Annotated in this window: 52 protein-coding genes, 8 tRNA genes and 1 riboswitch (1 of these 61 only partly in view); of the genes, 31 read left to right on the forward strand and 29 right to left on the reverse strand. The window is 62.1% G+C overall.

Annotated features, from left to right (window positions below; all coding sequences use genetic code 11):
* On the reverse strand, positions 1-1,727 hold a 1,727-nt coding region (locus AB5Y53_RS19845), incomplete at its 3' end, for a methyl-accepting chemotaxis protein (RefSeq protein ID WP_368183008.1).
* 273 nt (positions 1,728-2,000) lie between these two features.
* On the opposite strand from AB5Y53_RS19845, the gene AB5Y53_RS19850 reads away from it, so the two are divergent.
* The 3 genes from AB5Y53_RS19850 (at position 2,001) to AB5Y53_RS19860 (ending at position 8,934) form a co-directional block, all read left to right on the forward strand.
* Positions 2,001-4,304 (forward strand): patatin-like phospholipase family protein, encoded by a 2,304-nt coding sequence (locus AB5Y53_RS19850; RefSeq protein WP_368183011.1) that lies wholly within the window; start codon positions 2,001-2,003, stop codon positions 4,302-4,304.
* A gap of 229 nt (positions 4,305-4,533) precedes the next feature.
* Positions 4,534-7,131, forward strand: a complete 2,598-nt coding sequence (acnB, locus tag AB5Y53_RS19855; protein ID WP_109111859.1) for a bifunctional aconitate hydratase 2/2-methylisocitrate dehydratase — start codon at positions 4,534-4,536, stop codon at positions 7,129-7,131.
* A gap of 231 nt (positions 7,132-7,362) precedes the next feature.
* Positions 7,363-8,934, forward strand: coding sequence for a cyclic diguanylate phosphodiesterase (locus AB5Y53_RS19860; RefSeq protein ID WP_041213989.1), 1,572 nt, complete (start codon positions 7,363-7,365; stop codon positions 8,932-8,934).
* Here the strand turns inward: AB5Y53_RS19860 and AB5Y53_RS19865 are convergent.
* The gene (locus tag AB5Y53_RS19865) at positions 8,931-9,848 is read right to left on the reverse strand and encodes a LysR family transcriptional regulator (protein ID WP_302097945.1); all 918 of its coding nucleotides are present in this window, start codon (positions 9,846-9,848) and stop codon (positions 8,931-8,933) included. The two genes, AB5Y53_RS19860 and AB5Y53_RS19865, sit on opposite strands and share 4 nt — an antisense overlap.
* Before the next feature lie 76 nt (positions 9,849-9,924).
* Between AB5Y53_RS19865 and AB5Y53_RS19870 the strand changes: the two genes are divergently transcribed.
* The 4 genes from AB5Y53_RS19870 (at position 9,925) to mdtD (ending at position 14,713) form a co-directional block, all read left to right on the forward strand.
* A complete protein-coding gene (locus AB5Y53_RS19870; RefSeq protein ID WP_109111860.1) occupies positions 9,925-10,542 on the forward strand; it encodes a LysE family translocator in 618 nt (205 codons plus the stop codon).
* A 115-nt stretch (positions 10,543-10,657) separates the two neighbouring features.
* A complete protein-coding gene (locus AB5Y53_RS19875; RefSeq protein ID WP_368183013.1) occupies positions 10,658-12,064 on the forward strand; it encodes a D-arabinono-1,4-lactone oxidase in 1,407 nt (468 codons plus the stop codon).
* A 71-nt stretch (positions 12,065-12,135) separates the two neighbouring features.
* Positions 12,136-13,263 carry a GTP-binding protein gene (locus tag AB5Y53_RS19880; protein WP_069785561.1) on the forward strand — a complete coding sequence of 376 codons (1,128 nt, stop codon included), beginning with the start codon at positions 12,136-12,138 and terminating at the stop codon, positions 13,261-13,263.
* Between the two features lie 22 nt (positions 13,264-13,285).
* Positions 13,286-14,713 carry a multidrug transporter subunit MdtD gene (gene mdtD, locus AB5Y53_RS19885; RefSeq protein ID WP_368183015.1) on the forward strand — a complete coding sequence of 476 codons (1,428 nt, stop codon included), beginning with the start codon at positions 13,286-13,288 and terminating at the stop codon, positions 14,711-14,713.
* A 9-nt stretch (positions 14,714-14,722) separates the two neighbouring features.
* Here the strand turns inward: mdtD and AB5Y53_RS19890 are convergent, their stop codons facing one another.
* The 3 genes from AB5Y53_RS19890 to folB all read right to left on the reverse strand — a co-directional run bounded on the left by AB5Y53_RS19890 (position 14,723) and on the right by folB (position 16,203).
* Positions 14,723-15,205, reverse strand: coding sequence for a YbaK/EbsC family protein (locus AB5Y53_RS19890; RefSeq protein WP_042864868.1), 483 nt, complete (start codon positions 15,203-15,205; stop codon positions 14,723-14,725).
* A gap of 117 nt (positions 15,206-15,322) precedes the next feature.
* A complete protein-coding gene (gene folK / locus AB5Y53_RS19895) occupies positions 15,323-15,832 on the reverse strand; it encodes a 2-amino-4-hydroxy-6-hydroxymethyldihydropteridine diphosphokinase (protein ID WP_042865424.1) in 510 nt (169 codons plus the stop codon).
* Positions 15,832-16,203: a dihydroneopterin aldolase gene (gene folB / locus AB5Y53_RS19900; protein WP_010675798.1), complete on the reverse strand. Its 372-nt coding sequence runs from the start codon at positions 16,201-16,203 to the stop codon at positions 15,832-15,834. Before folB ends, folK begins: the two co-directional genes overlap by 1 nt.
* 171 nt (positions 16,204-16,374) lie before the next feature.
* On the opposite strand from folB, the gene plsY reads away from it, so the two are divergent.
* The 7 genes from plsY (at position 16,375) to AB5Y53_RS19935 (ending at position 19,898) form a co-directional block, all read left to right on the forward strand.
* Positions 16,375-17,037 carry a glycerol-3-phosphate 1-O-acyltransferase PlsY gene (plsY, locus tag AB5Y53_RS19905; protein ID WP_029314836.1) on the forward strand — a complete coding sequence of 221 codons (663 nt, stop codon included), beginning with the start codon at positions 16,375-16,377 and terminating at the stop codon, positions 17,035-17,037.
* A 47-nt stretch (positions 17,038-17,084) separates the two neighbouring features.
* Positions 17,085-17,160 (forward strand) — tRNA-Phe (locus AB5Y53_RS19910).
* A gap of 52 nt (positions 17,161-17,212) precedes the next feature.
* Positions 17,213-17,288 (forward strand) — tRNA-Thr (locus tag AB5Y53_RS19915).
* 3 nt (positions 17,289-17,291) lie between these two features.
* Positions 17,292-17,367: transfer RNA gene (locus AB5Y53_RS19920), tRNA-Phe, on the forward strand.
* An 8-nt stretch (positions 17,368-17,375) separates the two neighbouring features.
* A tRNA-Asn gene (locus AB5Y53_RS19925) sits at positions 17,376-17,451 on the forward strand.
* A 266-nt stretch (positions 17,452-17,717) separates the two neighbouring features.
* Positions 17,718-19,061 carry a potassium channel family protein gene (locus tag AB5Y53_RS19930; RefSeq protein WP_368183016.1) on the forward strand — a complete coding sequence of 448 codons (1,344 nt, stop codon included), beginning with the start codon at positions 17,718-17,720 and terminating at the stop codon, positions 19,059-19,061.
* Between the two features lie 237 nt (positions 19,062-19,298).
* On the forward strand, positions 19,299-19,898 hold the full coding sequence (locus AB5Y53_RS19935) for a Yip1 family protein (protein WP_029314835.1): 600 nt from the start codon (positions 19,299-19,301) through the stop codon (positions 19,896-19,898).
* A 114-nt stretch (positions 19,899-20,012) separates the two neighbouring features.
* On the opposite strand, the gene AB5Y53_RS19940 is transcribed toward AB5Y53_RS19935, so the two are convergent.
* A complete protein-coding gene (locus AB5Y53_RS19940) occupies positions 20,013-20,345 on the reverse strand; it encodes a hypothetical protein (RefSeq protein WP_039039727.1) in 333 nt (110 codons plus the stop codon).
* 383 nt (positions 20,346-20,728) lie between these two features.
* Here AB5Y53_RS19940 and AB5Y53_RS19945 point away from each other — a divergent pair, with 383 nt between their 5' ends.
* Entirely contained in the window at positions 20,729-22,222 is a 1,494-nt protein-coding gene (locus AB5Y53_RS19945) for a histidine-type phosphatase (protein WP_368183017.1), read from the forward strand.
* Between the two features lie 52 nt (positions 22,223-22,274).
* Here the strand turns inward: AB5Y53_RS19945 and AB5Y53_RS19950 are convergent, their stop codons facing one another.
* On the reverse strand, positions 22,275-23,150 hold the full coding sequence (locus AB5Y53_RS19950; protein WP_221366126.1) for a DMT family transporter: 876 nt from the start codon (positions 23,148-23,150) through the stop codon (positions 22,275-22,277).
* 96 nt (positions 23,151-23,246) lie between these two features.
* Between AB5Y53_RS19950 and AB5Y53_RS19955 the strand changes: the two genes are divergently transcribed.
* Entirely contained in the window at positions 23,247-23,705 is a 459-nt protein-coding gene (locus AB5Y53_RS19955; RefSeq protein WP_039039724.1) for an Lrp/AsnC family transcriptional regulator, read from the forward strand.
* Positions 23,706-23,792: 87 nt separating this feature from the next.
* On the opposite strand, the gene AB5Y53_RS19960 is transcribed toward AB5Y53_RS19955, so the two are convergent.
* The 4 genes from AB5Y53_RS19960 to treR all read right to left on the reverse strand — a co-directional run bounded on the left by AB5Y53_RS19960 (position 23,793) and on the right by treR (position 28,730).
* On the reverse strand, positions 23,793-24,413 hold the full coding sequence (locus tag AB5Y53_RS19960) for a sugar O-acetyltransferase (RefSeq protein WP_319901501.1): 621 nt from the start codon (positions 24,411-24,413) through the stop codon (positions 23,793-23,795).
* Positions 24,413-26,077 (reverse strand): alpha,alpha-phosphotrehalase, encoded by a 1,665-nt coding sequence (gene treC, locus AB5Y53_RS19965; protein WP_319901503.1) that lies wholly within the window; start codon positions 26,075-26,077, stop codon positions 24,413-24,415. The genes AB5Y53_RS19960 and treC overlap by 1 nt, the downstream gene beginning before the upstream one ends.
* Before the next feature lie 88 nt (positions 26,078-26,165).
* Positions 26,166-27,596 (reverse strand): PTS trehalose transporter subunit IIBC, encoded by a 1,431-nt coding sequence (gene treB / locus AB5Y53_RS19970; protein ID WP_039039721.1) that lies wholly within the window; start codon positions 27,594-27,596, stop codon positions 26,166-26,168.
* A gap of 186 nt (positions 27,597-27,782) precedes the next feature.
* Complete coding sequence (gene treR, locus AB5Y53_RS19975) at positions 27,783-28,730, reverse strand: trehalose operon repressor TreR (RefSeq protein WP_041211765.1); 948 nt, start codon at positions 28,728-28,730, stop codon at positions 27,783-27,785.
* 134 nt (positions 28,731-28,864) lie between these two features.
* On the opposite strand from treR, the gene AB5Y53_RS19980 reads away from it, so the two are divergent.
* From AB5Y53_RS19980 to ansB, 3 genes are all read left to right on the forward strand, one after another.
* Entirely contained in the window at positions 28,865-29,815 is a 951-nt protein-coding gene (locus tag AB5Y53_RS19980; protein ID WP_368183019.1) for an AEC family transporter, read from the forward strand.
* A 111-nt stretch (positions 29,816-29,926) separates the two neighbouring features.
* Positions 29,927-30,121, forward strand: coding sequence for a heavy-metal-associated domain-containing protein (locus AB5Y53_RS19985; protein WP_042015137.1), 195 nt, complete (start codon positions 29,927-29,929; stop codon positions 30,119-30,121).
* A 129-nt stretch (positions 30,122-30,250) separates the two neighbouring features.
* Complete coding sequence (gene ansB / locus AB5Y53_RS19990; protein WP_048208529.1) at positions 30,251-31,309, forward strand: L-asparaginase 2; 1,059 nt, start codon at positions 30,251-30,253, stop codon at positions 31,307-31,309.
* A 94-nt stretch (positions 31,310-31,403) separates the two neighbouring features.
* Here ansB and AB5Y53_RS19995 read toward each other — a convergent pair whose 3' ends face one another.
* The gene (locus AB5Y53_RS19995; protein ID WP_368183020.1) at positions 31,404-32,390 is read right to left on the reverse strand and encodes a sodium:calcium antiporter; all 987 of its coding nucleotides are present in this window, start codon (positions 32,388-32,390) and stop codon (positions 31,404-31,406) included.
* Positions 32,391-32,479: 89 nt separating this feature from the next.
* Positions 32,480-32,586: riboswitch (yybP-ykoY riboswitch) on the reverse strand.
* Positions 32,587-32,776: 190 nt separating this feature from the next.
* Here AB5Y53_RS19995 and AB5Y53_RS20000 point away from each other — a divergent pair.
* Positions 32,777-33,364, forward strand: a complete 588-nt coding sequence (locus AB5Y53_RS20000) for a superinfection exclusion B family protein (protein WP_041213974.1) — start codon at positions 32,777-32,779, stop codon at positions 33,362-33,364.
* 99 nt (positions 33,365-33,463) lie between these two features.
* Here the strand turns inward: AB5Y53_RS20000 and AB5Y53_RS20005 are convergent, their stop codons facing one another.
* From AB5Y53_RS20005 to AB5Y53_RS20015, 3 genes are all read right to left on the reverse strand, one after another.
* Positions 33,464-33,922, reverse strand: coding sequence for a methylglyoxal synthase (locus AB5Y53_RS20005; RefSeq protein ID WP_368183022.1), 459 nt, complete (start codon positions 33,920-33,922; stop codon positions 33,464-33,466).
* Positions 33,923-34,172: 250 nt separating this feature from the next.
* On the reverse strand, positions 34,173-34,652 hold the full coding sequence (bfr, locus tag AB5Y53_RS20010; RefSeq protein WP_010675778.1) for a bacterioferritin: 480 nt from the start codon (positions 34,650-34,652) through the stop codon (positions 34,173-34,175).
* 131 nt (positions 34,653-34,783) lie between these two features.
* The gene (locus AB5Y53_RS20015; protein ID WP_368183024.1) at positions 34,784-34,990 is read right to left on the reverse strand and encodes a bacterioferritin-associated ferredoxin; all 207 of its coding nucleotides are present in this window, start codon (positions 34,988-34,990) and stop codon (positions 34,784-34,786) included.
* 138 nt (positions 34,991-35,128) lie between these two features.
* On the opposite strand from AB5Y53_RS20015, the gene AB5Y53_RS20020 reads away from it, so the two are divergent.
* From AB5Y53_RS20020 to AB5Y53_RS20045, 6 genes are all read left to right on the forward strand, one after another.
* Positions 35,129-35,443, forward strand: coding sequence for an HlyU family transcriptional regulator (locus AB5Y53_RS20020; RefSeq protein WP_368183025.1), 315 nt, complete (start codon positions 35,129-35,131; stop codon positions 35,441-35,443).
* Positions 35,440-37,512 carry a tRNA(Met) cytidine acetyltransferase TmcA gene (locus AB5Y53_RS20025; protein WP_368183028.1) on the forward strand — a complete coding sequence of 691 codons (2,073 nt, stop codon included), beginning with the start codon at positions 35,440-35,442 and terminating at the stop codon, positions 37,510-37,512. The genes AB5Y53_RS20020 and AB5Y53_RS20025 overlap by 4 nt, the downstream gene beginning before the upstream one ends.
* A 368-nt stretch (positions 37,513-37,880) precedes the next feature.
* Positions 37,881-39,011 carry a cytochrome c oxidase subunit II gene (coxB, locus tag AB5Y53_RS20030; RefSeq protein WP_233463043.1) on the forward strand — a complete coding sequence of 377 codons (1,131 nt, stop codon included), beginning with the start codon at positions 37,881-37,883 and terminating at the stop codon, positions 39,009-39,011.
* Positions 39,012-39,020: 9 nt separating this feature from the next.
* Positions 39,021-40,619 (forward strand): cytochrome c oxidase subunit I, encoded by a 1,599-nt coding sequence (ctaD, locus tag AB5Y53_RS20035; protein WP_041211746.1) that lies wholly within the window; start codon positions 39,021-39,023, stop codon positions 40,617-40,619.
* Between the two features lie 9 nt (positions 40,620-40,628).
* The gene (locus tag AB5Y53_RS20040) at positions 40,629-41,183 is read left to right on the forward strand and encodes a cytochrome c oxidase assembly protein (protein ID WP_368183029.1); all 555 of its coding nucleotides are present in this window, start codon (positions 40,629-40,631) and stop codon (positions 41,181-41,183) included.
* Between the two features lie 2 nt (positions 41,184-41,185).
* Positions 41,186-42,067, forward strand: a complete 882-nt coding sequence (locus AB5Y53_RS20045) for a cytochrome c oxidase subunit 3 (protein WP_368183031.1) — start codon at positions 41,186-41,188, stop codon at positions 42,065-42,067.
* Between the two features lie 8 nt (positions 42,068-42,075).
* Here AB5Y53_RS20045 and AB5Y53_RS20050 read toward each other — a convergent pair whose 3' ends face one another.
* Entirely contained in the window at positions 42,076-42,282 is a 207-nt protein-coding gene (locus AB5Y53_RS20050) for a DUF2909 family protein (protein ID WP_043152873.1), read from the reverse strand.
* Between the two features lie 78 nt (positions 42,283-42,360).
* On the opposite strand from AB5Y53_RS20050, the gene AB5Y53_RS20055 reads away from it, so the two are divergent.
* The 4 genes from AB5Y53_RS20055 to cyoE are packed head-to-tail and all read left to right on the forward strand — an operon-like array spanning position 42,361 to position 45,477.
* Entirely contained in the window at positions 42,361-43,026 is a 666-nt protein-coding gene (locus AB5Y53_RS20055; RefSeq protein ID WP_223302514.1) for an SURF1 family protein, read from the forward strand.
* On the forward strand, positions 43,023-43,505 hold the full coding sequence (locus AB5Y53_RS20060) for a hypothetical protein (protein WP_201888124.1): 483 nt from the start codon (positions 43,023-43,025) through the stop codon (positions 43,503-43,505). Before AB5Y53_RS20055 ends, AB5Y53_RS20060 begins: the two co-directional genes overlap by 4 nt.
* 59 nt (positions 43,506-43,564) lie before the next feature.
* On the forward strand, positions 43,565-44,575 hold the full coding sequence (locus tag AB5Y53_RS20065; protein WP_368183033.1) for a heme A synthase: 1,011 nt from the start codon (positions 43,565-43,567) through the stop codon (positions 44,573-44,575).
* A complete protein-coding gene (cyoE, locus tag AB5Y53_RS20070; protein ID WP_368183035.1) occupies positions 44,572-45,477 on the forward strand; it encodes a heme o synthase in 906 nt (301 codons plus the stop codon). Before AB5Y53_RS20065 ends, cyoE begins: the two co-directional genes overlap by 4 nt.
* A 126-nt stretch (positions 45,478-45,603) precedes the next feature.
* On the opposite strand, the gene AB5Y53_RS20075 is transcribed toward cyoE, so the two are convergent.
* The 7 genes from AB5Y53_RS20075 to nhaC form a co-directional block, all read right to left on the reverse strand.
* Positions 45,604-47,034 carry a gamma-aminobutyraldehyde dehydrogenase gene (locus tag AB5Y53_RS20075; RefSeq protein ID WP_045522106.1) on the reverse strand — a complete coding sequence of 477 codons (1,431 nt, stop codon included), beginning with the start codon at positions 47,032-47,034 and terminating at the stop codon, positions 45,604-45,606.
* A gap of 29 nt (positions 47,035-47,063) precedes the next feature.
* Positions 47,064-47,879 (reverse strand): ABC transporter permease, encoded by an 816-nt coding sequence (locus AB5Y53_RS20080; protein ID WP_019840685.1) that lies wholly within the window; start codon positions 47,877-47,879, stop codon positions 47,064-47,066.
* Positions 47,880-47,886: 7 nt separating this feature from the next.
* Positions 47,887-48,855 (reverse strand): ABC transporter permease, encoded by a 969-nt coding sequence (locus tag AB5Y53_RS20085; protein WP_336591397.1) that lies wholly within the window; start codon positions 48,853-48,855, stop codon positions 47,887-47,889.
* A complete protein-coding gene (locus AB5Y53_RS20090) occupies positions 48,852-49,865 on the reverse strand; it encodes an ABC transporter ATP-binding protein (RefSeq protein ID WP_368183038.1) in 1,014 nt (337 codons plus the stop codon). The genes AB5Y53_RS20085 and AB5Y53_RS20090 overlap by 4 nt, the downstream gene beginning before the upstream one ends.
* Positions 49,866-49,937: 72 nt before the next feature.
* Complete coding sequence (locus AB5Y53_RS20095; protein WP_319860121.1) at positions 49,938-51,083, reverse strand: ABC transporter substrate-binding protein; 1,146 nt, start codon at positions 51,081-51,083, stop codon at positions 49,938-49,940.
* Positions 51,084-51,279: 196 nt separating this feature from the next.
* Complete coding sequence (locus tag AB5Y53_RS20100; RefSeq protein ID WP_010675760.1) at positions 51,280-52,203, reverse strand: LysR family transcriptional regulator; 924 nt, start codon at positions 52,201-52,203, stop codon at positions 51,280-51,282.
* 105 nt (positions 52,204-52,308) lie between these two features.
* Positions 52,309-53,718, reverse strand: a complete 1,410-nt coding sequence (nhaC, locus tag AB5Y53_RS20105; RefSeq protein ID WP_045522095.1) for a Na+/H+ antiporter NhaC — start codon at positions 53,716-53,718, stop codon at positions 52,309-52,311.
* 299 nt (positions 53,719-54,017) lie between these two features.
* Here nhaC and AB5Y53_RS20110 point away from each other — a divergent pair, with 299 nt between their 5' ends.
* The gene (locus AB5Y53_RS20110; RefSeq protein ID WP_043152850.1) at positions 54,018-54,227 is read left to right on the forward strand and encodes a hypothetical protein; all 210 of its coding nucleotides are present in this window, start codon (positions 54,018-54,020) and stop codon (positions 54,225-54,227) included.
* Here AB5Y53_RS20110 and AB5Y53_RS20115 read toward each other — a convergent pair.
* The 6 genes from AB5Y53_RS20115 to glgA form a co-directional block, all read right to left on the reverse strand.
* Entirely contained in the window at positions 54,224-54,496 is a 273-nt protein-coding gene (locus AB5Y53_RS20115; RefSeq protein WP_029314828.1) for a late competence development ComFB family protein, read from the reverse strand. The genes AB5Y53_RS20110 and AB5Y53_RS20115 overlap by 4 nt on opposite strands.
* A gap of 100 nt (positions 54,497-54,596) precedes the next feature.
* Positions 54,597-54,682, reverse strand: a tRNA-Leu gene (locus tag AB5Y53_RS20120).
* A gap of 71 nt (positions 54,683-54,753) precedes the next feature.
* Positions 54,754-54,839 (reverse strand) — tRNA-Leu (locus AB5Y53_RS20125).
* Positions 54,840-54,884: 45 nt separating this feature from the next.
* Positions 54,885-54,970, reverse strand: a tRNA-Leu gene (locus AB5Y53_RS20130).
* 55 nt (positions 54,971-55,025) lie between these two features.
* Positions 55,026-55,111: transfer RNA gene (locus tag AB5Y53_RS20135), tRNA-Leu, on the reverse strand.
* 116 nt (positions 55,112-55,227) lie between these two features.
* Positions 55,228-55,605: the 3' end of a glycogen synthase GlgA gene (glgA, locus tag AB5Y53_RS20140; RefSeq protein ID WP_368183040.1), read on the reverse strand. 1,083 nt of this gene lie beyond the right edge of the window; 378 of the gene's 1,461 nt are visible here — the last part of the coding sequence; its start codon lies off the right edge, out of view; its stop codon occupies positions 55,228-55,230.

Genomic DNA, 55,605 nt, shown 5'->3' on the forward strand with positions numbered 1-55,605 from the left:
ATGTTCATGTCGCTGATCTGGGTGATGTGCCCGGTGATCTGGTCGAGGGCGCCGTTGGCCTCGTCGGCCTGGGTCACCACCCGCAGGCTCTGGTTGCGGCCCTGGGCCATGGCGCTGACGGCGCGGGCGCTCTGCTCCTGGAGGCTGTTGATCATGCCCTGGATCTCGGCGGTGGAGGCGGCGGAGCGGCTGGCGAGGTTGCGCACCTCGTCGGCCACCACGGCGAAGCCACGGCCCTGCTCGCCGGCGCGGGCGGCCTCGATGGCGGCGTTGAGGGCCAGCAGGTTGGTCTGCTCCGAAATGCTGCGGATGGTGTCGAGGATGCTGCCGATGGAGTCGGTCTGGCTCGCCAGGGACTCGATGACCCCGGCGACCTGTTCGATTTCACCGGAGAGGCCGACGATGCCGTGACGGGCCTGGGCGACGACCTGGGCCCCCGCATCGGCCTGCTCGTTGGCCTGCTTGGCGACGTCGGCTGCCAGGGATGCATTGCCGGCGATCTCGCTGACGGTGGCTCCCATCTCGTGGATGGCGGTGGCGACCTGGACGGTGCGATCCCGCTGGGCGGTGCAGTTGTGCTGGGTGAGCTGGGCTTTGGCTGCCACCTCGTTGGCGGTGGCGGCGAGCTGGCGGGAGTTGCTCGCCACCTGTTCGATGGAGCCGTGGATCTTGGCGACAAAGTTGTTGAAGCCGGTCGCCACCTGGGCCAGTTCGTCACGGCCATCGACCTTGAGGCGATGGGTGAGGTCGCCATCACCGCTGCCGAGTTCGCGGAACAGGCGGGCCAGTTCGTTGAGGGGGCGGCTCACGGAGCCCGCCAGGAGAACGCCGAGCAGCCCCATGCCGACGGCGATGGCCAGGCTGACCAGCACCATGTGTAGGCGCGCTCTGTCCAGTTCGGCATAAATCTCGGCCTCCGGCACCTGGGCCACCAGATACCAGTTGAGCAGGGGGATGTAGCTGCTGGCCAGGATCACGGGCTGGCCGTCGACCTCGGCATGGGTGGCGGCAAAGGGCTGCTTGTTGAGCAGGTTGGTGCTACTGCCGCTGGCCAGCTGGGTCAGGTTGTCCCGATCGATGCGGGCGGCGTCGGGGTGCAGCTTCACCTTGCCGCTGCCGTCTGTCATGAAGACGAAGCCGCTGTCGCCGATGCGGAAGTTGGCGAGCATGCTGACCATGCTGTCGAGGGATTTGGCGAGGCCAGCGAGGCCGCGTCCGTCGAGTTGCTGGAAGTTGACGAACAGTTTCACCTCGCCGTTGCTCTCCCGAAAGATGCTGAGCATCAGATCCTGGCGGCTCTTGGTGTAGTCATAGAACCAGTTGTCCTGCTCGTGGTTCAGGATGCGCAGAAAACCGTCCTGGTTGTAGTAGGCGGCACTCTGACGATCGGCGAAGGAGGCGGTGACCAGACCATACTGGCTCGTCATGTCCTTGAGCTGGTTGATGAGGATGGACTCCTGCTCCTTGGGCATGCCGCGCTCGACCCAGTCCAGCACGAAGCGGTCGTTGGCAAGCTGTCTGGCGGCATTGGCTACCGAGGTGAGATCCTTTTCGATCTCCTTGCCGATGCGCTGGGTCAGGTTGGGCAGCTCCTGCTCGAACATGCGGTCCTCGATCAGCTGCTGGGCAGAACGCTGGCTGAAATAGCCCACCAGCAGGCAGGAGAGGGCCACGGCGAGGATGACGGTGGCCAGAATTTTCTGTTTCAGTGTCAGGCTTGCGAACATAGGGGTGACTCGGAAGTGTGAACCAGGGTTGAACTCATAATAGCGGCTGATTTGGCGCGCTCTTGAGGCGGCGGGGGCCTTTATTGTCGATTAACGTTTGCGCTCACACCCGGATTGGACTGGATTGGCGCCCGATTTTGCCAAGACATCGTTGCAAGCGGGGCGACCCCTCGCCAGCACCCCGGCTTGCGGTTAAAGTGCTTGCACTTATAGTAGGCTGCACCTGACTGGCGGCCTGCCCGCTCGACTCGCACCGGATTTATGGACTCTCATATGCGCATCTTTCATCGGGGATGGACCCACCTGCTTGTGCTCCTGCTGGCGACCCTGCCGTTCATGGCGGCGGCCGGAGCCAATGATCCCGCGCCTTCGGCCAGAAACCCGGGGGCAACCAAGATGGAGCGTCCGAGGATCGCCCTGGTACTGAGCGGCGGCGGTGCCAAGGGGTCGGCCCATATCGGGGTGCTCAAGGTGCTGGAGGCAAAGCACATCCCGGTGGACATCATCGTCGGGACCAGCATGGGCTCCTATGTGGCGGGCATGTATGCCATGGGGCTCAGCGCCGAGGAGGTGGAGCGCACGACGCTGGCCATCGACTGGAACAAGGGCTATCAGGACAAGGTGGGGCGCGACGAGCTCTCCCTGCGCAAGAAGCAGCAGACCGAGAAGTACCAGCTGCGCACCGACATCGGGGTCAACGGTGACCAGACCCAGCTGCCGGACGGTTTCTTCCAGGGACAGTCCATGGCCAGCCTGCTGCGCCACGCCACCTCCAACCTGCCGGCGCAAAAGAGCTTCGACAACCTGCCTATCCCCTATCGCGCGGTGGCGACCGACATGGAGACGGTGACCCCCTTCGTGCTGGATCACGGCAGCCTCGCCAAGGCGATGCAGGCCTCCATGTCCATTCCCGGTGCCCTCAAGCCGGTGGACTGGGACGGCCGCATCCTGGCCGATGGTGGCACGGTCAACAACATGCCGGTGGACGTGGCCAAGGCCATGGGGGCCGACGTGGTGATCGCGGTGGACATCAGCGCCAAGCTGCGTACCCGGGAGTCCCTCAAGTCGGGATTGGCCATGATTGATCAGCTCACCACCTACATGACCCAGGTGGGGACCGAAAAGCAGAAGGCGCTGCTGGGCCCCAGGGACATCCTGCTGACCCCCGAGTTCGGCAACATGGGGATCGCCGACTTCGCCCTGATGCCGGAGGGGATCAAGATCGGGGAGGCGGTCGCCAACAGTGCAGCGGCCCGGCTCGATGCGCTCTCTCTCTCGCCCGCCGCCTACGCCGACTATCGCAACGGCAAGCTGAGCCGGCGCGCCGAGCGCAGCGGCCAGCCCGCCTACTACATCGACAAGGTGGAGATCATCAACAAGTCGCGCCTCTCCGACGACACGGTGCGGGCCATGCTGAACGTGCGTCCGGACAAGGTGCAGACCTACGAGAGCCTGGAGGCGGGGATCCGTCGCCTCTACGCCCTGGAGTCGTTCGATCGCATCACCTACGAGGTGGAGGAGCGGGACGGGGAGAACGTGCTGGTGGTGGATGCCAGCGAGAAGAACTGGGGGCCGGGTTATCTCAACTTCCAGCTCGGTTTCTCCGATGACTTCGAGAGCAGCTCCAACTACAACGTCGGCATGTCCTACACCCTTACCAACGTCAACGACTGGGGAGGCGAGTGGCTGACCGAGGCGTCCCTCGGGACCGCCAAGCACCTCAAGACCGACTTCTACACCCCGCTGGAGCCTTCCCAGACCTACTTCGGCGAGACGAGCCTGGCCTACGACAAGACCCAGCGACGCGTCTTCTTCCCGGAAGAGAGCAGGTCCTCGTCCGGGGTCAGCTATCTGGACTCCGAGTACAGCTTCACCAGCGTGGATCTCGCCATCGGCTGGAATCGCCAGCCCTGGAGCCGCTTCTCCCTTGGGCTGGAGGGCAAGATCGGCAGCGTGGAGATCCAGAACCTCACCAACGCGGATGCCGATGCCTCCGCCTGGGGACCCTACATCCGCTTCGAGCACGACACCCTCGACAGCCGCTACTTCCCCTATCAGGGGGTCTACTGGGACATCAAGGGTGGCTACTCCTACGTCGATCTCGACCCCGCGGACGCGCCCTCCGAGCAGGCCGAGGGGGTGAATTACCGGCTGGTGATGATCAAGCCCTGGTCCTGGGACAGGCACAGCCTCAACCTGATGCTGGAAGGGGGCGGCTCAAGCTCCCAGGAGACGGTACCGCTGTTCGTGCAGGATCTGGGCGGGCTGTTCCGCATGTCCGGCTTCCAGCATTACCAGTTGAGCGGTCGCTACAGCCTGTTTGGCGGATTGCGCTACATCTACCGGGTGGCGGACAACGACTTCGGTGCCTTCAAGGCGCCCCTGTTCCTCGGGGGCTCCCTCGAGCAAGGGGGGGTCTGGGACAAGGGAGAGGACATCAGCATCGAATCCTCCTATACCTCGGGTTCCCTCTATATGGGGGTGGAGAGTTTCCTCGGTCCCATCTTCCTCGGCTATGGCGTGGCGGAGGGGGGGCACGACATGTTCTATCTGCAATTGGGCACTACGTTCCAATAAGGGCGAAATGCTGCCTTTTTGTTAACTCACCTTGGGTGGGCGGCTTGTCACTCTAAAAAAACCTAATGGGTTTATATGGTTATGCTGGTTTGATGAATAACTGCACAGGGTTTGGATTTTAATTAGTCGTTAAAACTTATATAGTGGGGGGCACCCTACGGGTGTCCCGCAAGGACGATCGCCGCGAGCTTGGGCGAACCCCAAAAAAAAGACCAAAGAGGAATTAGTCGTGCTTGAAACATACCGTAAACACGTCGCAGAACGTGCCGCCGAAGGCGTGGTTGCCAAACCTCTGGACGCAGAGCAGGTCGCCGCCCTGGTTGAGCTGATCAAGAATCCGCCCGCCGGCGAACAGGACTTTCTGAAAGAACTGTTGTCCTCCCGCATTCCCCCGGGTGTTGATGAAGCGGCCTATGTGAAAGCCGGCTTCCTCACCGCCGTCGCCAAGGGCGAGGCCCATTCCCCCATCCTGACTGCCGCCGAAGCCGTCGAGCTGCTCGGTACCATGCAGGGTGGTTACAACATTCAGCCGCTGATCGACCTGCTGGACGATGCGACCCTGGCTCCTCTTGCCGCCAAGGGCCTCTCCCACACCCTGCTGATGTTCGACTCCTTCCACGACGTGGAAGAGAAGGCCAAGGCGGGCAATGCCCACGCCAAGCAGGTGCTGCAATCCTGGGCTGACGCCGAGTGGTTCCTGAACCGCCCGGCCCTGGCCGAGAAGATCACCGTCACCGTGTTCAAGGTGACCGGCGAAACCAACACCGATGATCTGTCGCCGGCGCCGGACGCCTGGTCCCGCCCGGACATTCCGCTGCACGCCCTGGCGATGCTGAAGAACGCCCGTCCCGGCATCACCCCGGACAAGGATGGCGTCATCGGCCCCATCAAGACCATTGATTCCCTGAAAGAGCAGGGCTTCCCGCTGGCTTACGTGGGTGACGTGGTCGGTACCGGCTCTTCCCGTAAATCCGCCACCAACTCCGTGCTCTGGTTCATGGGAGACGACATTCCGTTCGTGCCGAACAAGCGTGCTGGCGGCGTCTGCCTCGGTGGCAAGATTGCCCCCATCTTCTTCAACACCATGGAAGATGCCGGCGCCCTGCCCATCGAAGTGGACGTTTCCAAGCTGGAAATGGGCGATGTCATCGACATCTTCCCCTATGAGGGCAAGATCACCCGCCACGGTACCGACGAGGTGCTGGCCCGGTTCGAACTGAAGACCGAGGTGCTGATCGACGAAGTGCGCGCCGGTGGCCGTATTCCGCTGATCATCGGCCGTGGCCTGACCGACAAGGCCCGCGAGGCGCTGGGTCTGCCGTTCTCCACCGTGTTCCGCCGTCCGCAGCCGGTGGCCGATACCGGCAAAGGTTTCACCCTGGCCCAGAAGATGGTGGGCAAGGCATGTGGCGTGAAGGGCATTCGCCCGGGCACCTACTGCGAACCCAAGATGACCACGGTCGGCTCCCAGGACACCACGGGCCCCATGACCCGCGACGAGCTCAAAGATCTGGCCTGCCTCGGTTTCTCCGCCGATCTGACCATGCAGTCCTTCTGCCACACCGCCGCTTATCCCAAGCCCATCGACGTGCAGACCCACCACACCCTGCCGGACTTCATCATGAACCGCGGCGGTGTCTCTCTGCGTCCGGGTGACGGCGTCATCCACTCCTGGCTGAACCGCATGCTGCTGCCGGATACCGTGGGTACCGGTGGTGACTCCCACACCCGTTTCCCCATCGGGATTTCCTTCCCGGCGGGCTCCGGTCTGGTGGCCTTCGCCGCCGCCACCGGCGTGATGCCGCTGGACATGCCGGAATCCGTGCTGGTGCGCTTCAAGGGCGAGCTGCAGCCGGGCATCACCCTGCGTGACCTGGTCCATGCCATCCCCTATGCCGCCATCCAGAAAGGGCTGCTGACCGTCGAGAAAGCGGGCAAGAAGAACATCTTCTCCGGCCGCATCCTCGAGATCGAAGGTCTGCCGACCCTGAAGGTGGAGCAGGCGTTCGAGCTGGCGGACGCCAGCGCCGAGCGCTCTGCCGCCGGTTGCACCATCAAGCTGGATAAAGAGCCGATCATCGAGTATCTGAAGTCCAACATCGTGATGCTGAAGTGGATGCTCTCCGAAGGCTACGGCGACGTGCGCACCATCACCCGCCGCATCAAGGGGATGGAAGAGTGGCTGGCCAACCCGGTACTGATGGAAGCGGACAAGGATGCCGAGTACGCCGAAATCATCGAGATCGATCTGGCCACCATCAAGGAACCGATCCTGTGTGCGCCGAACGATCCGGACGACGCCCGTCTGCTGAGCGACGTGGCGGGTGACAAGATTGACGAGGTGTTCATCGGTTCCTGCATGACCAACATCGGCCACTTCCGCGCCGCCGGCAAACTGCTCGAGAAGTACCAGGGCGAGCTGCCGACCCGCATGTGGATCGCCCCCCCCACCAAGATGGACAAGGATCAGCTGACCGAAGAGGGCTACTACGGCATCTTTGGTCGCGTCGGTGCCCGCATCGAAATCCCGGGCTGTTCCCTCTGCATGGGCAACCAGGCGCGGGTAGCGGAAGGGGCCTCCGTGGTCTCCACCTCCACCCGCAACTTCCCGAACCGTCTGGGCAAGGGGGCCAACGTCTATCTGGCCTCTGCGGAGCTGGCTGCGGTTGCCGCCATCATCGGCAAGATCCCGACCGTGGCCGAGTACCTGCAGTATGCCAAGACCCTGGACGCCACTGCGGCTGACACCTACCGCTACCTGAACTTCAACGAGATCGCCTCCTACACCAAGAAGGCCGATGCGGTGATCCTGCAGCAAGCGGTCTGAGACTCGCCGGTCTGACCACTGAAAATAACAATGCCGCGTCTCGACGCGGCATTTTCCATTTCAGGGGGCTGCGCGATAATGACCCGCCATGCCCAGCAACGGCGTCGTCGATTTGCCTGGTACGCGCGTTGCGCTTTCGTTGTCTGGCCATGATGGCCCCACCGTTTCCTGGTGGGCACTTTTATACCGCGGTACCTGCGAAGCGGGCCCGCGCATTGCGGCGTGGTTGCTATGTTTCTGTTCCGGATTGATCTGGCCCGCATGAAGTGGCGCCTTGGTTGTGCCCTGCTGGTGTTGGCCCTGCCCCTGGTGGTGGGAGGGTGGATGGTGCACGACAGCTACGAGCAGGAGCTGAAGAACGATGCCAGCGCGTCAGCCAGCAAGGCCAGAACCTTGCTGGAGCGCATGCTGGATCAGGCCGAGCGGGCCAACCTCGAGGTATTGCCGCTGGCCGGTCGACCTTGCAGCGACAACCTGTTGCTGCTGCGCAAGCGGGTGGCGCTGGAGCCGTTCCTGCGCTCCATCAATCTGGTGCGACAGGGGATCATCAACTGCACCTCGCTGTTCGGGCCTGCCAGGGAAGTGGATGACGGATCCCGCTACACGGATCGCAAGTTGCTGCTGATGAGCGGCAACCTGGTGCGCAAGAATCACCCCTTGCTGGTGGTGCGTCAGGAGCGGGGGCGTGATGCGGCACTGAGCGCCATTGACAGCAGCCAGCTCAGTTTCATGCTCACCCTGAGCAGCGATCCCAGCGAGCTGTTCTTGCAGGTGGGGTCCGCCTGGCTCGATGAGTCCGGCCACTTCCAAAGCGATCCGCCGAAACTGCACAGCAAGTTTGCCCTGATACTCGCCTCCCAGCGTTACCCCTTCACCATCCACGCCGGTTATGCCATGCCGATCTACTGGCGTGCCCTGTGGGAGGCTCGCCATCTGCAGCTGATCTGGCTGGGAGCCAGTTCGCTGGTGCTCTCACTGCTGGTGTGGTGGCTGCTTGGGCGGCCGGGGGCCCTGACGGACGAGCTGAGACGCGGGCTGCGAGCCAGGGAATTTGTCCCCTATCTGCAACCGCTGATCGCCAGCAAGGGCGGCAAGATGGTGGGAGCCGAGGTACTGATGCGCTGGCAACATGCCACCGAGGGGCTGATCCGCCCCGATCTCTTCATCCCCCAGGCGGAAGAGTCTGGCCTGATCGTGCCCATGACGGTCAACCTGATGAAGACGGTGGCCAAGACACTCCACCCGGTACAGGAGCAGCTGCCCGAGGCATTTCACATCAGCTTCAACATCAGTGCCATCCACTGTCGGGACCTCTCCCTGGTGGCGGAGTGCCGCGACTTCCTCGGCCACTTCGTGCCGGGACGGGTGGTGCTGGTGCTGGAGCTCACGGAGCGGGAGCTGCTGGTGACCAGCCCGCAGACCCTCTCCCTGTTTCGCCAGCTCGACGAGATGGGGGTGCAGCTCGCCATCGATGACTTTGGCACCGGCCACTCCAGCCTCATCTATCTGCAGCAATTCCACGTGGACTATCTCAAGATCGACCGCTCCTTCATCGGCCGTATCGGGACGGAGTCCCTCTCCGAGCACATCGTGGACAACGTCATCGACCTCGGGGGACGGCTGGGTTTGTCCCTGGTGGCCGAAGGGGTGGAGACGGAGCAGCAGGCCGCCTATCTGAGAGGCAAGGGGGTCCAGTATCTGCAGGGATACCTGTTTGCCCGCCCCATGCCGATACGCCAGTTCTGCCGGGAGCTGACGGCGGGAGAGATACAGGTCGCCGCCGGGCGCACCGCCCAGGGCTAGGCCGCGCCCACCAGGCTGTGCAGCCAGTTCACCAGGATGTCGTGGGGGCTGCCGGGCTCGGGAGGGGCGGGGGCGAGCAGGTGATAGCCGGTGCCGTCGGGGACGAAGCCGAGCGGTGCCACCAGCAGACCGGCCTCGATATCGTCGCACACCTGGCGGTAGGGGCCGATGGCGACTCCCAGCCCGGCGACTGCCGCCTGTAGGCTGAAATAGAAGTGCTCGAAGGTCTGACCCGGCACCTCCTCGTCGGCGGACATACCTGCGTGCTGCTGCCACTCCAACCAGGCGCCCGGACGGGTCTTGGTGTGCAGACGGGGGGCCGTTGGCCTGAGGGCCTGCACATCCCCCCTGGATTCAAAAAAGTGCGCTACCTTGCCCGGCGGGCAGACAGGGCCGGTCCGCTCCTCGAACAGCAACTGGTTGTAGAGCTCGGCAGGCCAGTGAAAGTCGTTGCGCCGGATGGCGAGATCGATGCCGCTGCCAAAGCTGAGGGCGCCGCCGCCCGCCATCAGGTGTACGTCCAGCTCCGGGTGCAGGGCCTGGAAGGCGGGCCAGCGCGGGATCAGCCAGCGCATCAGAAGGGTGGGTTCGCAGGAGAGCACCAGTGATTGAGGACGGCTCTGCTGGCGCAGGGCCTGCGCCGTCTGGCGGATGCTGCCCAGCCCCTCCCTGACCGCCTGATAGAACCGTTCACCCGCGTTGGTCAGAAAGACCCGGCGCTGGCGCCGCTCGAACAGCATGACCCCCAGATCCTCCTCGAGCAGTCGTACCGCCCGGCTGATGGCGCCATGGGTGAGGTGCAGTTCGTCGGCGGCGCGGCCGAAATGCTCGGTGCGGGCAGCCACCTCGAAACAGCGCAGGGCGGTGAGGGAGGGAAGCGAGAGGGCTTTTTGTGAGTTTTTTTCACCATTCATGTCAGAAATCATCGTTCGTTATTGGTGTTATTGGCAAATAAAATAGCCGATACCCCCTCTAATCAGGACTATTTTCATGACCGAACTGTTAGCCGTTGTCGCCATTACTCTCTTTGCCGTCATCAGCCCTGGGCCCGACTTTGCCATGGTGTCGCGCAACAGCCTGCTGCTCTCGCGCCGCACCGGCGTGCTGACGGCGATCGGCATCGCGGCCGGGGTCTGCGTGCACGTGGCCTACACCCTGCTGGGGGTGGGCCTGCTGATCCAGCAATCCCTCTGGCTGTTCAACCTCATCAAGCTGGCAGGGGCCGCCTATCTCATCTTCCTCGGCATCAAGATGCTGCGGGCCAAACCGGCTGCCGATGAAGAGAGCATCTGCCAGCCTGCCCTCTCCAGTCTGGGTGCGCTGCGCACCGGATTTCTGACCAATGTGCTCAATCCCAAGACCACCATCTTCATCGTCAGCCTCTTCATGCAGGTGGTGCAGCCGCAGACGCCGCTAGCGGTCCAGATCGGCTATGGCGCCTTCATCGCGCTGGCGCACGCCCTCTGGTTTGGTGCGGTGGCGCTCTTCTTCTCCACCCCTGAGGTGCGGGACCGACTGCTGGCGGTACGCCACTGGATCGATCGGGTGTTCGGGGGCCTGCTGGTGGGATTCGGCATGTTGCTGGCATTGACCCAGCAGACGCGCTGAGGCGGGGAGGGGGGCTCCCCCTATCCACCCCCGACTGTAGGGTCTTGTTTTTCATGCCTTGGCAGCCACTTTTCGGTAGAATTGGCGCTCATTTTGAAGTCAGATGAGGCGCGGTATGACGGTCAGGTTCCAGGCATTTCACAGCATCAAGGCGATTGGCAATCGGGAGGTGCTGTTCAACTGGTCCAGAACCAACCCCCTCGGCGCCCTTGATCAGGTGTGGCGCCCGACGACCCGTGACGAGCTGCAGCAACTGCTGCGGGAATATCCCGAGCGCAAGCTGCGGCTCATCGGCTCCGGCCTCTCTTTCGAACCCATCCACAGCGTCTACGCGGAAGGCAGCCAGGCGCTGCTGGTGGACCTGCACCACCTGCGCGGCCAGCTGGACAAGACTGCCGATACGGTGACCTACCTGGCGGGGACGCCGCTTGATACCGTCTATGCCGACCTCATCGCCATGGATCGCATGCTGCCGGCGTCCCCCGGCGTCATCGGTATCCAGACCCTGGGCGGTGCGCTCAGCACCGGCACCCATGGGCAGGGACTGCACCAGTCCGCCCTGTGCGATGCGGTGGCTGCCCTGACCGTGATGCTGGCGAGCGGCGACATCATCCGTGTGGATCGCACCGATCCGCGCTTCGGCGCCTTCGTGATGGGCATGGGGATGCTCGGCATCCTGCTGGATGTGACCCTCAACACCGTGCCCAACCGCATCATGCGCTGCACCAAGTTCACCACCGACTACCCCTTCCTGCTGGAACACAACGAGCGCCTCAACCGGGAGCACGCCTTCGTGAAGAGCTGGTGGTTCGCCTGGACCGGCGAGAGCCACATCTGGCTGGTGGATCCCGCCTCCGATGAAGAGGTGGCCCGCTACCGCGCCGGTGGCTGCGAGCCGCTGGTGCTGGAGGGAGACATGGACGAGCGCATGAACCTGGCGCTCAATGCCACCATAGACGCGACCCTGCAGAAGATGGCCAGAGACACCAAGGACGAGGCCAGAGCAGGCGAGCACTTCGAGACGGTACGCCGCTTCAAGGACGCCTCGGATCTGGTGGGCAACGTCTACCAGATCCTCTGCAAGGGGATCCCTGCTCCCCAGATCAACTGCGAGGTGGCCGTGCCCCTCGAACGCATGGGGGAGGCCCTTGCAATCCTGCAGGCATGGCAGGAGGCGAACCCCGGCGTGCTGCACTACCCCTTCATCCTGCGCTGCACCGGTCCCTCCGTGGCCTGGCTCAGTGCCGCCCATGACAAGTCGGTGTGCTGGATAGGTTTTCTGGTCTATCTGGCGGCGGACGGGACCTTTGTCGGGGGCTCCATGGAGCAGATGCGCGAGTTGCAGCAACTGCTGGTGCCCCTCGGCGGCATTCCCCATTTCGGCAAGCACCTGGCGATGGACCTCTACGACTTCCCGGCCCTGTTGCCGCGCTGGCACGACTTCCTGGCCCTGAAGCGGGAGCTTGACCCCCATGGCCGTTTCGAAAACCGCTGGCTCGGCGACCTGTTCGCCAACCGGTAAGGATCTGACATGACCGATATGCAAGACACTCGCTTACTCATCCTCCTGCCGATCAGAGGGGGGGCAACCCGATGACAGACATGCAAGACACCCGCATCCCCGTGACCCTGCTGACCGGTTTTCTCGGAAGCGGCAAGACCACCTTGCTCAACCACTGGGTCAAGCAGCCCGAGCTCGGGGAGTGCGCCGTGCTCATCAACGAGTTCGGCTCCGTGGGGCTGGATCACCATCTGGTACAGCAGGTGGACGAGCAGGTGGTGCTGCTCGATTCCGGCTGCATCTGCTGCTCGGTGCAGGGCTCCCTGGTGGAGGCGCTGCAGGGGCTTTTCATGAAGGCCATCCAGCGCAAAATCAAACCCTTCAAACGGCTGATCATCGAAACCACGGGTCTGGCCGATCCGGCCCCCGTGCTGTTCACGTTGAGGGAAGAGGGCTTTATCGCCCAGCGCTACCGCTTCGACGGCACCGTCACCGTGGTGGATGCCGGTCATATCGAGCAGCAGCTTGCGGCTCAATATGAGGCGGTCAAACAGGTGGCGCTGGCGGATCTGCTAGTGGTGAGCAAGGGCGATCTGGTGGATGAAGAGACCCTTGCTCGGGTGGAAGCCCAACTGGCGACCCTCAATCCGGCAGCTCCCATCCAGCGGGTCAGCAATGGGGTGCTCTCACCCGCGGTGCTGGAAAAGCTCGGCGCCTACAACGAGGCGGCGGGGCGCGACGTGCGCCAGTTGCTGGCCTGGCTGCGTACCGAATCCCCGAAACAGGGGCTGGCTTCGCCCATGCAGCCGAAGATGACGCCGTTTGCCGCCAAGGTGGGGACGGCCGCGCCCACCCGCTTCGAGCACGGCAATATCGAAAGTTTCTCCCTGCGCATCGGCGAGCCGCTCAAGCCCTCCCGCCTGCTGGCCGCCATCGATGCGGTGCAGGCGCAATACGGTGATGCCCTGCTGCGTCTCAAGGGGATATTGCAACTGGAAGGGGAGAGCCAGCCCGTGGTGATCCACGGCGTGCACGGCCAGCTCTATCCGTTGCAGGCGCTGGGGGAGTGGCCCGAAGGCAAGGCCCAGTCCCGGCTGGTGTTCATCGTGAAGAGCCAGGACAGGGTAGGCATAGAGCAGTTGTTCCTCTCAACCCTCAAGGCCCCCGAACCCAGCCTGGAAGAGCACCTCAAGGCCATGCTCGGCCAGCCGGATGCCTGATATGCTGATATGACCCGCGCTCGTGCGGGTCTTTTCTTATGTGATGAGGAGAGAGAGAACCATGCCTGACAGCTCCCCGATGGTGACGCCCGCCCAGCGCAAATGGCTGCCCTGGCTGACAGCGGTCGGTTTTTTCATGCAGACCCTGGATGGCACCATCCTCAACACTGCCCTGCCCAGCATGGCCGAGGCCCTGGGCGAGAGTCCGCTGCAGATGCAGTCCGTCATCATCGCCTACATGCTGACGGTGGCCCTGCTCATTCCCGCCTCCGGCTGGCTGGCGGACAGATTCGGCACCCGCCGGGTCTATCTGGTCGCCATCCTGCTGTTTACCCTGGGTTCCCTGGCCTGTGCCATCGCCAACACCCTGCCCATGCTGGTGATCGCCCGGGTGTTGCAAGGGGTCGGGGGGGCCTTGCTGATGCCCATCGGGCGTCTGGCGGTGCTGCGGGTCTACAGCAAGCATGAGCTGCTGAGGGTGATGTCGTTCGTCACCATCCCCGGTCTGCTCGGCCCCCTCATCGGCCCGGCCCTGGGGGGCTGGCTGGTGGAGGTGGCGAGCTGGCACTGGGTCTTCCTCATCAACCTGCCGGTGGGCTTGCTCGGCTTCGTGGCGAGCTGGCACTTCATGCCCGACCTTCGCCAGCACACCGCCAGGTTTGACTGGCAGGGGTTTGTGCTGTTCAGTGTCGGCATGGTGCTGGTATCCGTCGGTCTGCAAGGCCTGGGGGAGCACAGCATCTCAACCGGCTGGGCCCTGTTTGCGGTATTGTTCGGTCTGGCCGCCATGGCGAGCTACTGGCTCTATGCCGCCACGGCGGAGCAGCCCCTGTTCAGTCTGGCGCTGTTCAAGACGTCCACCTTCGCCATCGGTATCTGGGGCAATCTGTTTGCCCGCCTCGGCAGCGGCGCCATGCCGTTTCTCACCCCGCTCTTCCTGCAACTGGGGCTCGGCTTCTCCCCGAGCAAGGCGGGGATGACCATGATCCCCACGGTGATCGGCGCCATGCTGACCAAGACGCTGGTGAACAAGCTCATTCCGCGCATCGGTTATCGCCGCATCCTCATCGGCAACACCCTGGCGCTCGGGGCCATGATCGCGAGCTTCTATTTCATCGACAACCAGGTGCCCCACGGCGTACTGCTGGTGTGGCTGGCGGTCTTTGGCGCCATCAACTCCCTGCAATTTTCCGCCATGAACACCCTGACCCTGCAGGATCTCAGCAGCGAGCACGCCAGCAGCGGCAACGGTCTGCTGTCGGTGGTGATGCAGCTCTCCATGAGCCTGGGGGTGGCCATCGCCGCCAGCCTGCTGGGGCTCTTCTCCATCGGCCAGCCCGAGGAGAGTGGCCGCTGGCTGGAGGGGTTCCACCTCACCTATCTGTGCATCGGCCTGATGTCCATGCTGGCGGCGCTGATCTTCGCCCAGCTGGCGCGGGAAAAGCGCTGAGTCCCAGGCTCAGGGGGCGGGCAGGTAGCTCACGTCGCAGGGCAATCGGGCCAGCAGTCCGGCCAGGTGGGTGGTCTCCAGCAGGAAAGTCTGCTCGGGGTGGCCCGGTGTCCAGGTAAAGGCATGGTGATTCATGAGCACGGGATCCACCAGCAGGGGGATGTCGGCGCGGGGCAGGAAGGGGCAGACGGCTCCCGGCAGGCAGCCAATCTCGGTCTGCATCTCGTCGGCGGTGCAGATGGAGGGTTTGGCACCGAGCGCCGCCTTGACCGCCTTGCTGTCGAGCCGGCCGTCTCTGTGGGTCAGCAGCAGGGCGAAGCGACCATCCTTGAATTTGAGGAAAAGGGTCTTGCTGAACTCGGCCTGCCAGCCGAGGCGAGCCTTGACCCGCTCGTCGGTGGCGTAATCGAGGATGGGTTCGTGCTCGAAGCGCTGGTGGGGCAGGTCGGTGAGCAACTGACGGTTGAAGTCGTGAATGGCATCGAGTGGCATGGGGTTCTCCTGTGATGGCGGTCATCCTGCCACTTGCACCGGCGCAGGCCCAATCACCGTTTCTTATCCATCATCAGCGGAGTCATCAACAAGGGCACCCGAGGGTGCCCTTGTTGTTCAGTGATGCTGCAATTCGCCCGCTTTCCAGTGGAAGGGAATGGGGTCAAGGCGCTGGGAGGCTTTGTCGTAACCTGCCCACAGCTCACCGATGGTGCGACCATCGATGGGGTGGCGGAATGTGGGAGCCAGCTCCGCCAGCGGCCAGAGCACGAAGGCGTTGGTGAGGATCTCGCCGCGCGGCAGCACCAGCGGCGTCTCGCAGACCAGCTCGCCGTAGAGCAGCAGATCGAGATCCAGGGTGCGCGGGGCGAACTTCTTGGCATCCGGCTCGCGGCCGTGAGCGAACTCCATGGCGCGTAGCCGCTGGCACAGGGTCGCCAGGGGCAGCTCGGTATCGGCACCCACCACCAGGTTGTAGAAGGGGCGGCCGTTGAAGCCCACTGCCTCGCTCTCGAATACCCGGGAGACCTGCAACTCGCCGAATTCGGCGTGCAGGGCATCGAGGCCGGCGCGGATATGGCGTTCCCGATCGATGTTGGATCCCAGACTGATATAGATGCGGGTCATCAGTTGGCGCTCGCAGCCGGCGTGCGATGGCGCAGGATCTCGACCCCGACGCCTGCCGCATTGGGCACGGCACCCGGTTTGGTCAGGGTCACCTTGACCCACTGTACCCGCTCGTCTTCCAGCACCAGGGCGGCGACCTGCTCGGCCATGGTCTCGACCAGCTCCACTATCTTGCCCTGGGCGTGATCACAGATCTTGCGAGAGAGGGTGGCGTAATCCAGCGCCAGATTGATATCGTCGGTTGCGGCGGCTGGGCGGTTGTCAAACCCCATCTCGAGGTCGAAACAGAGCTTCTGGCGAATGCCCTTCTCCCACTCATATACCCCTATGGTGGTCAAAACCTCGAGTCCGCGAATAAACACCTTGTCCATGACAGTACTTCTTCTTTACTCTTGATGGGCTGTGAAAACAGCGCAGGGATGCAGGCCCGGCAAGCAGATTGCCGCTGGCGGCCGGTTTGGGCGACACGCTTTCGGGCAAGCCCGGGCCTGGGAATGTGGCCCGCATCATACCCCATTCATATCGTGGTAAAAACGACCAAGATGACGGCCCTGACGATTTTGATGATTATTCTGGCCTATCTGGGCGGCTCGCTGTCCAGTGCCGTGCTGGTTTCCCGCATCACGGGTCTGCCGGATCCCCGTGACCATGGTTCCCACAACCCGGGGGCGACCAATGTGTTGCGCCTCGGCGGCCGGATGGCGGCGCTGATCGTACTGCTTCTCGACGTGCTCAAGGGGATGGCCCCCGTCTACCTCGCCTGGTATCTGCAGATCAAGCCCGTCTACCTCGGCTTTATCGGAGTGGCCGCCTGTCTGGGCCACATGTACCCCCTCTTCTTCCACTTCCGTGGCGGCAAGGGCGTCGCCACCGCCCTCGGTACCATGCTGCCCATTGGGTTTGCCATGGGGGGCGCCGTCATCACCACCTGGTTGCTGGTGCTGCTGGTGAGCGGCTATTCGTCACTGGCGTCCATCGTGACCGTGTTGCTGACCCCGCTCTTTACCTATCTGCTCAAACCGGAATACACGTTGCCGGTCTCCCTGCTCTCCTGTCTCATCCTGATCCGTCATCACGAGAACATTACCCGCCTGCTCAAGGGGGAGGAGTCCCGCCTCTGGGGGCGCCGGGGAGCGGTCCCGCCAGCAGAAGTGATGAAAATGGATGATGCTGCGCAAAAAAGAGACGAACGAGACGAAAAGTGAAATTTCCCGTTGACCACCTGCCCTAAAATCCGTTTAATAGCGCCCACGCCCAGATAGCTCAGTCGGTAGAGCAGGGGATTGAAAATCCCCGTGTCGGCGGTTCGATTCCGTCTCTGGGCACCATATTTTGGTGCCATGAAATAAAAACGTGTTCATGCACAATGGTTTGAAGTGTGCCGGCTTAGCTCAGTAGGTAGAGCAACTGACTTGTAATCAGTAGGTCACCAGTTCGATTCCGGTAGCCGGCACCATTTGCCCAGATAGCTCAGTCGGTAGAGCAGGGGATTGAAAATCCCCGTGTCGGCGGTTCGATTCCGTCTCTGGGCACCACGAATAATTCCTCCTTAGCTCAGTCGGTAGAGCGACGGACTGTTAATCCGCAGGTCGCTGGTTCGAGCCCAGCAGGAGGAGCCAAATAAAAAGCCCAGCAGCAATGCTGGGCTTTTTCTTTTCCCGTTTTTCGATGTTCCGCTTCCCGCTGTTCGAAAAGCGTCCTGTCCGGTGACAAAGCTGTCGCAGCGCCCCTCTTGAATCTTTCCTCCCAGTGACTTGGCCCGTCTGCCGAGTATGATGGCGTGGTGAGTCCCTATGCTGCGCCCGCCGGATCACCCTGTCGTGATCGACGCCTGCCGTCACCCCGGCCCGGCAAAACGGGATCGGTTTCTTGAGTGAGGTCATGCATGAATGCAACAGAGCTTTGGCAGCTTTCCCCCGAGCTATTCAACGAGTGGCGGCGTGAGAACGATTATCCCCGTATCTGGGCGCTGCTGGTGGCGTCGTTGCCCCATTTCGACGACTGGATGGCGGAGCAGAAGATAGAAAAAAGCGTGATCTTCCAGATCGGCATCGCCCGCTTCATCAGCTCCCGCTGCGTGCTGAGCCTTTGTGTCTACATGAGCGACGACAAGGTCCGCTTGTATGAGAGCGCCTCGAGTGCACTGGAATCCCTGCGCAAGAGCGGCCTCATCCGCTCGGAGACCCGTTTCGAGCCTTACAGCATGTGGCTGGCGGGAAAACATGGCAATGACGAGGTGAAACGGGTGCAAAGCCTGCTCTCGGTCTCGGAGAACAACAAGGGGGAGGCCCAGGTGCTGGGCAAGCATCGTCTGCTCAACATCGGCGGTGTTGCCCTCAAAAGCCCCATCATCTCCGGCCGGTTGCTCGATTTTACCTGTCTCGACGAGCTCTCTCTCGATGGGGCCGTCAACAACTCCAAGGTTTATCTGTGGCACTGCTCGGCCAAGGGGGTCAGGGTCAATGGCGGGGTGATCGGGCTCGATCTGTTCGACTCCCTGCTGTGGGACCACAGGGCCTGGGCCAAGAAGCGGGAGCTGGCGCTGGAGGACGGGGTCTTTCAGGACTTCACCATAGAGTGCGAGGAGATCCGCTTCCACTCCTCCCGGGCGGTGCTGAAAAACTTCAGCGTCAGCGCCAAGAACTTCGATGCCACCATGGAGCACACCAACCTGGACAAGGTGGAGGTGGTCTACAACGACAATGGGCGGATCGACCACAACGAGGCGAGCAAACTCTATCGCAATGCCAAGCGTCTCTTCTCCAGCGTGGGTGACACCGTCGACGCCGGCGAGTGCTACTACAAGGAGAAGCTGCACGAGATGAAGTCCCTGGCGAGCCCGCGGGAGCTGTTCCGGGAGCGCTGGTTGCGCAGCGGTCCGATGACGAAGTGCTGGCTCTCCCTGTTGTGCTATCTCAAGTGCGCGGGCAAGTTCATCAGCTTCATCACCTGGGGGTTTGGGGAGCGTCCCATCAGAAGCCTGCTGATGTCGATGGGGGTGATCCTGCTGGCGACCCTGACCTATTTCCTGGCACCGGAGTCTGCAACCCACGGCCATCTGGGGCGCTCCCTCTATTTCAGCATCGTCACCTTCGTGACCCTGGGTTATGGGGACATCTCCCAGACCTCCTCGCCGCTGCAACTGCTGTCGGCCATCGAAGCCTTCTGCGGCATGTTCCTGACAGGTCTCTTCCTCGCGGGTTTTGCCTCGAAAACCAAGCAGTATTGACGGGAGTGCCGGCGGCGGGTGCCATCAGTGCCCGCCTCCGGTGCCCTCCTGCTGTCTTCCCATCCCTCCCGGCTGTCCCGGCGACCTTGCTTGACGCAGCGGCGGTGGAGCGACTTTATTTAAAGTCATCGCATGCCATGGCAAGCGATGGCGCCACCAGCGCCCGGACATGACGCAATCAGAGGAGAAAGCCCGGTATCGATCCGCCAACCACCGATGTAGAGAAGGAATAACGCTATGATATTGAATCACTTATGGGGATTGTATGCCCATCCCCACACCGAATGGCATACCATAGACGAGCGGCACGACAGCTTCAGAAACAGTCTGACTCACATCCTGCTCGTGGCCCTTATCCCTCCCATCTGCGCCTACTATTCCGCCGTTCACATCGGCTGGAGCATCGGGGTCGGCGATCCCATCACCCTGACCGCCAACAGCGCATTCAAGCTGTCGGTCGCCATGTACGTGACCCTCATCATCGGCGTGCTGGCACTCTCCTATCTGGTGCACTGGATGGGGCATACCTTCGGCTCGGATCCCAGCTACACGACCTCGCTGGAGCTGGCGGCCTACACCTCCACGCCACTCTTCATGGTGGGCTTCTCCGCTTTCTTCCCGCATCTCTGGTTCGTGATGCTCATCGGTTTGGTCGGGCTGACCTATTCCGTCTACCTGCTCTATATCGGCGTGCCCATCCTGATGCACATCACCAAGGAGCAGGGATTCATCTACGCCAGTTCAGTGGTGACGGTCGGCCTGGTGTTGCTGGTCTGCGTACTGGCTGCCACGGCCATCCTGTGGGGATCCGGCTTCGGTCCCGTCTTCACCCAGTAGCCGTGTATGCCGACGGCAACGACGACAAGGGCGCCTCGATGGCGCCCTTGTCGTTGATCTCTCGCCTGGTCGGCGTGTCTTTGCCAGACCCGGGAGGGAAGTCGTCTGCGTTGATCAGCGGGGATTGCCGCTGCCGATGCCGAACGGGATGCGGTAATCGCTGCTCTGATCGCCGAGGCTGACGGTCAGGTTGCCCTGGGCGCGGCTCGGGATCTGTACCTGTTGGGTACCCATCAGGTTGGCGTGGACGGAGGCTACCAGATCACCGGATTCATCGCGCACCTCCAGCATGGGGTTGGCCTTGCCGGCCATGGCGGCGCTGGCATGCCAGTTCACGAACAGCACACCCGGGGTGGCGTTGAAGTCGGCGGGGACGGAAGCCTGGGCAACACCGGCGCTCATCAGGCCTGCAACGGCCAGCATCTTGATCACGTTTTTCATGTTCATTCACTCTCTTGGTTTTTATGTCATTGGCAAGGCCTGACAGGCCTGCATCAATGCATCCTTGCAAGAGGTCATTCAAATGGTGTGTTGTTTTGTCACGGATGTTTGTCACCCATGTGTATGGGGGACTGCCATGAACGACCAGTTGTTTTGCGGCTTGGCGCTCCTGCCTAAGCGATGTGTGAATATTAAGCGCCTCACCCGGTCATTGTTAGCGAGATAAACTGGCCTACACGTTCAAAAAATATGAATGATGTTTTGTGGGGAGGAAGCAGGCAGGTTGGAGGGGAGTCACCCTTCCGGAGAGAGGTGCATTTCCCAGACCTGACACCGGATTGTCACATCCGGTGCGTACTGTGCGGCTTCATTTTCACACTGGTTCAAGGATGACTATGTTTCGCATTTCCTCCCTTGCCGCCTGCGTGGCGGCCACCCTGCTGAGCGGCTGCAATTCGGGCAATGACTCCTCCTCGCCCGCCGTCGGCGACTATCAATACAGCACCAAGGCGGTCTATGCCGCCCGTCAGGCAATGAACAGCTATGAGGTTGCCCCTGAAGGCTTTAGTCCCGTCTTCACCGAACTGGTGGCACGCCATGGCTCCCGCTCGCTGTCCAGCCCCAAATACGATGTGCTGACCAAGCTGGTGTGGGAGGAGGCCGCGAGACAGGGGGCCTTGACCGAGCTGGGCCAACGGCTCGGCGCCAAGGTGGACGCCGTCACGGCCGCCAACCAGACCCTCGGCTATGGCCTGCTGAGTGCGCTCGGCAAGGAGGAGCACGCCAACCTGGCGACCCGGCTCGCCGAACGGCTGCCCACCCTGCTGACCACTGAATCGACTCCCCTCTGCCTCAAGGTCGAGACATCGGGCAAGGATCGCGCCAACGAAAGCGCCTACTTCTTCATGCAGAGCCTGGCCAAACGGGTCTCTCTGGTGACGGACAGCCCCGACTGTTACGTAAGCCAGGAGAACCCTTCCGAGATCGACAAGGGGCTGCGCAACAAGTTCGAGCTCTACTTCCACAAGACCGAGCCGCAGGGGGAGTACACCCGGTATCTGCCCACCTTCCAGGCCTATCAGGCCTTTGTCGGGGACGAAGACAACGGGGTGGCTCCCGCTTCCGAGCTGACCGAGGTCCTCGATGCGCTCAAGGCCCTGCCCAGGACCCGGGTGATGGCCCGCGCGATGCTCGAGCGTCTCTACAGCAAGGCTTTCGTCGACGAGCTGGCCGCCGGGGTGGATTATGTGGCGGTGAATCCGGAAGACGGCGGCAAGACCCATGTGCGCGACGAGGTGGACGCCGCCCTCATGCTCTACAACCTCTTCATCATCGGCCCGGGGATGATCCGGGAGGCGCAGGCACAAGGCGGGTCCTGGGATCTCGAGCAGTTCATCACGCCAGAGGAGTCTGCCTGGTTCTCCTACCTTTCCGATGCCGAGGACTTCTACGAGAAGGGGCCGAGTCTTGCCAGCCAGAGCGCCACCTACGCCGTGGCCCAGCCCCTGCTTGACGGCCTCTTCAACGAGGTACAGACCCAGGTGGTGGAAGAGGCGGGCGAGCATGTCGCCAAGCTGCGCTTTGCCCATGCGGAGACCCTGATCCCGCTGGCGGCCCTGATGAAGCTGGAAGGGAGCCGCCAGAGCGCCCAGCCCGGCGTGCTGATGAGCCAGGAAAACAACGAATGGCGTGGCGGCTGGGTCTCTCCCTATGCGGCCAACATCCAGTGGGATGTCTACCGCAACGAGGCCGGCCGGGTGCTGGTGAAGATGCTTTACAACGAGAAGGAGCTCGCCTTCAAGGCAGGTTGCGCCCCCATTGCGGTGGGCAGCTTCTTCTATGACTTCGGCGAGCTCAAACGCTGTTACGACTACTCGTCCTGACGCGCTCGTGCCATCCCCGGGGCCGGTCATCGCCGGCCCCGCTTTTTTTGGTTCAGGCGGAGCCGGCTTGTCGACGACCCGCCTGCCAGGTGGTGCCCATGGAGGCGGCGATGATGGCGGTTATCCCGAGCCATTGGGACGGGGGCAATTGTTCGCCCAGCCATACCAGTCCCATCAAGGCTCCCATGGCCGGTTCACCGCTGGTGAGAATGCCGTAGCTCTTGAGGGGAAGGCGGCGCAGGGCAAACATCTCGAGAGAGTAGGGGATGGCGCTCGAGAGCAGCCCCACCCCGATGATGGTGAGGATCACGGGGACGGTGAATGACGCCTCGATCGCACCCTCCAGCCCGAAGGGCAATACCAGCAGGGTGCCCACCCACATGCCCAGCGCCGGCGCCTGCGTCCCCAGCAAGGCTCCTGCCCGCTTTCCGGTGAGCATATAGAGCCCCCAGAAGAGGCCAGCCCCGAGAGCCAGTGCTGCCCCCAGGGGATCGATGGCCTGCTGTGTTGCCCGCAGGGGCAAGAGCAGCAGCAGCCCGGCGATGGCCAGTATCAGCCAGATGAAGTCTGCCCGGTGGCGTGAGGAGAGCAGGGCCACCGTCAGGGGGCCGATGAACTCGATGGCCAGGGCTACGCCGAGGGGAATGCGTGCGATGGCCAGATAGAAGAGCAGGTTCATTGCCCCAAGCGACAGGCCGTAGGGGATGGCGCCCAGCAGGGTGCGTCGGTCGAGGGGGACACGCCAGATGCGAAACACCAGGGAGAGAAGGAGGGCGGCGCACCCCAGCCGGAACAGGGTCGTGCCTGCGGCTCCGAGCAGGGGAAACAGGGATTTGGCCAGGGAGGCGCCGAGGGTGATCGACAACATGGCGAGCAGGACGGCCAGAAGAGAGGAGAGGGCATTGGGATTGGGTTGCATGGTGTTCATACCGGGCAGGACGATGGGCAGTAAAATATATCTGGAGACTTGGGTAAAACCGGTCTAATACTGGCCTTGTGCGATAATTTTTATCTAATGAACCCCATGACCGACAAATTTGATCTGCTCATCCTCGCCGAGCTGCAACAGGATGCCCGTCTGCCCACGCCGGAGCTGGCCCACAGGGTCGGTCTTTCCGCCCCAGCCTGCTACCGCCGCGTCCGCGCCTTGCGGGAGTCCGGTCTCATCGAGCGGGAAGTGGCGCTGGTGGCACCGTCCACCATGGGCTGGCCCATCACCATGCTGGTGCTGGTGACCCTGGAGCGGGATCATGGCCGCATCGTCGATGAGATGATCGCCAGCCTGCAGCGGGAACCCGAGGTGATGGATCTCTGGTATGTGACGGGGGAGCAGGACTTCGTGCTGCAAGTGGCCGCCAGGGACATGCAAAGTTACGAGCAGTTCACCCGTCGGGTGCTCCATGCCAGGGACCAGGTGCGCAGTTTCAAGACTCTGGTGGTCATGGGACAGCACAAGCGTTGCGGCGCCTTGCTGCCCGGGTAAAGAGGGGGCTGCGCCGAAGCCTTGCCGACATTGCGGGAGCGCCGTCAGGGAAAGGAACAGGGGCAGGTACGGCCTGCCCCTTCTGTGTCAGCCAGGTTCCCCGGGCGCCAGCTCCTCTGCCGTCATGGGGCGCAAGACCCGGCAGGGATTGCCGACCGCCACCACGCCTGCCGGAATGTCTCTGGTGACAACGGACCCCGCCCCGATGACGCTGTTGTCCCCTATGGTGACGCCCGGGCAGATGACGACGCTGCCCCCAATCCAGACGTTGTTGCCGATGCGCACCGGCTTGCCGAACTCCACCCCCTTGATGCGCGGCGCTACCGCCACCGGGTGGGTAGCGGTGTAGATCTGCACTCCGGGGGCCAGCAGCACGTTGTCGCCTATGTGTACCTCGCACACATCCAGGATGGTGCAGTTGAAATTGGCGTAGAAATTCTCGCCGACAAAGATGTTGGCGCCATAGTCGCAGAAGAAGGGGGGCGTGATGAAACAGCGTTCTGCGCGGCCACCCAGCAGGCGGGTGAGGCGCTCATCCCAGCCAGGGGCATCGGTTCGTTCCCGGTTCAGTTCTCCCAGCAGGGCGCGGCACTGCTCCCGCGCAGCCCGCAGTTCGGGGTCCCCTGCATCATAGGGCGCTCCCGCCACCATCTTCTGCCACTCGGGGCCACGCACGGCGGGCCGCTGCACTGTTGTTGCGTCAGCCATCATTGCTCCATCAGCCAGATCAGGGATTCGTAAGGGCGCAGCTTGCAGGATTGCGGGCGGGCCGGGCTATCCGGGTAGTTGCCAAGCAGCAGCTGCCCCTTGCCACCGGCCAGCTCGGCCGGCAGCTCGAAGGCCGCCGGCTCGCCATAGAAGTTGCTCACCACCAGCAGGGTCTGACCGTCGGCGCGGCGGACATAGGCCCAGATCTGCGGGTGCCCGGTCAGCAGCTCCTGATAATCCCCCTGAGTGAAGATGGGGTGCGCCTTGCGAAGGGCGATGAGATCCCGATAGTGCCAGAACACCGAGTGCTGGTCGGCTAGCGCCGCCTCGGCATTGATCTCGGAATAGTTGGCGGCAGGCTTGAGCCAGGGCGTCCCGCTGGTGAAACCGGCGTTGGAGGCGGCGCTCCACTGCATCGGAGTACGCGAGTTGTCCCGGGACTTGGCACCGAGAATGGCGAGGATCTCGGCCTCGCTCATCCCTTCCGCCTGCTTGATGGCGAAGATGTTGCGGCTCTCCACATCCTGATAGTCATCGATGCGCTGATAACCGGGGTTGGTCATGCCGATCTCCTCCCCCTGATAGATGTAGGGGGTGCCTTGCAGGCCGTGCAGCGTGCTGGCCAGCATCTTGGCGGCGACCACCCTATGCTCGCCCTCATCGCCGAAACGGGAGACGATGCGCGGCTGATCGTGGTTGCACCAGAAGAGCGCCGACCACCCCTTGCCATGCATACCGCTCTGCCAGTGGTTGAAGATGCGCTTGAGTTCGAGGAAATCGAACGGGGCCTTGGTCCACTTGTCGCCGCGCGGGTAATCCACCTTGAGGTGATGGAAGTTGAACACCATGGAGAGCTCGGAACCATCCAGCGCGCCATAGCGCTGGCAGTGTTCCAGGCTGGTGGAAGACATCTCGCCCACCGTCATGGCCCCCACGGGGGCGAAGACGTCGCGGCTCACATCCTGCAAAAATTCGTGGATGCGCGGCCCGTCGGTGTAGAAGCGGCGGCCATCCCCTACCTCGTCGTCAGGGAATGCCTGATCCTTGGAGATGAGGTTGATGACGTCGAGGCGAAAACCGTCCACCCCTTTCTTCGCCCAGAAATGGATGATCTTCTTCACCTCGGCGCGCACGGCCGGGTTCTCCCAGTTGAGATCCGCCTGCTCGCGGGCAAAGAGGTGCAGGTAGTACTGGCCTGTGGCCGGATCCAGCTCCCAGGCGCTGCCGCCAAACTTGGATTGCCAGTTGTTGGGCACGCCGCCGTCCACCGGATCTTTCCAGATGTAGTAGTCGCGATAGGGGCTGTTCTTGTCCCCCAGTGCCGACTTGAACCAGGCGTGCTCGGTGGAGGTGTGGTTGACCACGATATCCATCACGATGCGGATGCCGCGCGCATGGGCGGCGGCCAGGAGCGCTTCGAAATCGCTCATGGTGCCGTAGGCGGGATCTATGTTGAGGTAATCGGCGATGTCGTAGCCGTTGTCCACCTGGGGGGAGACGTAGACCGGGGTCAGCCAGAGGGCATCGACCCCCAGCGTCTTGAGGTAATCGAGGCGGGCCATGATCCCCTTGAGATCACCGGTGCCACGGGCGCCGGAATCCTGAAAGCTTTTGGGGTAGATCTGGTAAATCACGGCGCTTTGCCACCAGGGTGTCTGTGTCATGGTTGGTTCGCTCATTGGTTGAAACCGGATTAGTTGGAACAGGGCAACGATAAAAGGCGGAGCCAGGGCTCCGCCGAGGTTGTGTGGATCAGGCCGTGGCCAGATCCAGCTTGCCGGCAGCCTGCTGGCGCTTGTAGACCAGCAGGGTCAGCAGGGCGGGGACCACGATGGCCACCAGCATGGCGATGGCGTAGATGCCCCAGTATTGCGGCTGGATGGAGAGGATGCCCGGCAGGCCGCCCACCCCGATGCCGTTGGCCATCACACCGGCGAAGCCGCAGATGAGAGCCGCACAGCTTGAGCCCACCATGGCGCACAGCATGGGGAACTTGTACTTGAGGTTGATGCCGTACATGGCCGGCTCGGTCACCCCGAGATAGGCGGAGATGGCGGCCGGGACCGAGATCTCCCGCTCGTTCTCCTTGCGGCTGATCAGGATGATGCCGACGACCGCAGACGCCTGGGCGATGTTGGAGAGGGCGATCAGCGGCCAGATGGGGGTGCCGCCCATGCTCTGCATCAGTTGCAGGTCCACCGCGTTGGTGGTGTGGTGGATGCCGGTGATGACCAGGGGCGCATAGAGGAAGCCGAACAGGGCGGCGCCGATGGGGGCAAACGAACCCGTCATGGCCGCCTTGGCAGCAAAGCCGACGCCGTCACCAATCCAGCGGCCGAACGGACCGATCAGGGCGTGGGCCACGATCACCGCCAGCAGCAGGGAGATGAAGGGCACAATCACCAGGTAGAGATAGGCCGGGATGATGCGCTTGAGGCTGGTCTCCACCCAGGCGAGGAAGACCCCCGCCAGCAGTGCCGGAATGACCTGGGCCTGATACCCCACCTTCTGGATGACGAAGAGGCCGAAGTCCCACACTTCCGGGGTCTGCTGGCCGATGCCATAGGCGTTCATCAGTTGCGGCGACACCAGCGTGATACCCAGCACGATGCCGAGGATCTCGGAGCCGCCCATCTTCTTCACCGCAGACCAGCAGACACCTACCGGCAGGAAGTGGAAGATGGCTTCACCCAGCAGCCAGAGGAAGGCGTGCACCTGGGCCCAGAACTGGCTGATCTCGGTGAGGGTGTGGGTGCCGTCGTCGAACATCTTGATGTCGCCGATGACGTTGCGAAAGCCCAGGATCAGACCACCGGTGATGATGGCGGGCAGCAGGGGGACGAAGATCTCCGCCAGGTGGGAGATGCCGCGCTCCAACGGGTTCATGTTGTGGCGGGCGGCCTGCTTGGCGGCCTCCTTGCTGCCACCGCTCACGCCGATCTCCTGGGTGAGCGCCTTGTACCACTGATCCACCTCGTTGCCGATCACCACCTGGAACTGGCCGCCCTGGGTGAAGCTCCCCTTCACCGAAGGGATGGTCTCGATGGCCTTGGGATCGGCCTTGGCCGGATCGGCCAGCACGAACCTGAGCCGGGTCAGGCAGTGGCTGACAGTGGTGATGTTCTCTTTGCCGCCGATCCGCTCGATCAGCTGCGCCAGATGCTGTGTGTTGACTTTTGACATGAGCCTTCCCTCTGTGACTCCATGAATAATGGTCGTGTCTTTACCGGCTGGCCAAGGACCGCCCGTTTATTGGTATCGTTCCCAATCAGCATGCAGCCAGTGGCTGGCATCGGCAATGGGAACGTTCCCAATTCGTGGCGCTGGTCACAAAAAGCGCAAAACGCCGGGAATGGAGGAAAAGATAGACTACAAGGGCTGACAGGGGGCGATGGTCGCTCTGGGGGGCTGGCCCTCTTCAATCTGATCGAGCAGCTGTCTGGCGGCCAGGATGCCGGCATCCTTGTAGCCGAAATCCAGGCTGAGGGTGTTGGCAAAGAGGAAAGTCAGCATGGGATTGCTGCCAAGGCCGCTCACCAGGATGTCGGTGCGACCCTGCTCCTGCAGGTATTTGGCGGCGCCGATGGCCAGGGTGTCGCTGGCACAGACCATGGCCTGGGTGGTGGGGGTGAGCAGCTCGGCCGCGAGCCGATAGCCGCTTTGCAGACCGAGATCCCCGAGGGCGCTGCGGGGTGTGCGCCCCTGTTCCCGACAGTAGTCGAGGTAAGCCTGATGCCGACGCAGCCCGGTGGTGAGATCGCTGCGTTCCACCCCGAGATAGGCGACCTCGGTCAGGCCACGCTCCCCGAGGTGGGCGAGCACGGCGCGCACCGCCCCGTCATCGTCGAAGCAGACCGACGAGAAGCCGGGGCGCTCACGGGCCATCAGCACCAGTTTCTCCCTGAGCGGCGCCATGGCGGCATAGTCCAGATCGTTGAAGGCAAACAGGATGATGCCGTCCACCCCGCGCCGCTCCAGCACCGCCAGGTGCTCGCTCACCTTGGCGGGGGAGAACTTGCTCTCCATCAGCACGGCGTCGTAGCCACGCTGGTAGAGGGTCTCCAGCATGCCGCGCACCGCCTGATTCTCGGAGCTGGAGTCGAGGCGCGACACCACGATGCCGACCACCTGCTGGCTCTGGCTGCGCATGGCCCGCGCCGATTTGCTCGGGACGAAACCGTGCTGGGCGATCACCGATTCGACCCTGGCCCTGGTCTGGGCATTGACCTTGGGATCCTGATTGAGCACCCGGGAGACGGTCGACTTGCCGACCCCGCTGAGGCGAGCGATATCGAGGATGGTCAGTTTCTTTTCCATGGGGGATCCGTGACAGGGGAGGGCGACAACCGGGATGCAGACATTGTTGTGATTAACTCCTGTGAATACAAGCCCATGGCGTTAGAATGCCCTTTCCCAGGCGACTTTCTTCGCCGTTGCACAGGACGCGCATCATGGATCTGTTGGCAAGTCTGCACTTCTCTCTCTCCATCACGGGCCCCATCTGTCTGGTGCTGGTACTCGGCATCTGGCTCAAGCGGCTGGGTCTCTTGCCCGACAGCTTCGTCGAGTCCGCCTCCCGTCTGGTGTTCCAGGTCACCCTGCCAGCTCTCTTGTTTTTGAGCATGGTGCGCACCGATTTTTCCACCATGCCGAGCCCCTGGCTCATCCTCTACGGCCTGCTCGGTACCTTCGCCGGTTTCCTGGTGCTGGAGGTGCTGGCGGCCCGTTTCATCAGCGAGCAGAAACTGCGGGGCATCTTCGTGCAGGGCAGCTTTCGCGGCAACATGGGGATCATGGGGCTGGCCTATGTGCAAAACGCCTACGGCCCGGAAGGGATAGGGGCCGCCGCCCTGCTGGTGGGCTCCATCACAGTGCTCTACAACATCCTCGCGGTGATCACCCTGACCCGCAGCCTGGGGGGCGGAAAGGGGCTCGCCCCCATACTCAAGGGGATCGTCAAAAACCCCCTCATCATCGCCATTCTGGCGGCCCTGCCCTTCGGTCTGCTCGGCATCGAACTGCCCCAGCTGGTCATCAGCACGGGCAACTATTTCGCCAACATGACCCTGCCGCTGGCCCTGCTGTGCACCGGCGCCAGCCTCAACCTCAAGGCCCTGCGCGGCGGCGCCATGCTGACTGGCTGGGCCACGGTCAACCGGTTGTGCTGCATCCCCGTGCTGCTGGTGCTGGGGGCCTGGGCCCTCGGCTTCAGCCCGCAGGCCCTCGGCATCCTGTTTCTCATCAGCTCTACCCCCACCGCCGCCGCCAGCTATGTGATGACCCGCGCCATGGGCGGTGACAGCGCCCTGGCGGCCAACATCATCGCCACCACCACCCTGGGCTCGCTCGTCACCACCAGCCTGGGGGCCGCCCTGATGAACTACCTGGGACTGATGGGGTGATGGGGTGCCGCCATGATGCACGACCCGGGGTTGACGGGATCGGCATTCGCCCTTGACCTTGCCGGAGGCGGCAGCTTTAGGCTGATGTCACATCGACAGAGGAGAGAGCCCATGACCATCGAACTCACCGTTACCGGCATGTCTTGCGGCGGCTGCGCTGCCAGCCTGCAAAAGGCCTTGCTGGCCCAGCCAGCAGTCCGCACCGCCACGGTCGACTTTGCCAGCCGCCAGGCTGTCATCGAGAGTGAGCTGAGCAAAGCCGAGTTGATCGCCCTGATCGAGGCGAGAGGCTTTCAGGTAGAGTGAATTATCACTTAATTGGTATAAATCGGACTAATATTCTGTTTACTTCTTTTTATTGGTGAGAATGATCACTTAAATCCCGTTTAAAAAGAATAAAAATGCTGCAATTCCCTCATCCAAAAGGATTGCAGCATGACCCTTCCCATTCGCAAGACCCTGATCGCCGCCGTACTAGGCCTGACCCTCTCCCCCATGGCCATGGCGCTGCCCAGCGTGCACATTCTGGCCACCGGCGGCACCATCGCCGGGGCGGGCCAGTCCGCCACACAGTCCAACTACGAGGCCGGCAAGGTGGCCATCGAGACGCTGATCGCCGCCGTGCCCGAGATGAAAAACGTGGCCGACGTGCAGGGTGAGCAGGTGGTCAAGATCGGCTCCCAGGACATGAACGACGAGGTGTGGCTCACGCTCGCCAAGCGCGTCAACGCGCTGCTGGCCAGGGATGACGTGGACGGCATCGTCATCACCCACGGCACCGACACCATGGAGGAGACCGCCTACTTCCTCAATCTGACCGTCAAGAGCGATAAGCCGGTGGTGCTGGTGGGTGCCATGCGCCCCTCCACCGCCATGAGCGCCGACGGCCCCATGAACCTCTACAACGCCGTGGTGACTGCCTCCGACCCCGCCTCAAAGGGACGTGGCGTCATGGTGGCGATGAACGACACCGTGCTGGATGCCCGCGACGTCACCAAGACCAACACCACAGGAGTGCAGACCTTCGCCTCCCCCAACTTCGGCCCGCTCGGCTACATCCACAACGGCAAGATCGACTACCAGCGCAGCCCGGCCCGCCAGCACACCAGCAAGACCCCGTTCGACGTGAGCAAGCTCGACAAGTTGCCCCAGGTCGGCATCGTCTACAGCTACGCCAACGCCTCGGACCTGCCGGCCAAGGCCCTGGTGGATGCCAAGTTTGACGGCATCGTCAGCGCCGGGGTGGGCAACGGCAACCTCTACCACACCCTGTTCGACACCCTGGCCAAGGCGAGCAAGGACGGCATTCGCGTGGTGCGCTCCGCCCGCGTGCCGACCGGTTCCACCACCCTGGATGCCGAGATCGATGACGCCAAGTACGGCTTCGTCGCCGCCGAGACCCTCAACCCGCAGAAAGCGCGGGTGCTGCTGATGCTCGCCCTGACCCAGAGCAAGGATCCGGCCCAGATCCAGCGCTGGTTCCAGCAGTTCTAAGACCTCGGCTCGGCCTGATTGACACTACCCCGTGAGATGAAGGGCAGGATGGGATCCTGCCCTTTCTTGTTGCGCCAGAGGCAGATGCCGGCCCTCAGCTCATCATCAGCCAGCCGCAGAAACCCAGGTAAACCAGCCCCACCAGGGCGAGCCTGCCCGCCGTCATCCGCTCCCGACTGAACCCCCACCACAGCAGCGCGACCGCCAGCAGCGTCACCAGGGAGGAGGCCATCATGGTGCTGTCCAGCAGCCAGGGGGTGAACAGCAGGCAGAACGCCTTGGGAATGGTGCCCTGGATCATCATGGCCCCCGAGATATTGGCCAGTGCCAGCCGGTGTTTGCCCTGCCGCACCCAGATGAGCACGTTCATCAGCTCGGGCATCTCGGTCGCCACCGGGCTCAGCAGCAGGGCCGCCAGCACCGGAGAGAGACCGAACAGCTCGCCCATGCTCTCCAGCTGGTGAACGAACAGCTGGGCCGCCAGCGCCACCACACCGAGCGCCACCAGGGTTTGCAGCAGCACCTTGCCGAGCGCCGGGATCCTGGCGTGCGGATCCAGCTTGAGGGGGGAGGGCAATTCGGCCTCGTGGCTGTCGGTCTGTTTCAGCTCACGTCGCACATAGAGGAGGTAGATCAGCACGAACAGGGGGGCCAGCCAGGTTTTACCGGTGAAGGCCACCATGCCAAGCAGCACGGCCAGCAGGAAGATGCCGGCAAACCAGGCCTGATCGCGGCCTATTTCGCGCTGCACCTCGCCATTGATGGCTCTGTGCTCCCGGCTCATGCACAGCAGCAGGGTCACGCCAACGGCGGCATAGCCAAGGGTGGAGAGCACCAGGGGACCGCCGAGGGCCGCACCTATGCCTATCTGCTGCTGGGCGGGGGCATCCCCCATCAGCAGGGCGGTCAGGGTGACGATACATTCGGGCAGGGCCGTGCCGAGGGCCGCCAGCAGAGAACCGGTGGCGCTTTGGGACAGTTTGAAATGATGGCCGGTCCATTCGATGCCGTTGACGAAGTATTCGCAGGCCAGATAGATGGTGACGGCAGAGATCAGAAATAACAGCAGGGTGATCAGCATGATGAGTAACCGCCAGGCGAGCAGAACAACCGATGGACCCGATACGGCTCGCCCGGCTGGCGTGCATATCGAGGCCAAAGGTCTTGCAGGACGATAGGTGCTATCGCCGCCCATGCCATGGATCTGTGGATCCAAGAGTGTTGACATGGGCCCTGCCCGGATTTCGGGCGGGTTGCTACTCCCCAGTGACAGTGCGGGCTTTTTACCAAGTGGCTCGGTGAGGCGCAAGGCCAACAGGGGATGATCCGCGCGACAAGTTGTAAAAGGATGTGACAACCCCTCGACTCTCCCGTCCGGGATCCTGATCTTTTTACGAGGATCCTTGTGCTGGCACAGCGATTGCTACGAGTTGGCTACTGTCCACATTGACTTGGGAAGGGTGAACGATGAAACGGTGGATCCAACATTTTTACCAGCTTAATCGCCTCAACTGGCTGATGGTCTGGCTGCTGCTTTGCTGCAGCATCATCCTGCTGTTTCCGGCCGGATTGATGAAAGGCGCCGTGAGCCAGTGGGCCACGGCTCATGCGGCCTGGCTTGGGGTCGGCATGTTGATCGCCATCTCCTATTTCTGCAGTCAGGGCTTCCTGATCGCCTGGGAGTGGGCCTGTGACGAGTGGCAGTCCCGCCGCCAGCAGGATCAACTGGCCCAGATGATTGGCTTCCTCGACTTCAACGAGAAGGCGGTGCTGCGGGAGTTCGTACTGCAACGGAAAAGCGTCATAAACCTGCCGATCACCGAACCCGCCGTCAAAAACCTGATGGATGCCGGCGTGCTCACCTACGCCTACGGCAAGCCGGCGCGAGAGAAGGAGGACGAGAACCAGATCCGCGCCCTGATGATCGCCCTGCCGGCGCGCCCTCTGCTGACCTACAAGGTTCTGGGACTGTCGCGGGGCAAGATGAGCGACGAGCAGGTGGAGCAGATCATGAATGCCAGGCCCAAATTCGCGCAGAAAAGCCTCCAGCGCTGACCTTCTCCCCCCATGAAAGAAAAGAGCCGGACATCTGTTCCGGCTCTTTGCTGTCTAGCGTGGGTTACTCGGTTCCGGCTCTTTGCTGTCTAGCGTGGGTTACTCGGTTCTGGCCTTGAGGTAGCCGGCGTAGTCGGGCACCTGGATGCTGAATGCCTGCTGCATGTGCGGGCTGTCCATGATGAAGTCCGCCGTCGCCTCGTTGGTGGCGACCGGAATGTTCCAGACGGCCGCGAGGCGCAGCAAGGCCTTGACGTCAGGATCGTGGGCGGCGGGATTGAGGGGATCCCAGAAGAAGATCATCACGTCTATCTTCCCTTCGGCGATGAGGGCGCCGAGTTGCTGATCCCCTCCCATGGGGCCGGAGAAGAGGCAGGTAATGGGCAGCTGTGCCTTCTTGCCGAGCAGGGTGCCCGTGGTGCCGGTCGCATAGAGATGGTGGAGCTTGAGCTCCTCCTTGCGGCGCAGCACCCAGTTCAGCAGAGGGGCTTTCATGTTGTCGTGAGCCACCAGGGCAACCCGTTTGTGGGGCGCCATCTCGCGTGCAATCAGTTCCATGGAGGTCATCCGTAGCAAAATGATGGGAATGGGGTCGTATCCTAATCGAAAGCGGCGCCTGCCGCTGCCCCATGCATCGTAACTGTGATCCCGGAGGCGGTTCAATCCGGCGCCTGCCATCCTGACAGCCTCTGGCCTGCCTTGTCAGCAACCAGGTTGGCTACCCTATCGTTGGGCAAGATCTCTGCCGCTGGTGCCATGAAAAAACCCGCCTGGGCGGGTTGGGATTGTCTCTTGATGTCATCGCGATTCAGGATGACTCGGCATGGAGCTGGGATTGCTGGTAGTTTTCCAGACCGATACGGGCGATGAGATCGAGCTGGGTTTCCAGCCAGTCCACATGCTCCTCTTCATCTTCCAGGATCTCTTGGAACAGGTCGCGGCTGACGTAGTCCTGCACGGACTCGGCATAGGTGATGGCGACTTTCAGGTCGGGGATGGCGTCCATCTCCAGAGACAAGTCACAGCGCAACATCTCTTCCACCGTCTCACCGATGCGCAGCTTGCCCAGATCCTGCAAGTTGGGCAGCCCTTCCAGAAACAGCACCCGCTTGACCAGCTCGTCGGCATGTTTCATCTCATCGATGGATTCGTGATACTCCTTGTGCCCCAGCCCCTTGAGGCCCCAGTCATCATAGATGCGGGCATGCAGGAAGTATTGGTTGATGGCAACCAGCTCATTGGCCAGCACCTTGTTGAGGTGGGCAATGATTTTGGGATCTCCTTTCATCGACATTACTCCTCGTTTTCGAGCCTAGGCAACGATCACTAGAGCTTAGTCCAGAAACATGACCATAACGTGATGGGGAAAGTCGTCCCCTGGAGGGCAGAAGGAGAGATGAAGACGAGAAGTCGGCGGTTTTACGCCACTTCGTAATAGAGCGGTGCCTGCTCTGACTCCATCTTGTCGATTTCGGTAGCGATGATCTCCATCGCCATGCGCACACATTTACCACATTGGGCACCGACTTCCAGCGACTGTTTCAACTGTCTGAATTCAGTATTGCCTGCCTGTACCGCCTTGCGGATCTGGTTATCTGTGATGCCGCGGCACAAACACACGTACATAATCTGGACCTCATGCTGGAATGAGATGAAATCTAAATGAGAATGGTTCGTAGTGCAAAGAACGAATGGTAATAAGATCCCGTGCTTGCCAGTGATTCCACCCTTGGGGAGAATGCCTTTATCAGAGAGGATGCGAACATGTTCAAAAAACTATTCAATGCCCTGTTCAAGGGAGAGCTCGCCCAGAGCCCCGAGGTTGAGCCCATCGAATACATGGGCTATCTCATCTATCCCGAGCCCATGGCGGAAGGGGGGCAATACAGGCTGGCAGGTCGCATCACCAGGGAGATAGACGGGCAATTACAGACCCATCGCTTCATCCGCTCCGATCTCTTTGCCAACCCGGCGGATGCCGAGCGCTTCATGGTGCAAAAGGCCCATACCTTCATCGACCAGATGGGGGAGCGCATGTTTGAACCCCGTGTGAAGCCAGACGCCAGCCCAGCTCCATGATGTCAGCCGAGCTGCTCGCCTTGCGCCACGCTATCGCTCATGCCGGCGAGCGACGTCTGATCTGGCTGGAAGGGGAGCAGGATGACTGCATCGTTCGTGCCGAATCCTTGCTGTGGGGGGCGGTGTTCTGGCTGGGGCAGGGTCCTGAGCGTCATGCTCCGCAGCCTGCCGCCAAGGCGCTTCAACGGCTCGGTCAGGAGTGCGACACCCTGGTATTCAATGCCTTCAGTGGTTTTCACCCCGATGCATTCGGTGCCTTGGCGGGGACATTGAGGGCTGGGGGGCTCTTGCTTCTGCTGACCCCGCCGCGGGAGGCATGGCCGACCTACCCAGACCCTGATCGTCAGAGGCTGGTCGCCCAGCCAGAGGAGGTCGATCGTGCCGGGCAGGGGTTCATCTCCCGTCTGGTACGGTTGCTGGAAGAAGATCCGGCGCGAGATCTGACGCCTGCCTCTTGTGATATTACTTGGCAGCCTATCGACGGGGACCGGCCGCTGAGCGCGGATCAGGCCCGTGCGCTACCCGCCATCCACAACGTGTTGCACGGCCATCGCCGTCGCCCCCTGGTGCTGAGCGCCGATCGCGGTCGTGGCAAGAGCGCCGTGCTGGGGCTGGCGAGCGCCGACTTGCTGAGTCGGGATCCGGCCTTGAGGATAGCGGTGACAGCCCCTTCCCACGCTACAGTGGCGACACTTTTTGCCCATGCAGAGCGCGTGCTGGCAGAGATGCCTGAGCGGCTGGCCGGTCTGAGCTATGTGTCCCCTGATCGGGCCGCTCAAGGAGACGTGCTGGCGGATCTGCTGCTGGTAGATGAGGCCGCCGCCATCCCGACCCCACTGCTGGAGGCCATGCTGGCCCGTCACAGTCGCATTGTCTTCGCTACAACGGAGCACGGCTATGAGGGGACGGGGCGCGGCTTCCATCTGCGCTTCAAGCGGATACTCGATGAGCAAACCCCGGATTGGCAGGAGCTGCACCTGGTGGAGCCCATTCGCTGGAGCCTAAGCGATCCGCTGGAGCCTCTGATCTTCCGGCTCCTTGGCCTGAATGCCGACATATCGGCACCTCATCCCCCGACATCACCGACCTGGCGCCAGGTCGGACAAGATGAACTGGCCCGTGATGACGCGCAGCTCAATCGGGTGTTCGGCCTGCTCGTGCTGGCTCACTACCAGACCAGCCCCAGCGATCTGCGGTATTTGCTGGAGGGGCCGGATCTCGACATTCATCTGATGGAGCAAGGACAGGAGTTGCTCGGGGTGGCGCTGGTCGCGCGGGAGGGCAATATACCCCCTGATCTGGCACATGCGATCTGGGCCGGACGAAGGCGCCCTCGTGGACATCTGCTGCCCCAGTCGCTGCTGGCCCACGCCGGTTTCGTGACGGCGGGGGAGCGCTCTTATGCCAGGGTGATGCGCATCGCCATCCATCCTGCCCTTCATCGTCTCGGGCTGGGGTCCCGGTTGCTGGGCAAGCTGGTATCACATTATCGGGCATTAGGGGTCGATTATCTGGGATCTGCCTTCTCCGCCAGTCCAGATCTGCTGCCATTCTGGCTCAAGGCGGGATTGAAGGTGCTGCGTCTTGGTCTGCAGCGCGATGCGGCCAGCGGCAGTCATGCAGCTTTGCTGCTGGTGCCGTTGCAATCGGAATATCACGCCGAGCTGGCGCAATGGCGACAGCGTTTCATGAGCCAGTTGCCGGCCCTGCTGGCGGGTGAACTCAAGAGGCTGGATACCGAACTGGTCTGGCTATCCCTCAGAGGCGGACCTGTCACTCATGTGCCGGATCTGGATGAATTCGAGCATCGGGAACTCGATTGTTTTGCCCACCATCACAAGCCATTCGAATTGTGCCAGGCGACACTGCAACGCTGGCTGCTCCGGCAAGTGATGATGCTGGATGCGTTGAGTCAGGATGAACGACGGTTGCTGATCGCCACCATCTGGCAATATGCGTCCTGGTCCGAGCTGGCTGCCCGGCAGGGCGTCGCGGGCAAACCCGCTCTGATAAAAGCACTGCGCTCCCTGCTGGCCAGACTGCTGGCTCAGCAAGCACCAGCGGGCTGACCCCCGCCTCTGGCACGGCAGAAAACCACGGAGCCCGGGAGGACCCCATGGCCCCTCCCGGGTTCTGCACATCGATTCGACTCACCATGGCTAAAGCTCTCCCCGTTCAAGACGTGGCCACCCCGGGACCCGTTTCTCCCTCTTCCCTGCTCGCGTTTTGCCTATTGCCACTGCTCTGATGAGCCTGGTCAGGGCTGTCTGCATTTTGGTTTTTTCTGAATATGGACTAATACTTGAATGTGAAATGAATTTTAATAAATGCATTATTTTCAGATGGTTAGTGTTGGGTGTATTGAATGCAGGCCATCTTCTCCAACGTGCACAGGGAGTGCAAGGTGAGAAACGATGCAGCTCAGGCAGGTGCCGGAATGATGATGTGGTTCATCAGCAGCAGCGCCTTTGCCAATGAGATCCGGTTCAACATGACGCGCGGGGCGACCGCCATCAGCCAGCAGGTCTATGACCTGCATATGACGATTTTCTATATCTGTTGCGTCATCGGTCTGCTCGTCTTCGGCATCATGTTCTGGTCCATCGTGCACCATCGAAAATCGCGCGGTGCCAAAGCCGCCCAGTTTCACGAAAGCACCCGCATCGAGTTGCTGTGGACGGCCATCCCCGTGTTGATACTGATCGCGATGGCGGCACCGGCAACCTCGACCCTGTTGAAGATGGAGGATACCTCCAAGGCCGATCTCACCGTCCTCGTCACGGGCTCGCAATGGAAATGGCATTACAAATACCTCGAGTATCCGGTGGCGTTTTATTCCCTGTTGGCGACCAGCAAACAGCAGATCTCCGGTGATGCCCCCAAGGGCGGCAATTATCTGCTGGAGGTGGATAACCCTCTGGTGTTGCCGGTCGGCAAGAAGATCCGTTTCCTGATGACCTCGGACGATGTCATCCACTCCTGGTGGGTTCCCGCCTTTGCCGTGAAAAAAGATGCCAATCCTGGCTACATCAACGAATCCTGGACGCGGATCGACAAGCCGGGCACCTATCGTGGGCAGTGTGCCGAGCTGTGCGGCAAGGATCACGGTTTCATGCCTGTGGTTGTGGTGGCCAAATCCGCAGAGGAGTTCGAGGCGTGGATTGCCAGGAAGGGAGACGAGCAGGCAACCGCCAAGGCACAGCAACAGGCGCAGGCAGCGGAGACCATGACGTTGCCACAAGCCATGGCGCTGGGGGAGAAAGTCTATCTGGGCCACTGTGCGGCCTGTCATCAGCCCGCGGGTTCCGGATTGCCCGGCATCTTCCCGGCGCTCAATGGCAGCAAGGTGACCACACAGGCGGAGCATCGTGCCCAGCATCTGGATACGGTGTTGCACGGCCGAAGTGGTACGGCGATGCAACCTTTTGGCAAACAGTTGACGGCGCAGGAACTGGCCGCCGTCATCACCTATGAACGTAATGCCTGGGATAACAAGACCGGTGACCTTGTGCAGCCAGCCGAGGTGCAGTCCCTTCTCAACCCGGCCAATCCGGACAAGGACAAGTGAGGCGTCGGCATGAGTGATGGAATCACGGATACCCCGCACAGCGAACATGTCCACCAGCCAGCGGCCGGTCTGAGGCGCTGGCTCTACACCACCAATCACAAGGACATCGGTACCCTCTATCTGTGCTTTGCCCTCACCATGTTCTTTACCGGTGGCGCCATGGCCATGGTGATCCGGGCAGAACTGTTCCAGCCCGGACTGCAACTGGTGGAACCCCTGTTTTTCAACCAGATGACCACAGTACACGGCCTCATCATGGTCTTTGGTGCCGTCATGCCCGCCTTCACCGGCCTCGCCAACTGGCTGATCCCCATCATGATTGGGGCCCCTGACATGGCGCTGCCCCGCATGAACAACTGGAGCTTCTGGATCCTACCGTTTGCTTTCCTCATCCTCCTGTCGAGCCTGTTTATGGAGGGAGGCGGCCCCAGTTCTGGCTGGACCTTCTATGCCCCCCTGTCTACCCAGTACAGCGGCAACAGCACGGCCCTGTTTGTCTTTGCCATTCACATCATGGGGATCTCCTCCATCATGGGGGCCATCAACGTCATCGTGACCATCTTCAACCTGCGGGCGCCGGGCATGGGCTGGATGGAGATGCCGCTGTTTGTCTGGACCTGGCTCATCACGGCGTTTCTGCTCATCGCTGTCATGCCGGTGCTGGCGGCTGCGGTGACCATGGTGCTGACGGACAAGTATTTCGGGACCAGTTTCTTCGATGCGGCAGGTGGGGGGGATCCTGTCCTGTTTCAGCACATTTTCTGGTTCTTCGGGCACCCGGAAGTCTACATCATGATATTGCCGGCTTTCGGCATCGTCTCCAGCATCATTCCGACCTTCTCCCGCAAGAAGCTGTTCGGTTATCGCTCCATGGTCTATGCCACCAGCAGCATCGCCTTGCTTTCCTTCATGGTCTGGGCTCACCACATGTTCACCACCGGATTGCCCGTGGTGGCGGAGCTGTTCTTCATGTACACCACCATGCTGATCGCGGTGCCGACAGGGGTAAAGGTGTTCAACTGGCTTGCCACCATGTGGCGTGGTTCTCTGACATTCGAGACCCCCATGCTGTTTGCCATCGCCTTCATCACCCTGTTCACCATTGGCGGTTTCTCCGGGCTGATGCTGGCCATGACGCCGGCTGATTTTCAGTATCACGACACCTATTTCGTAGTGGCCCATTTCCACTATGTGCTGGTGACCGGTGCCGTCTTCTCGATCCTGGCTGCGGCCTACTACTGGTTGCCGAAATGGACGGGGCACATGTATGACGAGCGGCTCGGCCAATGGCATTTCTGGTGTTCGCTCGTCTCGGTCAATGTGCTGTTTTTCCCCATGCATTTTGTCGGGTTGGCGGGCATGCCTCGCCGCATTCCCGATTACGCCCTGCAATTTGCCGACTTCAACATGCTGATCAGCCTGGGGGGCTTTGCCTTCGGCCTGTCCCAACTGCTGTTTGTCTGGGGCGTGGTCAAATGCATCAGAGGCGGAGCCAAGGCGAGCGATCGGGTATGGGAGGGGGCCGAGGGGCTGGAATGGACGCTCTCTTCTCCCCCTCCCTATCACAGTTTCCAGACTCCGCCGGATATCCGGTCGGAAGAGCGTTAGGGAGGTCATATGACCCAGGTCAGTCATGCCCCCTTGCTCAGAAAACTGGCTCTGGTCGTGCTCGTTATGTTTGGTTTTGCCTTTGCGCTGGTGCCGCTTTATGACGTCTTCTGCCGGATCACCGGCCTCAATGGCAAGACGTCTGATCAAGCGGCCAGTACGGAGCGGGCGGTGATCGACAGCAAGCGGAGCATCCAGATCGAGTTTCTTGCTCATGCGGATACCCGGATGCCGTGGGAGTTCAGCGGTGAGACGGCTCGGCTGTCGGTGCGGCCGGGGGAGGTGAAGATGGTCAACTTTCGGGTGTTCAATCCCACGGAGCGGACCATGGTGGGTCAGGCGGTCCCGTCGGTCTCTCCCGGTCCCGCCGCAGCCTATCTGAAGAAAGTGGAGTGTTTCTGTTTCAATCGCCAGGAGCTGAGGGCAGGGCAGCGCAAGCTGATGCCGCTCAAGTTCTATATCGATCCGGCACTACCGGACAGCATCAATACCATCACGCTTTCCTACTCGCTCTATGACATCACGGAGTCCGTACCTGCACCGGCACTCGCACAGAGGAAATGACCATGGCCAAGGTGAACCAGACCTATTATGTCCCGGACCAGAGTCGCTGGCCCATCATTGGTGCCATTGCACTGTTTTTCCTGGCGTTGGGGGCGGGACATCTGGTCAATGAAGTGGCGAGTGGGCAGACCGGTTTCGGCCGGTATCTGATGATGGCCGGTGTCGCCCTGCTGGCATTCATGTTGTTTGGCTGGTTCCGTCACATCATCCGGGAGTCCATGACCGGGCTCTACAGCGCCCAGATGGACAGATCCTTCAGGCAGGGCATGGTCTGGTTCATCTTCTCTGAAGTGATGTTCTTTCTGGCTTTTTTCGGAGTGCTGTTCTATGCCCGCCAGCTTGCGGTGCCCTGGCTGGATGGTGCGGGCCACAGGGTGATGACGGGCCAGCTGCTGTGGCCGGATTTCACCGCTCACTGGCCTCTGCTCAAGACACCCGGCGGGACCACGACCCAGGCCATGCCCTGGCAGGGGATCCCCCTCATCAATACCCTGATCCTGCTCGGCTCCTCCGTGACCCTGCTGTTTGCACACATGAGTCTGGAAAACGGCAGACGCATGCGGCTCAAGGGGATGTTGCTGGCAACCGTGGTGCTCGGGCTGACATTCCTGTGGTTTCAAGGCTATGAGTATCTGCATGCCTATCGGGATCTCGGGCTGCGGCTGGATTCCGGCATCTATGGCAATACCTTCTTCATTCTGACCGGGTTCCATGGACTGCACGTGCTGCTGGGCACCCTTTTCCTGACCATCATCTGGCTGCGAATCATGTTGAAGGATCATTTCACCCCACAGCGTCATTTCGCTTTCCAGGCTGCGGCCTGGTACTGGCACTTCGTCGATGTGGTCTGGCTCTGTCTGTTCGTCTTTGTCTACCTGCTTTGATGCCGTGCTCAGTAGGGGCGCGGGTTGGGCTCCAGCCAGCCCATCGCGAGAGAGAGCAGCAGTATGATGACCACCAGCAGGGAGAAGAAGACGCGCCGGCCCAGAGGTACCGACATCTTTTGCGTATTGCCTGCACTGAGCATCAGCCAGAGGGCGTGAAACAGCTGGCCGATGATGAGCAGCAGCATGAGTATCAGAACGACCTTGATCAACATCTTGGGATCCTCCTCGATATGCGCGATTCGGCTGCACGAGACAAGCGACGACCATGGCATCACAGACGCTGGTTCGTCTTGTTGTTCACTCTGGTGGTGACGGCCGGTTTGTGCAAGCTGGCGTTCTGGCAGTGGCAGCGCGGAATGGAAAAAACGGCCTGGCTGGCGCAGATGGCAAAGATGCAGCAGGCCGGGCCAAGGACATTGGCCCAGATCGACTGGCAACACCCGGAGTCACTGGATGGCCAGCCTCTGCAAGGGAAAGCCGAGTGGGTCAGCCCTTATGTCTGGTTGCTGGACAACCAGATCGTCAACGGGGAGGTTGGCTATGACGTGCTCATCCCGGTACGCGCAGAGGGGGGATCCTCACTGTTGCTGGTCAACCTGGGATGGGTGCCCGCACCATCCGACAGGTCGCAATTGCCCAATCCCGCCATCCCCGCCGCAATGACCCTTGAAGGTGTGCTGCGCATGGCTCCCGGCGGCTTCCTGCTGGGACAGAACATAGAACCAGGCCCCTACCCGAACCGGCTGCAATCCATCAGGGTCGAGACCCTGCGACAGGCAATCGGAGCCCCGCTTGCAGACGCCGTGTTGTATCAAAGACGAACCCCATTCCTCTATCACTACCAGCACAATGTCATGCCTCCTGAAAAACACCGGGCCTATGCGGTGCAATGGCTCGGCTTGGCGCTGGTGGTTCTGTCAGGGGGGGTCATGCTGACGAGGAGGTGCTCCCCATGAGCGGATGGCGACGCTGGCGGGTGCCAGCGCTCTTTGCTGTGGTGATCCTGCTGCCTGTGGTGCTGGCGGCTCTGACTCTTCACCAGGGCTGGTATGAACCCGGCACGCGCAGCAAGGGGCACTGGCTGCACCAGGAGATCTACCTGTTGCAACCGCTTCCTGCCCATCAGCACCAATGGCGACTGGTCTATCTGGTGGCCCCTCGCTGCGAGGGGCAATGCCGGCAGGTCCCTGTGCTGATGGCGCGCATCCAGGCTGCACTTGGCCGCAACCTGGACAAGCTGGAACTGGTCCAGTTGACGCCACCTCACGAGACAAACAGTGAAATGAGAGAGGGGGATATACTGCTGGTGGACGACCGCGGGCTGGCCATCTTGCGTTACGAGGTGCCCGGCAGTACGACGACCTGGCCGTTGCTTGGCAAGGCGGTACTGTCGGATCTGCAGCAACTGCTCAAGTATCAGCGTGGGGTGCAGTGACGATGCAGCCGACATGGGACTCGCATCTTCTGGTGACTGCACGGTCAACGAGGCGGCATATGAAGATGCACAAGAGGCTGGCCTCCGTGGCCATTGCGCTGGCAGTTCTTGTCATCGCGCTCGGTGCTTATACCCGGTTGACGGATGCCGGGCTGGCCTGCCCCGATTGGCCAGGTTGCTATGGTTCTCTGGCCATTCCCCGCGCCGAGCATGCGGAACTGGCGGCACAGCGCTATCCGGCCAGCCCGCTTGTTCCTCACAAGGCGCGCAGCGAGATGGTGCATCGCTACTTCGCCGGGGGGCTGGGAGGCGTGATTGTGCTCCTGTCCGGCTTGGGCTGGCGTACAGGCGGCCGACTGCGCCACCTCTCGCTCATCTTGCTGGTGCTGGTTGCGGGTCAGGCGGCACTGGGTATGTGGACGGTGACCCTGGCCCTGCATCCCCTGGTGGTGACCACTCATCTGCTGGGCGGCTTCGCCATCCTGACCTTGCTTTGGCTCTATCGGGCCGAATTGGCAGGTTGCCCTTCACCCCCGCCCGTACACCAGGGCGTTTACTGGCTTGGCAGCATGGCCTGTGGCGTGTTGCTGCTGCAGATCGCGCTGGGGGGCTGGACGTCGGCGAACTATGCGGCCATGGCGTGTGTGGAGTTTCCCTTGTGCCAGGGCAACTGGCAGGCAGAGCTGAATTGGGCGCAAGCCTTTCATCTCCCTCTGGGGCACGCCAGCTATGAGTTCGGCGTGCTGGGCAAGGAGGCGCGCCAGACCATTCACATCGCCCATCGCCTGGGAGCGCTGACTACGGCCTTGCTGGTGGGGGCTTTCGCCCTCGCGCTGCTCTGCCAGCGGACGCCCCTGAGAGGGTTTGGCTGGTTGTTGCTGGGTCTGCTGACCGTGCAGATTGCCTTGGGATTGGCGAACGTCCATCTGGCCCTGCCGCTGGCCAACGCCCTTGCACACAATCTGGTGGCCGCCCACCTGCTGGCCTGTTGTGTGCTGGCGCGCGTGAGCCTCTCTTTGCCTCATCACGACCCCTTGCGACCCCCTGGGATGGTCAGGAGCCGGACATGAATGGGAGAGGGCGGGTACAGCGCTTCGCCCTCCGCCGGGTGCACGATTATTGTCAGTTGACCAAACCAAAGGTGGTCGCCCTGCTGCTCCTGACCGCCTGGGTGGGCATGCTGCTGGCCGAGCCGACACGCGCCTCTCTGGACGAGATGATACTGGGCCTGGCGGGGATTGGACTGCTCGCTGCCGGGGCGGCGGCCATGAACCATTCTCTGGAGTACGGCATTGATGCCCGGATGCGCAGAACGCGCTGGCGCCCGGTCGCCATGGGACGGATCACGCCGGGGCAGGCGATGAGTTTCGCGATCTGTCTGGCACTGTCGGGTTTTGTTCTGCTCCATTGGGGCGTAAATCCCCTGACTGCCTGGCTAACCCTGGCCAGCCTGTTCGGCTATGCGGTCGTCTATACCCTGCTGCTGAAGCGGGCCACGCCGCAGAATATCGTCATCGGCGGATTGGCGGGAGCCATGCCACCGCTCTTGGGTTGGACCAGCATCACGGGGCAGCTTTCGGCCGAGCCCTGGCTGCTGGTGATGATCATTTTTACCTGGACGCCGCCCCATTTCTGGTCTTTGGCCATCCACCGGCGTGATGACTATGCCGGTGCCGACATTCCCATGCTGCCGGTCACCCACGGCACCGATTTCACCAAGACCGCCATCCTGCTCTATCTGCTGATCCTGACGCTCGTCTGTCTGCTGCCCTATCTGATCGGCATGTCGGGGCTTGTCTACCTGGTCGGCAGCCTTGGGTTGAACCTCGGATTCTGCTGGCATGGTTGGCTGTTGAAGTACGGGGATCGGCCCGGCCAGGCGATGCGCATCTTCCGTTTCTCCATCTATCACCTGATGCTGCTGTTTGGTCTGCTTATTCTGGATCACCACTGGCTGTGGCGGTTGTCATGACGTTGATGCGGGTCGAGGTCGGGTGAATGGTGACGCTGCGTCGGTGCACAGCAGGGATGCACAGACCTGATGCAAAACAAGATGGCCCCTTGGGGCCATCTTGTTTTCAGGGGGACGGAGTGGAGCCTAGAGCTTGACCATGATATGGCGCGGTACCGTGTAGTCCTCCAGCGCGTAGAGGGAGAGATCCTTGCCGTAGCCGGACATCTTCATGCCGCCGTGGGGCATCTCGGAGGTGAGCATGAAGTGGGTGTTGATCCAGGTGCAGCCGTACTGCAGGTGGCTGGCCACCTTGCTGGCAAGGCTCAGATCCTTGGTCCAGACCGAGCTGGCGAGGCCGTAGTCCGAGTCGTTGGCCCACTGCACCACCTGCTCGGCGTCGCTGAAGCGGGTCACCGACACCACCGGGCCGAACACCTCGCGGCGCACGATTTCATCCTCCTGGCGGGCATGGGCGATCAGGGTCGGCTCGAAGAAGAAGCCGTTGCCTGGGCGGATCTTGCCCCCCGCCGTCACCTCCACGTGGCCGCTGCTCTGGGCCCGCTCCACGAAGCTGGCCACCCGGTTGCGCTGCCGATCCGAGATGAGCGGCCCCATCTCCACCCCCTCCTCGCGCGGACCGCCCACCTTGATGGAGGCCACCGCCTCGGTCATGGCGGCGACGAATTTGTCGTAGATCTTGCCCTGGGCATAGATGCGGCAGGCCGCGGTGCAATCCTGGCCGGCGTTGTAGAAGCCGAAGGTGCGAATGCCGGCCACCACGGCCTCCAAGTCTGCATCGTCAAAGATGATGACCGGCGCCTTGCCGCCAAGCTCCAGATGGGTGCGCTTCATGGTGCGGGCGGCGCTCTGCAGGATCTTCTGGCCGGTGGCGATGTCACCGGTGAGCGACACCATGCGCACCAGCGGGTGCTCCACCAGCGGTGCCCCCACGCTCTCGCCCCGGCCGCAGACGATGTTGATGACGCCGCGGGGGAAGAGCTCGCTGGCGAGCTCCGCCAGGCGCAGGGCGGTGAGCGGGGTCTGTTCGGAGGGCTTGAGCACCACCGTATTGCCGGCGGCGAGCACCGGGGCCATCTTCCAAGCCGCCATCATCAACGGATAGTTCCAGGGGGCGATACTGCCCACCACCCCGATGGGGTCGCGGCGGATCATGCTGGTGTGCCCCTCGATGTACTCCCCCGCCAGTGGCCCCTGCAGGCAGCGGGCGGCGCCGGCGAAGAAGCGGAAGCAGTCCACTACCGCCGGCAGCTCGTCATTGAGCACCGCCAGATAGGGCTTGCCGCAGTTGAGGGATTCGAGGGCCGCAAACTCCTCGGCGTGGCGCTCGATGGCATCGGCCAGGCGCAGCAGCAGGGTACTGCGGCTCGCCGGGGTGGTGCGGCTCCACTGGGCGAAGGCGCGCTGGGCGCCGTTCACCGCCCGGTTCACCTGCTCGAACGAGGCTTCTGGCACGGAGGCTATGAGCTCCCCGGTGGCCGGGTTGAGGATGGGCTCGGCCTGGCCGTCACCGGTGACGAACTGACCGTCTATCAAAAGTTGGGTAGAGAGTTTCATGGTTGCATCCTTGCGCACGCGTTGAGTCGTTATTTGCCACTGCCGGCAACGTCCTGGCCGTCGCGGGTGAGATAGTAGGCAAGCAGAATGGGAATGGTGGTGAAGGCCACTATGATGAGCGCCACCACGTTAGTGACCGGCCTGTCCCGTGGCCGGATCAGCTCCTGATACATCCATATCGGCAGCGTGGTCTGCTGGCCAGCGGTGAAGGTGGTGACGATCACCTCGTCAAAGCTCAGGGCAAACGCCAGCATGCCCCCCGCCAGCAGTGCCGTGGCGAGGTTGGGCAGGATCACGTAGCGCAGGGTCTGGAAGCCGTCGGCACCGAGATCCATCGACGCCTCGATGAGGCTCTGGTTGGTGCGGCGAAAGCGCGCCAGGGCATTGTTGTAGACCACCACCACGCAGAAGGTGGCGTGACCGATGACGATGGTCCAGAAGCTGAAAGGGATCTCCATCACCCCGTAGGCGGAGCGCAGCGCGATGCCGGTGACGATGCCGGGCAGGGCGATGGGCAGTACCAGCAACAGCGATACCACCTCCTGGCCGAAGAAGCGGCTGCGGGCGATGGCCCCCGCCGCCAGGGTGCCGAGCACCATGGCGGCCAGCGTCGCCAGCCCCGCTACCTCCAGCGATAGCTGGATGGCGCGCCATACGTCAGGGCGGTTGAGGGTCACCTCGAACCACTTGAGGGTGAGCCCGGGCGGTGGGAACTGATAGCTCTTGCTCTCGCTGGTGAAGGCGTAGAGGAAGATGAACAGGATCGGGAAGTGCAGGAACAAGAGGCCGCCGATGGCCGCGTACTTGAGCAGGCCGGAAGGCTGGCTGCCATGATCCCGTTTCATGGGCTGATTAGAGTGCATCGAAGGCCCCCAGGCGTTTCGCGATGGTCAGGTAGATGGCGATGATGAGGATCGGCACCAGCGAGAAGGCGGCAGCGAAGGGCAGGTTGCCCGCCGTGCCCTGCTGCATGTAGACCACCTGACCTATGTACATGGTGGAGTTGCCTATGATGCCGGGGATGATGTAGTCCCCCAGCGTCAGGGAGAAGGTGAAGATGGAGCCCGCCACCACGCCGGGCAGGGCCAGCGGCAGGATCAGGGTGCGAAAGGTCTGGGCCGGGGTGGCGCCGAGATCGCCGCTCGCCTCCAGCAAGGAGCGCGGGATCCGCTCCACCGCCGCCTGGATAGGCAGGATCATGAAGGGCAGCCAGACGTAGACGAACACGATGAAGGTGCCGATGCGCGAGAACGACAGCGACGGCCCCCCGATCACCGGCAGCGAGAGGATGGCGTCCAGCAGCCAGTCCAGTCCCAGAGTGTCTGCCAGCCAGCTGATGACCCCCTCCTTGGCCAGGATCAGCTTCCAGGCGTAGACCCGCACCAGATAGCTGGACCAGAGCGGCAGCATGATCCCCACATAGAACAGCGCCCGGGTCTTGCCACTGGTGTAGCGCGCCATGTAGTAGGCCACCGGAAAACCGAGCAGGGCGCAGGCCAGGGTCACCAGCAGCGACATGCCGACGGTGCGCAGGATCACGTCCAGGTTCTCAGCCCGCAGCAGGGCGACGAAGTTCTGCAGCCCCAGGTCGTGGCGGATCTGGCCGCTGAACTCGTCCAGTCCGAAGAAGGCGTTGGAGAGCAGCATCAGCAGGGAGCCGACATAGATGATGCCGAGCCAGAGCAGCGGTGGCCCCAGCAGGATGGCAAGCAGCAGGCCTGGCCGCCCGTAGAGCAGGGTGGAGAGGCGCCGCAGCGGCCGATAGGAGAGGGGGGCGGTGGGTTGGCTCATGGCAAGGCTCGCACTGTGGGGGGCACTCATGGTTGAGCTCCCTGAGGGGCGGTGTGCAGGCGATGGATCGCCTGCTCCGGCCAGCTGAGGCTGACCCGGGCGCCACGGGGCAGGCGGGCCTGGCCCTCGTTGGGGTGGTTGACGATAAGCTCGAGCTGCTCGCCGAGATCGACCCGGTAGCGCACGAAGGGGCCGAGGTACTCCACTTCGCGCACTTCCCCGGACCAGCCCGGTGTGCCGGCCTCGGTGAGCCGGATCCGCTCCGGGCGCACCATCATCTGGTGAGCATCGCCGCACAGACGGCGGGCCTGCTCCCCCTCGAACAGGTTGACTGTGCCGACGAAGCGGGCGACGAAAGGGGTGGCGGGGGCGTCGTAGATGGTATCCGGCGCGGCTATCTGCTCGATCTTGCCCTGATTGAAGATGCAGATGCGGTCGCTCATGGAGAGCGCCTCCTGCTGGTCGTGGGTGACGAAGATGAAGGTGATGCCGAGCTGGCGCTGCAAGGCTTTCAGTTCGAGCTGCATCTGCTCGCGCAGCTTGAGGTCGAGCGCCCCGAGCGGTTCGTCCAGCAGCAGGATGCGCGGCTGGTTGATCAGCGCTCGGGCGATGGCGATGCGCTGGCGCTGGCCGCCGGAGAGCTGGCCCGGCTTGCGGTTGCCGACGCCGGGCAGGCGCACCAGTTCCAGCATCTCGTCCACCTTGCGGTAACGCTCCGCCTTGGCGACGCCCTTGAGCATCAGGCCGTAGCCGATGTTGTCGCGCACATCCATGTTGGGAAACAGGGCGTAGTCCTGAAACACGGTATTGAGGTTGCGATCGTAGGGGGGCACGGTGGAGCAGGGCTCGCCGAACAGCCGGATCTCCCCCTTGCTCGGGTATTCGAAGCCCGCGATCATCCGCAGGCAGGTAGTCTTGCCGGAACCGCTCGGCCCCAGCAGGGTGAAAAACTCGCCGGCCGGGATCTGGAAGGAGATGTCGTCGACCGCCTTCACCTCGCCATAGTGGCGGCTGACCCGGTCAAATTGTACGGCATTCATGGGACGTCCTTGTCTGTGTGGGAAGCGGGCCGGACTCCTGTCCGGCCCCATATCGGCATTTACTGAGGCACCTCAGCGGCCACCCAGGATGGCGATATAGTCCGAGACCCAGCGGTAGTAGGGCACGCAGGTTCCCTGGCTCTTGCACTGGGAGACAGGGGTACGCCAGAAGTGAACCCGATCGAAGTTGTCGATGCCGTTGGTCTTGCACCCCTCTTTCCCGAGCAGGGCATTGCCCTCGCAGGCGGCCGGCACCACGGGCACGGAGCCGAACCAGGAGGCGAGATCCCCCTGCAACTTGTTGTTGAGGGAGTGCTCCAGCCATTTGTAGGCACAGGTGAGGTTCTTCGCCTCGCTGTGCACCATGCTGGTATCGGCCCAGCCGGTGACGCCCTCCTTGGGCACCGTCGTGGCGATAGGCTGCTTGTCGGCGATCAGGGTATTGGCCTGGAACGGCCAGGAGCCGGAGGCCACCACCCCCTCGTTCTTGAAGTCGTCGATCTGGACGAAGGCATCGTGCCAGTAGCGTCCCACCAGCTTGCGCTGCTGGCGCAGGAGGTCGAGGGCGGCCTTGTACTGATCCTCGTTCAGCTCATAGGGATCCTTGATGCCGAGCGCGGGCTGGTGGCTCATCAGATAGAGGGCGGCATCGGCGATGTGAATGGGGCCGTCGAACGCCTGCACCCGACCCTTGTTGGACTTGCCGTCCGGCAGGGTCTGTTCCTCGAACACCACGCTCCAGGAGTCGGGCGCCTTGGGGAACACCTTGGTGTTGTACATCAAGATGTTGCCGCCCCACTGGTAGGGCACGCCGTAGTGCTTGCCGTCTACCGTGTGCCAGGGGGCATTCTGCAGGCGGGGGTCTATCTTGCCGTAGCTCGGGATGAGCGCCAGGTTGAGTGCCTGCACCTTGCCACCGGCAATCAGACGCAGGCTGGCGTCGCCGGAGGCGGTCACCAGATCGAAGCCCCCCTCGTTCATCAGCGCCACCATCTCGTCCGAGGTGGCGGCCGTCTTGACGTTGACCTTGCAGCCGGTCTCTTTTTCGAAGCCGGTGACCCAGTCGTAGTTCTTGTCGGTCTCGCCGCGTTCCACGTAGCCGGCCCAGGCCACGATGTTGAGCTGGCCTTCACCCTTGCCGAGGGTGGTGGGGGCAGCCTGGACCTGGCCTGCCAGCAGGGCGGGGATCAGGGCCAGGGTGAGGGGGGTCAGTTTCATCTTGCTCTCCTTGCATGGGCGGGCACGGTTGTGGTGCCACGCGGACAATTAACATCCTGTTAACCAGCCATGAGCGTAGGAGAAGCCGGGAGCAATGAGAATTTCAATTTTTAACGGCTTTTGTATCTGTAAAATCGATATCGAGTGCATATGAATCTGATTTTTTTGCCGGAGTCACGGCTGTTCAGGCTCAGTCCTAGCGGGGGAGGTGCTGGCGGGCCCGTAGCCGGCTCTGGTCTCTGGCGATGTCGATGAACTCGCGTGCGGCCCAGTCAAGGCGCGAGCCGCGCCGCCACACCAGACCGATGTCGATGGCGGGGATGGGCTCCTTGATGGCGCGGGCCTCGACCCGCTCCTGCTCCAGGGACCAGGGACGGTAGGCAAAGTCCGGCAGCAGGGCGAGCCCGAGCTGGCTCGCCACCAGGCTGCGCACCGCTTCCACCGAGGCGGTACGCAGCACGATGCGCGGCGCGATACCGTAGCGGCGCAGGCCGCCGCCGATGATCTGGTCCAGCTGGTCGGCGGTCAGCGAGATCATGGGCTCCTCGCCGAGCGCCTTGAGGGAGAGGGTCGACTCGGCGCAGAGGGGGTGGTTGGCGGCGAGCCAGACCCGCAGCGGCGAGCGGGTCAGCAGCTCGGTATCGAACGCCTCCTGGCGGATGGTGCGGTTGGTCATCAGGATCCCCACATCCACCTCGCCGTTGACGATCTGGTGTTCGAGATAGGGCTGCTCATCCTCCTTCACCTCGATCTGTACCGCCGGGAAGGCGCGGCGAAAGCGGCCGAGGGCCTCCGACAGGTAGTAGCCAGCAACCAGGGTGGTTACGCCTATGGTAAGCCGCCCCTGATCCTGCTGGGCTACCGCCTTGAGGGACTGGCTGGCTTCGGTCATGGCGCTTAGGATGCGACGGGCGTGCAGCAGAAACTGGTGGCCCTGGGTGGTGAGGCTGACCCCGCGCGGATTGCGCTCGAACAGGGCGGCGCCGAGCTCGGTCTCCAGCTCGCGGATGGCGCTGGTGACCGCCGACTGGGAGATGTGCAGCTCGGCGGCTGCGCGGCTCACCGAGAAGCTGTCGGCCACCGCCACGAAATAGCGGATCTGGCGAAAGGTGAAGTTCATCTGGGCGTCCTGCCACGTGCGATCAAGGTGAGTGCCAGCTTAACCTCGAATCATACCCAGACAAAAGGCGCCGTGATGGCGCCTTTGTCGTTGTTTTTACGGAAATTAGCGGGCTGTCACCGCCTCTGTGACCGGTACACGGTTCACTCCCTTGCCCAGATAGGCGAGGGTGATGGTCACAATGATGCAGGTGAAGCTGAGCCACATGTAGGGCAGGTAGTCGAGGGTCGCTACCCCGAGGACCCCGGCCATGAAGATGCCGTTGTCGCTCCAGGGCACCATGCCGCAGGTGAGGGTGCCGCCAAACTCGGCGTTGCGAGAGAGGTTCTTGCGCGCAAGCCCCAGCCGGTCGTAGTTCTTGGCCATGATCTTGGGGGTCAGGATCAGCGATACATACATGGCGGAACCGAACACGTTGGCCAGGAAGGCGGTGCCGATGGTGTGGCTGGTCAGGCTGCCGGCGCTGTTGATGCGCTTCTCGAAGGCGCTGGCGATGACGGAGAGGATGCCGACCTTCTCCAGCAGACCGCCGAAGCCCAAGCCGAAGATGATGACGGCCACTGAGCCCAGCATGGACTCCATGCCGCCACGGCCCAGGATGTTGTCGATGAAATCGACGCCTGAGGTGATGGCAAACGGGCTGTAGGCGGAGTGCATCGCCTTCACCGGATCCATGTCCTGGAAGACGATGGCCCAGACAAGACCCAGCAAGGCGCCGAAGCTGATCACCGGGAAGGCGGGCTTGCGGTTGGCCAACAGGCCCAGCACCAGCACCACGGGCACTATGGCCATGGGGGTGATGTTGAACTGCTTGTCGAGGGCGTCCATCACCAGATTGACCTGCTCCAGGCTGACGTTGCCGGAGTACTGCATGCCGACCACGGTGAACAGGGCGGCGGTGATGACGTAGGAGAACAGGCTGATGGGCAGCATCCCCTTGATGTGTTCCATCACGTCGACGTTGGACATGGTCGAGGCCAGCACCACGGAGTCGGAGAGCGGGGAGAGCTTGTCACCGAAGTAGACGCCGGAGAGCACGGCACCGGCTACCAGCGGCGCGGGTACCCCCAGGCTGTGGCCTATACCCATCATGGCGATGCCGGCGGTGGCCGCCGAGCCCCATGAGGTGCCGGTGGCCAGCGAGGTGAGAGAGCAGATGATCAGGGTCGCCAGCAGGAAGATGGAGGGGTGTATCACCTTGAGGCCGAAGTAGATGATGCTGGGGACGATGCCGCCGGCAATCCAGGTGCCCACCAGGGCACCGACGGAGATCAGTATCAGGATGGCCCCCATCCCCTTGGCGACGCCGTCGACTGCCGCCTGTTCCAGGGATTTGTAATCATGGCCGAGCTTGATGCCGAGTCCCATGATGACGAACCAGGCGATGAACAGTGCCAGCTGGATTGGCAGATCCAGCACGCTGGTGAAGGAGAAGGCCAGGGCCAGGAAAATGGCCAGGCAGGCAAATACTTGCGACATGCCCGGCAATCGGATGTGGTGTTGTTGGTTTTGCATAGACGCTCCCTAAACTCTTGCTCGCCAAGGTCAGCCCCTCTCGTCCTGCGGATGCGTCGATCCCGAGAGGCTTACCAAAAGAGGGCGCAATCTACCATAAAGCGGAGGTGTAAAATCCCCGCTCATTCAGCAAAACAGCTTTAAAATTTTAAAATCCCACAAAATAGTTGATCTGAACGGCATTTTTCACTGTTCAATCGACACCGTTTGATAGCCGGAGATCCATAGGCAAGTTCGATTGCAGATGACAACACCAAAGATGATAATGGTTATCATTAATCTTTTTCGGACCAATGCCAATGAACTGGATAGCACGCGCTCTGATCTTGGCCGCCCTTCTGGCGGTGCTGGTCTGGGGTCAGGAGAAGGAATACGGGTTCTGGAGCCTGGGGTTCTTGCTGGCTGCCTGGGTCATGCTGGAACCCAGGCTGAGACCGGTGTTGATCCTGCTGCCGGTTGCGGGAATGACAGGGGTCGTCACTCTGCTCTGGCAGCAGGGTTGGCATTAAGCCTGGCGAGTGGGGACGGCCTGGATCTTGTCGTAGGCCTGGCGCAGGGAGGCGATGACCTTCTTCTCCATCTCGCTGCGTTCGGCGTCTGTCGTGAAGTAGATCATGTCGACATCGTGGCGGATATAGTGGGAAGGAAGCTGGTTGAGTGTCAGGCAGCAGAGGTCTGCCAGCTGATAGGGGGTCAATGTTCGAGCCAACCCCTGTTTTTCTATCTCCTTGAGCACCAGATGCTCATAGAAGTTGTGAATATCGGTATCCAGGATCATGGGAAAACCCCCGTGGTGGCGTAGCATCTTCAACAGCATAGCCATGGGGCATGAAAACACAAAAGGCCCGTTACTCTCGTAACGGGCCTTTGCAGAATGATGGTGCGAAGAGAGGGACTCGAACCCTCACATCCGTGGGACACTAACACCTGAAGCTAGCGCGTCTACCAATTCCGCCACCTTCGCACACTGATTTTCTCCAGCTGGTTTTTAAATGCGGTTGGAGCGCATTTTCTGTGTTTTACATGCCAGAAGCATGGTGCGAAGAGAGGGACTCGAACCCTCACACCCGGGGGGCACTAACACCTGAAGCTAGCGCGTCTACCAATTCCGCCACCTTCGCACATCGGGTTATCAGTCTGGATTTACATGCTGTCTGATAAAAGCATGGTGCGAAGAGAGGGACTCGAACCCTCACACCCGGGGGGCACTAACACCTGAAGCTAGCGCGTCTACCAATTCCGCCACCTTCGCACATCGGGTTATCAGTCTGAATTTACATGCCGTCTGATAAGAGCATGTTGCAGTATGGTGCGAAGAGAGGGACTCGAACCCTCACATCCGTGGGACACTAACACCTGAAGCTAGCGCGTCTACCAATTCCGCCACCTTCGCATCACTGCGGTGGGGGATTCTATAGAGTTTTGGGGGGGCGTCAACAGCCAAAGGGGACTTTTTTCGCTGTTGACGGATAAAGGCGTGCCAAGGGCACAAAACTTCAGCAATCGGCGTCAGACGGTGGCCAGCGCATCCTGATACATCTGTTCGTACAGGATGACGGAGTCTGCCCAGTCGAAGCGGGTGTTCATGGCGTGGCGCTGCACACGGGCAAAACGTGCCGGCTCCTGCAGATAATGGAGCAGGCTGCGGCGCATGGCATCGAGCAAGGTGCTGGCAGTGGGATCGTTGAAGCAGAAACCGGTCGCATTCGCCGGGTCAGCATCCCAGTCCACGACGGTATCTTTCAATCCGCCGACGGCCCGCACCAGGGGCAGGGTGCCATAGGCCAGACTGTACATCTGGTTGAGCCCGCATGGCTCGAACAGAGAAGGCATCAGGAAGAAGTCGGCGCCAGCCTCCACTAGGTGGGCCAGACGGTCGTCATAGGC

The organism is Aeromonas sp. R7-5 (assembly GCF_040908015.1).
GTDB classification, from domain to species: Bacteria; Pseudomonadota; Gammaproteobacteria; order Enterobacterales; family Aeromonadaceae; genus Aeromonas; species Aeromonas caviae.

Coding starts and splice junctions, on each gene's coding strand:
- AB5Y53_RS19850 (WP_368183011.1), top strand. CDS start 2,001: ATGCGCATCTTTCATCGGGGATGGACCCACCTGCTTGTGCTCCTGCTG.
- AB5Y53_RS19860 (WP_041213989.1), top strand. CDS start 7,363: ATGTTTCTGTTCCGGATTGATCTGGCCCGCATGAAGTGGCGCCTTGGT.
- AB5Y53_RS19865 (WP_302097945.1), bottom strand. CDS start 9,848: ATGAATGGTGAAAAAAACTCACAAAAAGCCCTCTCGCTTCCCTCCCTC.
- AB5Y53_RS19870 (WP_109111860.1), top strand. CDS start 9,925: ATGACCGAACTGTTAGCCGTTGTCGCCATTACTCTCTTTGCCGTCATC.
- AB5Y53_RS19875 (WP_368183013.1), top strand. CDS start 10,658: ATGACGGTCAGGTTCCAGGCATTTCACAGCATCAAGGCGATTGGCAAT.
- AB5Y53_RS19880 (WP_069785561.1), top strand. CDS start 12,136: ATGACAGACATGCAAGACACCCGCATCCCCGTGACCCTGCTGACCGGT.
- AB5Y53_RS19890 (WP_042864868.1), bottom strand. CDS start 15,205: ATGCCACTCGATGCCATTCACGACTTCAACCGTCAGTTGCTCACCGAC.
- folK (WP_042865424.1), bottom strand. CDS start 15,832: ATGACCCGCATCTATATCAGTCTGGGATCCAACATCGATCGGGAACGC.
- folB (WP_010675798.1), bottom strand. CDS start 16,203: ATGGACAAGGTGTTTATTCGCGGACTCGAGGTTTTGACCACCATAGGG.
- plsY (WP_029314836.1), top strand. CDS start 16,375: ATGACGGCCCTGACGATTTTGATGATTATTCTGGCCTATCTGGGCGGC.
- AB5Y53_RS19930 (WP_368183016.1), top strand. CDS start 17,718: ATGAATGCAACAGAGCTTTGGCAGCTTTCCCCCGAGCTATTCAACGAG.
- AB5Y53_RS19935 (WP_029314835.1), top strand. CDS start 19,299: ATGATATTGAATCACTTATGGGGATTGTATGCCCATCCCCACACCGAA.
- AB5Y53_RS19940 (WP_039039727.1), bottom strand. CDS start 20,345: ATGAACATGAAAAACGTGATCAAGATGCTGGCCGTTGCAGGCCTGATG.
- AB5Y53_RS19945 (WP_368183017.1), top strand. CDS start 20,729: ATGACTATGTTTCGCATTTCCTCCCTTGCCGCCTGCGTGGCGGCCACC.
- AB5Y53_RS19950 (WP_221366126.1), bottom strand. CDS start 23,150: ATGAACACCATGCAACCCAATCCCAATGCCCTCTCCTCTCTTCTGGCC.
- AB5Y53_RS19955 (WP_039039724.1), top strand. CDS start 23,247: ATGACCGACAAATTTGATCTGCTCATCCTCGCCGAGCTGCAACAGGAT.
- AB5Y53_RS19960 (WP_319901501.1), bottom strand. CDS start 24,413: ATGGCTGACGCAACAACAGTGCAGCGGCCCGCCGTGCGTGGCCCCGAG.
- treC (WP_319901503.1), bottom strand. CDS start 26,077: ATGACACAGACACCCTGGTGGCAAAGCGCCGTGATTTACCAGATCTAC.
- treB (WP_039039721.1), bottom strand. CDS start 27,596: ATGTCAAAAGTCAACACACAGCATCTGGCGCAGCTGATCGAGCGGATC.
- treR (WP_041211765.1), bottom strand. CDS start 28,730: ATGGAAAAGAAACTGACCATCCTCGATATCGCTCGCCTCAGCGGGGTC.
- AB5Y53_RS19980 (WP_368183019.1), top strand. CDS start 28,865: ATGGATCTGTTGGCAAGTCTGCACTTCTCTCTCTCCATCACGGGCCCC.
- AB5Y53_RS19985 (WP_042015137.1), top strand. CDS start 29,927: ATGACCATCGAACTCACCGTTACCGGCATGTCTTGCGGCGGCTGCGCT.
- ansB (WP_048208529.1), top strand. CDS start 30,251: ATGACCCTTCCCATTCGCAAGACCCTGATCGCCGCCGTACTAGGCCTG.
- AB5Y53_RS19995 (WP_368183020.1), bottom strand. CDS start 32,390: ATGCTGATCACCCTGCTGTTATTTCTGATCTCTGCCGTCACCATCTAT.
- AB5Y53_RS20000 (WP_041213974.1), top strand. CDS start 32,777: ATGAAACGGTGGATCCAACATTTTTACCAGCTTAATCGCCTCAACTGG.
- AB5Y53_RS20005 (WP_368183022.1), bottom strand. CDS start 33,922: ATGGAACTGATTGCACGCGAGATGGCGCCCCACAAACGGGTTGCCCTG.
- bfr (WP_010675778.1), bottom strand. CDS start 34,652: ATGAAAGGAGATCCCAAAATCATTGCCCACCTCAACAAGGTGCTGGCC.
- AB5Y53_RS20015 (WP_368183024.1), bottom strand. CDS start 34,990: ATGTACGTGTGTTTGTGCCGCGGCATCACAGATAACCAGATCCGCAAG.
- AB5Y53_RS20020 (WP_368183025.1), top strand. CDS start 35,129: ATGTTCAAAAAACTATTCAATGCCCTGTTCAAGGGAGAGCTCGCCCAG.
- AB5Y53_RS20025 (WP_368183028.1), top strand. CDS start 35,440: ATGATGTCAGCCGAGCTGCTCGCCTTGCGCCACGCTATCGCTCATGCC.
- coxB (WP_233463043.1), top strand. CDS start 37,881: ATGATGATGTGGTTCATCAGCAGCAGCGCCTTTGCCAATGAGATCCGG.
- ctaD (WP_041211746.1), top strand. CDS start 39,021: ATGAGTGATGGAATCACGGATACCCCGCACAGCGAACATGTCCACCAG.
- AB5Y53_RS20040 (WP_368183029.1), top strand. CDS start 40,629: ATGACCCAGGTCAGTCATGCCCCCTTGCTCAGAAAACTGGCTCTGGTC.
- AB5Y53_RS20045 (WP_368183031.1), top strand. CDS start 41,186: ATGGCCAAGGTGAACCAGACCTATTATGTCCCGGACCAGAGTCGCTGG.
- AB5Y53_RS20050 (WP_043152873.1), bottom strand. CDS start 42,282: ATGTTGATCAAGGTCGTTCTGATACTCATGCTGCTGCTCATCATCGGC.
- AB5Y53_RS20060 (WP_201888124.1), top strand. CDS start 43,023: ATGAGCGGATGGCGACGCTGGCGGGTGCCAGCGCTCTTTGCTGTGGTG.
- AB5Y53_RS20065 (WP_368183033.1), top strand. CDS start 43,565: ATGAAGATGCACAAGAGGCTGGCCTCCGTGGCCATTGCGCTGGCAGTT.
- cyoE (WP_368183035.1), top strand. CDS start 44,572: ATGAATGGGAGAGGGCGGGTACAGCGCTTCGCCCTCCGCCGGGTGCAC.
- AB5Y53_RS20075 (WP_045522106.1), bottom strand. CDS start 47,034: ATGAAACTCTCTACCCAACTTTTGATAGACGGTCAGTTCGTCACCGGT.
- AB5Y53_RS20080 (WP_019840685.1), bottom strand. CDS start 47,879: ATGAAACGGGATCATGGCAGCCAGCCTTCCGGCCTGCTCAAGTACGCG.
- AB5Y53_RS20085 (WP_336591397.1), bottom strand. CDS start 48,855: ATGAGTGCCCCCCACAGTGCGAGCCTTGCCATGAGCCAACCCACCGCC.
- AB5Y53_RS20090 (WP_368183038.1), bottom strand. CDS start 49,865: ATGAATGCCGTACAATTTGACCGGGTCAGCCGCCACTATGGCGAGGTG.
- AB5Y53_RS20095 (WP_319860121.1), bottom strand. CDS start 51,083: ATGAAACTGACCCCCCTCACCCTGGCCCTGATCCCCGCCCTGCTGGCA.
- AB5Y53_RS20100 (WP_010675760.1), bottom strand. CDS start 52,203: ATGAACTTCACCTTTCGCCAGATCCGCTATTTCGTGGCGGTGGCCGAC.
- nhaC (WP_045522095.1), bottom strand. CDS start 53,718: ATGCAAAACCAACAACACCACATCCGATTGCCGGGCATGTCGCAAGTA.
- AB5Y53_RS20110 (WP_043152850.1), top strand. CDS start 54,018: ATGAACTGGATAGCACGCGCTCTGATCTTGGCCGCCCTTCTGGCGGTG.
- AB5Y53_RS20115 (WP_029314828.1), bottom strand. CDS start 54,496: ATGATCCTGGATACCGATATTCACAACTTCTATGAGCATCTGGTGCTC.